Genomic DNA, 57408 nt, shown 5'->3' with positions numbered 1-57408 from the left:
CCAAACTAAAGCTTGGTGATGTGGTTGAAGTTAGTAACGTCATGTTCAACATGGATCATAAGAAATTTAGAGTCGTTTCCCTCAAAAGTTCCATGGATGAGAAGATACTGATTTCTGATATTGAGGCTGTTGAATATCTCCCAGAAGTTTTTGATACATCTGATTACCAAAGTGGTGGAAGTTCTGGTTCACTCCCTGATCCATTATTGATAATCAATCCTCCAAATAACTTAGTGTTCACTCAGAATGCTGGAACTGTACAGGGACATGGTGTTCTTACTTGGAGCAGTCAATACAAAGGTGAACAACGAAATGAAGTTCAATACCGAAAGACAGGTTCCACCACATGGGTTAGCTATCAAATTGTTTCCGCTGAAAGTGTAACTATCACCAATCTCCAAAATGCTACTAACTATGATTTTCGTGTTAGGACTCAAGCGGCTGTCGGCTATTCGCGGTTCACTGAACTACTAAACCAACGTATCGCAAAGGTTCTTACTTTACCTGCTGTTACTGGTTTAACTGGGGACTTCACAGGCAAGGATGCAATCATCAGATGGAATCCAGTTAAGGGAGCTATCCCGAATCTTGGAAATCCGGTTGCTGGCCATACAGACCTATCAGAACTTGTTAGTTACTATCAGGTACAAATTGCACATACCACAGTAGGGAACATAAAGAGCAATCACGTAGTAACTGACCCCAGTTTCACTTACACACTTGAACAAAACCGAAAGGGCGGACTATCACGTAATGTATGGGTCATTGTGACGCCTGTAAGCATTTTTGCAGACGTTGGGGCATCGGTACAGGTGAATCTATATAACGAGCCCATGAGTCAACCAGCGAGCGTACAGGCACGTTCAGAACTTATCAATTTAACCATCGAATGGCTAAACCCCTCAGAGACTGTGAAGGATTATGAAGCGACTGATATTTGGGTAACTCAAAGTAAGACTATCCCCCCAACAAGTGCAGAGTATGTCTCAAGTTCTTCTGTAGGATGGTGGACTTCTGTACTTGGTGGTAAGGCACCTAAAAGCGGTTACGCATGGATTGCCCATCGCGATTACTACGGCCATCCCAGTTCAGGGCCAGTGTATTCTATACCTGTTTGGTACTCTCAAACCTCAATAGATGATCTTTTAAGTGATAGTCCATCTTTTCAAGAGGTGGAACAGAACTTGGATGCAGCGAAGAAGGAACTAGCAGAGCAGGGCGGCGAGATAACAGAACTTCAAGATAAGGTAGCCTTACAAGAGACTACAATTAAAAGTAATAAAACATTAATTGAAACCACTAACACTAAGTTGGCCCAGGTTGATAGTACTGTTCAAGCTCAAGGTGTGACTATCACAGAACAAAGCCAAGCTATCAGTACTGTTGATGGGAAGGTGAATGCCTTACGCACAATAAAATTAGATGTGAATGGTAAGGTATCTGGATTGCAGTTAGGCAATGATGGAACCACCAGTACTGTAGATTTCTTAACTGATGTATTCAGAATTAGTTCTAGTGCTGGAACTCAAAGCGTGTTTGAAGTGCGTAATGGTAAGACGATGATCAAGTCATTACTTGTGGGAGATATCACCGCATCACAGATTTCCGCAGATGCAATCAACGGCAACCACATTGCCGCGAACAGTATCATTCAGGCTGGCTCAGGAGCTACCAGTGCCACCCTGAACGGGGCAGATGCAAACTGGCGTATCTATGCTGGCTCAACTACTGGCGGGACGGCCCCTTTCAGGGTGAGTACTACAGGGGCCGTCACAATGACCAACGCCACGGTCACAGGTACAGTCAATGCCACATCAGGCACGTTTAGTAACTCACTTACTGTGAATGCACGGCTCAATATGACAGGTGGTTATCTCGATGGCAGAGCAGGACAAGATACCCTGAACTTCAATTCAGGAAGAACCCGAATAGATGCCAATGGAACCTTTTACTGCAATAACGCCGTGATACGTGGGACGCTACTGGTACAGGATCTTGTTGGTGACATAACCGAGGTATTCACTGGTACAGGAACATCTATCAGTATTGGAAGCAGTACTAGACCTAGAAACATCATTCAGGTGATTGAGAAATATGTTTGCTTCTGCTCAGTCGCAGCAGGGCCAGGGGTTTTAGGTGTACGATTCCAAGCTCTTTTGAATGGAGCTATTATTGGTGAAAGTGTAACAACTGCTAGTACCACAAATGGTACAAACAACTATGCTTTATCAGTATATCTAACGGATATAGTTGGTACTTGCCCTGCGAACACCACTGGAACTCTGACTTTCAGAGTCGTTGCGTACAATAGTAACACCACTGCGATAAACAATATTTCGTACTCTGGTACTCATGGCTGGTTGACGGCTGTTAAGTAATCATAAAACAAAAGCCCCTCATGGGGCTTTTTTCTTTTCTTCAAGTTTTATGCAACTTTCATTATTAACTGCATATGTTGTACTAGAGAAGCGAGAGCTTAGTCTATGTAGCTTGTCACATTCAACATAGCCACTAGCTCTTTGCTGCATCACTTCCTTCAAAGCAAAAGATAGAAGGGGAGCTATTATCACACAACTTACTAAAATTCCTTTCCTTAGGAATGATGCTGATGGCTTCCTCTTTAGAATCTCAACTATACAATAGAAAATTATAACTAAGCTGGACAGGAAGCCAGAGAATATGGCCCAATAGTTCAGAATTCCATTTATAACATATATGTCTTGCTGAGTGCCAAAAGCTTTTTTTAGTATATCCCATCCAAAGAATACACAAACGAAAACTATAATGCTGAAGAAAAGCACCCTTATATAATTCACTCTAGAACCTCTTTAATTTTTCCATTGAGAGATTTTGTATATCCGTACTGCTCATCAAGATAGTCTAAAAGCTGGCCTGTCAGGAATGAAGAAAATGCAAATACAAAGCCAGTAGCAATAACACCAGCAGTAGCAGGAACCATCACAACGGCGAGGCCAGCAACTCCTAGGCTGATTAGTCCCTTTGTAAGATCCCCAGATGTATTACCGACAAATTCAGCAAGGGTAGCATCATCACGCATGATGAAGTCAACCGCATTCACAGCAGTTGCAAACACAATCTCTACGCCGACATTGACCTTTGCATATCGAACTGCCCCCTTCACATCATTGATACCAATGCCTGCTTGAACCACCTTAGGGTTGCTGGCCTTCCACTTGTTCCCCTTCATCAAGGTTTGAGCATGGCGGCGATAGTTCTTGATGATCACATAGTCAACGCCTTTGATGTTCTTCGTATAGGCCATCACGCCCATACCACCAAGCCCCCTTGCCGTTTCAACAGTAGTTTTGAGGCCGTCATAGAGGCCATGGTAAGAGTTGATCTTACCGATGGTATCTTTACCGCCAGCCTCATCGTATAGGTTGTGCAGCAGTTCGTTTGCTTCTTCTAGGGTCAGCACTGCAAAGTCATTGGGTGGCGTCATGTATACGACTTCAAGATACTTACCCTGGGCAAAGTCATAAGGCGGCCAGTACGCATTTTTAGCGGGGATCTCTACTGGTGCGGCAGGTTGTGGGGCCATTGCCATTGTTCGGGCTACTGGGGCTTGATCCCCGACAATGACAGTTCCTGAACCGATAATCACACCGCCACAATCCACGGCACCACCAGTGATAGCCAGAGGCTTGCCATTCACGAGCACAGTTGATGAGCCAGAAGCGATAGTACGGGGATGAGGGGGGTTATTTGGCTTGTCATGAGGGGCTAGGGGATCACCGACACGAGCGGCGGGGATACCGTCAATGAACACATCAGGCGAACCCGCTGTAATGGCCGTGGGATGGAACCCGTCATGGTCTGTACCAATGTCTCCGATCTTAGCTGCGTTCTTACTCAAAACAACAATTCCTTGTGCATCGTGTGGTAAATGGAGGACACCCTACCACACTGCACCGATTGAGACCATTAACAGAAGCTGATTAGATTGACAGATTATTCTTAGCCATATCAATTGCTAGAGTGCCTGCTTTCTCAAACATTTCTAACCACAGTTCAAGGGCAATCTTATCTTCGTCCCTTAGCTCTGCTCCAGTTATAAGCAGCTTCCCTGTTTTTATATCAATGCTACCTGCATCAAAATAGAAAACCCCATCATTAGTAATACAGGTTTTGCTCACCATATCTTTTTTCGTAATGTCAAAAATCAGAAGGTGGCTGACATAGTCCGTGTAATACTTAATCCAGCACTGAACCAAGTTGCCATCACGAACAATAGCTATTTGTTTTATAACCTTTCTTAACGCAACATTGGTATCTTGTCTGAGGTGTGTATTAGCCTGATCATGAACTAACTCTAAGTCAGGGTTAAAAGCAACATTACCATCACTACTACTAGCCATTAGACCATTTAACTCTGATACTAAGTCATTCAGAATGCCCTTGTTCTTTTTGATTATTCGAATAATTCTAACTTCAAGGTCATCATCTTCTAAATCAATTAGTTCTTTGTTGAGTTCGCTGATCTTACTTTCAACATCTGCTATCTTCATGCGACATTCATTGATAGTATCAGTAGTGTCATTCTCTCTGGTGTAGATTGCAGACCAGTTCAATTCTTTGATGTGCTTTAAGATGGATGTTTCAAACTGATAGTAGTTCACCCCCACATTTATACACGTTTTTTCAGAGCGACGACCAAGGCAGCTATAGAAAGATGTTCCCCGCCCATTGGTGCAAACAATAAATTGATTTCCACATACACCACAAAAACTAATCCCGTTAAACAAGTTTCTCATTAACTTGGTTGTTTTGGGTTTCTGTTTTCCATGTTTGGTTGGGTTAATCTTACTTTGGACTCGGTTAAACAGTTCTGGATCCACAACAACTGGAAATGCATTATCAACAGTAATTAAATTGTTATTGAATGATTCTCTTTGTTTGTTTTGTTCTTCTTCGCTTTTACTTGTATCAACAATCCTTTGTTTTCCAATAACCATCTTTCCAGTAAGACGCTCATCTTTTAGTACTTTGTGAAGTGTAAGGGTGTTCCAAGGTTTGCCATTGTTTAGTTTACCCTCATCATTCAATCGACGGACAATTGCAGAGCTTCCATGACCATCTAGGTACTGCTGATGAATTGAAAGTAATATCGCTGCTTGCTCAGTATCGAGTATGTACTTACCGTCTTGTACCGTTAACCACCTCGGGCAAATCTTAACGCTCGCCTTACCCTCATCCCTCAACTTAGTAATTCTGTTCGCCCAAGTCTTTTGACCCATATTGGACTTACGTTTGGACTCGTTATGAGCCCTGGATATGGACATGTTCAGAATGGAGTTTGACTCAGGGATCCTCATGGAAAAGCAGGTTCCTGATTCAACCTCGATAATGTCGATGCCATGAGTGATCAAGGTTGTGAGCTTATGTGCCGCTTGGTAGTTAGAGAGGCGGGTCAGGCGATCGATGTTCTCAACGATGAGAGCCCCACTGGTTATACGCTTGCTGATCACATCATCGTAGAACCTGCCTAGGTTACTGTTTGGCTGCCAGTTGCTACCTTTGAAGGCGGATTTCCCTATATCGCTTTCAAGGATCTCATAGTCGTTCGGATCAAGTTGGTAGCCAAGGCGGCTATCTATGACGGCATTATCTAGGAAGTCGGTTATCGTTAGTATCTGGCGGGCTATACCAAAACCGCTAACCTGTTGTAGAGTCGAGATCCGGCTATAAAGATATGATTTCATTGATAATGGGCCCACTAGTAATGTGGCGTAAATCATATCACAATTACAACTGACCGGTATTGCGCCGTCGTGATCCGTGTATTGCCGGGATCACGGCACAGGAAGTCTTGTCCACGGAGAGTGATATGAAGGTTTATGAGCTAAGGCGTGCCCCCAATGCCCGTCGCGTCAGGATGTTCCTGGCGGAGAAGTGTATCGAGATGACCTATCAGCAGGTCGATCTGGGGGCCGGGGAGAACCTGGGCCCTGACTTTCTGGCCAAGAACCCGGCCGGACGTATTCCCGTGCTGGAACTCGACGATGGCACCTGTCTCAGTGAAACCCTCGCCATCTGCCGCTATTTTGAAGAGCTTTATCCCGAACCCAACCTGTTTGGCAGCACACCCCTGGAACGGGCCACCATAGAGATGTGGAGCCGTTTCATCGAATTCAACCTCTGGCTGCCGACCGGCATGGCCTTTCGTCATATCACGGGTTTTTACAAAGACAGGGAAATCCCCTTCCCCGAGTGGGGGGAGGAGTGCAAGAAGAACGCCATGCTCTGGTTCGACAAGCTCGATGCCAGGCTGGCAGAGGTGCCCTATGTCGCTGGCGAACGTTTCACCATCGCCGATATCCTGGCCCTGTGCACCATCGACTTTGGCAAGGTGGTGGAGCTGCGTATCACCCCCGGTCAGGTTCATTTGCAAGCTTGGCATGAGCGGGTCAGTGCCCGCCCCAGTGCCCAGGCCTGACGGCCCTATTCCCACCAAGAGCCCGTTTCCATGAAAAGGAGTCCAAGATGATCGATCTCTATACCGCCGCCACCCCCAATGGCTTCAAGGTCACCATAGCGCTGGAAGAACTGGGATTGCCGTACCGAGTGATCCCGCTGGATCTGTCGGCACTGGATCAGAAGCAGCCCGATTTCCTGGCCATCAACCCCAATGGCCGCATCCCGGCCATCGTCGATCGGGACAACGATGACTTCGCCGTGTTCGAATCCGGCGCCATCCTCATCTATCTGGCCGAAAAGGCGGGCAAGCTGCTGCCCGAGGATCCCAAGCGCCGCTCCCAGGCCCTGCAGTGGCTGATGTTCCAGATGGGAGGGGTCGGTCCCATGATGGGGCAGGCCAACGTCTTCTATCGCTACTTCCCGGAGAAGATCCCCGCCGCCATCGAACGCTACCAGAAAGAGGGGCGCCGCCTGTTCGAGGTGCTGGACGGCCATCTGGCCCATCACGAATACCTGGCGGACGAGTACAGCATCGCCGACATCGCCACCTGGCCCTGGGTGCGGATCCACGAGTGGAGCGGTATTTCCATCGAGGGGCTGACTCACCTGCAGGCCTGGATGGATCGCATGGCCGCAAAACCCGCTTGCCAGAAGGGCATCAACATCCCCCCGCGCAAGGAGGAGACCCCGGAAGAGGCGGCCAAGCGGGTCCAGTCGATGATGACCCGCTAGACGAGGATGAGGGCTTTCTCCGGTTGACGGAGAAAAGGCAACACTGAAACAGACCGGGCGGCGCCTTGTGAGGGGCCGCCCGGTCTGTTTTGTTTGGTCAGGCGCTATGTCAAGAGAGCGGCTGCCAGCGCCCATCGGCGGCGTGGCTGGCCAGGCTGGCTTCGATGAAGCGCATCCCCGCCACCCCATCCTCGACCGTGGTGAGCGCCAGACTCTCGGGGGGCGGCGGGAGTCCGCTCTCAAGGGCGCGGATCTGCAGGGCTGCGTCCGTGTAGAGCTGGGCGAAGGCCTCCAGATAGCCTTCGGGATGACCGGCGGGCACCCGGCTGGCGTGCTGGGCCGCCGGGCTCGCCACCCGGCCCCGGGTCAGCCGCTGGCTGGTGCCGCCGGTCGGGGTCAGCCAGAGTTCGTTCGGCGCCTCCTGGCGAAAGACCAGGCTGGCCTTGCTGCCATAGAGGCGGATCTGCAGCCGGTTCTCCTCGCCGCTGGCGACCTGGCTCGCGTTGAGTGACCCGCGCATCCCATCCGGATAGCGCAGCCAGATCTGCAGATGGTCGTCCACCAGGCGATCCGGCACGAAACTGTGCAACTGGGCGGCGAGCTCGCTCGGCCACTGCCCGCTGATAAAGGCCGCCAGCTGGTAGGCGTGGGTGCCGATGTCGCCGAGGCAACCCGCCCGCCCGGCGCGGGCGGGATCCCCACGCCAGTCCGCCTGCTTGTTCTGGCCGGGGGGGATGGGGTTGGCGAGCCAGTCCTGCAGGTACTCCACCTGCAGATAACGCAGCTCCCCCAGGGCCCCGGCGGCGACCAGCTCGCGGGCGTGGCGCACCATGGGGTAGCCCGAATAGGTGTGAGTGAGGGCGAACAGCCGCCGCTGCTGGCGGGCGAGGCGGGCGAGTTCTTCCCCCTCGGCCAGGGTCAGCGCGAGCGGCTTGTCGCAGATGACGTGGATCCCGACCTGCAGGAAGGCGCGCGCCACCGGGGCGTGCAGGTGGTTCGGGGTGGTGATGGCCACTACTTCGATGCCGTCGGGTCTGGCCGCCTCCGCCCGGGCCATGCGGGCGAAATCCTCGTAAGCGCGGGTCGGATCCAGCCCGAGGGCGAGGGCGCTCACCCGAGCGTTGGCGGGGTCGGCGGAGAGAGCGGCGGCGAGCAGCTCATACTGATCGTCCATGCGGGCGGCCAGCCGATGGACGGCGCCGATGAAGGCCCCCTGGCCGCCCCCCACCATGCCCAGACGCAGTCGTCTCGTCATGAGGTTTCTCCTCCCTTGCCGGTGGGGGCTGTGAGTCCGAGCAGGTTTCGCAGCGCCGCTGGTGCCAGGCCGCTGCCGGCGAAATCATCGAAGGGGTGTTCGGCGACCCGGATGATATGGCGGCGGATGAAGTCGGCCCCCTCGGCGGCACCGTCTTCCGGATGCTTGAGGGCGCATTCCCACTCCAGCACCGCCCAGCCGGGGTAGTCGTACTGGGCGAGCTTGCTGAAGATGGCGCCGAAGTCTATCTGGCCATCTCCCAGGGAGCGAAAACGTCCCGCCCGTCCCAGCCAGGGGGCGTAGCCCCCGTAGACGCCCTGGCGCCCCGAGGGTCTGAATTCGGCATCCTTCACGTGGAAGGCGCGCACCCGCTCGTGATAGAGGTCGAGGAAGGCGAGGTAATCGAGCTGCTGCAGCAGCATGTGGCTGGGATCGTAGAGCACGTTGACCCGTGGATGCTCGCCGGTGGCTTCGAGGAAGCGCTCAAAAGTCGCACCGTCGAACAGATCCTCCCCCGGGTGCAGCTCATAACAGAGATCTACCCCGGCCTCGTCGAAGGCGTGAAGCAGCGGCAGCCAGCGGCGGGCGAGCTCGGCGAAGGCCTCCTCGATGAGCCCGGCAGGGCGCTGGGGCCAGGGATAGAGGTAGGGCCAGGCGAGGGATCCGGAGAAGGTGACGTGGGCACTGAGGCCGAGCCGCCTGGAGGCGATGGCCGCGGCCTTGAGCTGATCGGCGGCCCACCGGGTGCGGGCGGCGGGATTGCCGCGCACCGCCGGGGGGGCGAAGCCGTCGAACAGGCTGTCATAGGCAGGATGGACCGCCAGCAGCTGGCCCTGCAGATGGGTGGAGAGCTCGGTGATGACCAGCCCCCGCTCGGCCAGCAGACCGCTGATGTCGTCGCAATAATCCTGGCTGGCTGCCGCCTGGGCCAGATCGAACAGGCGCGAGTCCGTCGGCAGTTGCAGGCCGCGAAAGCCGAGGCTGGCGGCCCAGTCCGCCAGGCCGGTGAGCGTGTCGAATGGCGGCTTGTCCCCCATGAACTGGGCGAGGAAGAGAGCCGGTCCCTTGATGGTCTTCATGGACACTCCTGCATCAAAGCGTGGTGTAAGGGATGAACTGACCGCCACTTGGCGACCGGCGGGGCCGGTCGCCAGCGGCTACTTAGAACGGGGAGTCGGGGAAGTAGAACTCCTTGGCCGTCTGCGGGGTGATCAGCACCGAGGGAATGATGGTATTGGCCGGCAGCGGCTCACCCTTGAGGCGAGCCTCGGCGGTGAGCATGATGGCGTCATACATGAACTTGGGGGAGTAGGAGACGTTGGCCTGGATGCGGGGATCGCTGCCATCCATCAGGGTCTTGATCGCTCCCTTGGCACCGGCGCCGCCAAATACCAGCTTGATGTCGGTGCGCTTGGCCTGATCGATGGCCTTGAGCACCCCAACCGCCATGTCGTCATCGGCAGCCCAGACCGCGTCGATGTGCTTGAAACGGGTCAGGAAGTCCTGCATCACCTTGAAGGCGTCGTCCCGGTTCCAGTTGCCATATTTGGCGTCGAGGAGCTTGATGTCGCCGTGCTGCTTCATCACGCCGGTGAAGGCGTCGAAGCGTTCGTTGTCCAGGGTGGTGGGAATGCCGCGAAGGGCGACGATGTTCCCCTTGCCATTCAATGTCTTGGCCATGAACTCCGCCGGCAGTTTGCCAAAGGCGGTGTTGTCACCGGCCACGTAGGCATCCTGGGCACTGGTATCGGTGAGGCCCCGATCCACCACGGTAACATAGACCCCCTTCTGCTTGACCTGGGCCACCGGCTTGGTCAGGGAGGCCGACTCGAAGGGGAAGATGACCAGGGTATCTATCTTGTTGACCGTCAGCAGATCCTGCAGCTGGTTGGCCTGATCCGGCGCCGTGGCGGCGGTCTTGACGATCACCTTGAGGTCGGGGTGTGCCTTCTCCAGATCCTCCTTGGCCTTGTTGGCCCACCAGACGATCCCCGCCGTGAAGCTGTGGGTCGCGGTCGGGATGGAGACTCCCAGCGTCATCTTCTCGGCTGCCGAAACGCTGCTGGCACCGAGCAAGAGGGCGCAAGCCCCCAGAGTGTGTAGCATCTTGTTCATCTTGATCGCCTCTTGACTGTTGGGCATCTGCCCGTTCCGTGTCTGGCGAGATAAGCCCCGCCATGCCTGTTACCCGTTCTTGCTTTCTTCTATTCGCTCAACGCCTGCGTTGCATGAAGGCGACCATGATGATCACCACCCCTTGTACCGCGGCATTGAGATATACGTTGATGATGCTGGTCAGATTGAGGATGTTGCTGATGACCGACAGGAGAATGGCTCCTATCAGGGTGCCGAAGATGCGCCCTTCACCTCCCTTGAGGGAGGTCCCCCCCACCACCACGGCGGCGATGGCTTCCAGTTCCCACAAAAGCCCGGTGGTGGGGGTGGCGGAGCCCAGACGCGGCACATAGAGCAGGGTGGCGATGCCGACGCAGACCCCGAGCAGTGCATAGGTGAGCAGCTTGACCCGATCAACCCGGATGGCGGCGTAGCGCGCCACCTGCTCGTTGGAGCCGATCGCTTGTACGTGGCGGCCGAAGGCGGTGCGGTTGAGCAGCAAGCCCCCGGCCAGTGCAACCAGCAGCAGGACCCAGACTGGAATGGGGAGCCCCAGCAGGCTGCCGTAATAGACGGGGCTGTAGACGTTGCCGAGGGTATCATCCAGGGTCAGGGCGCCCCCATCGGCCAGGTAGGTCAGCACGGCCCGGAAGATGCCGAGGGTGCCGAGGGTGACGATGAAGGGCTCAATCTTGCCGCTGGTGATGAGCAGGCCGTGACCGGCCCCGAACAGCAGGCCGAGTATCATGGCCAGCGCGATACCGAGGCTCACCACCAGCAGAGGGGCATCCTCCAGTATCCCGGTGCCGAGCTGGTTCATGATGAGGATCATGGCCCCGGCGATGAGGGCTGCCATGGCGCCGACCGAGAGATCGATGCCGCCGGACATGATCACGAAGGTCATGCCCACGGCGATGATGCCGATGAAGGCGGTGCGGGTCAGCACGTTGAGCAGGTTGTCCAGGGTGGCAAAGTCGGGGTTGAGCAAGGTCCCGAGCAGGCATAGCAGGATAAGCCCCAGCAGCGGACCCGTGCCCGAGAGCAGGGTGGAGAGCCGCGCCTTGCGGGTATCAGTGGGTGCCGGTTGCATGAGCGATCAACTCCTCTTCGGTCAGATGATGGGCAGGCAGCACCGCCTGCAGGCGGCCAGCCCGCAGCACGGCCACCCGGTGGCACAGGCCGATCAGTTCAATCAGCTCGCTCGAGATGACGATGACGGCGCGTCCCTCGGCGGCGATCCGCTGGATCAGAAAGTAAATGTCCCGCTTGGCGCCGACATCGACCCCCCGGGTGGGCTCGTCGAGCACGATCACCCGAGGGTCTGGGTGCAAAAATTTGGCCAGGGCCAGTTTTTGCTGGTTGCCCCCCGACATCATCCGGGCCCGGATGGAAGGGGCCCCTGCCCGGATGCCGAACTCCTCGATGGCGCGATCGAGGGCCGCCCGCTCCGCCCCCTTGTCCAGCCAGGGGTGGGCATAACGCGCCAGGGTCATCAGGGTGAGGTTCTCGGTCAGCCCGAGGTCGATGTGCAGCCCCTTGCCCTTGCGATCCTCCGGCAGATAGGTGAGGCCCTGCGTCGCGGCGGCGCGCGGGCTGTCGATGTGCACCTCCCTGCCCGCCAGCCAAAGGCTGCCGGCCCGGCGCTCGCGCAGGCCGAGGATGGCCTCGAAGGCCTCGGTGCGCCCGGCCCCCACCAGGCCGGCGAAGCCGTAGATCTCGCCGCTTTGCACCTCGAAACTCAGATCCTCGACCCAGCCGGGGACGCAGAGCCCTTTCACCGCGAGGGCGGTGTCGTTGCCTTGCGGGGGAGAGAGCCTTGGAGGGAACATGTCGGACATCTCGCGTCCCACCATCAGGTTCGCCATCTGCTGGCGACTGAGGGAGGCCGTCTCTTCGCGGCTGACGAAACGGCCGTCGCGCATGACCACCACCTCGTCGGTGACCCGCTGCACCTCGTCCAGCTTGTGGGAGATGTAGATGATGGTGGTGCCCTGGGCCTTGAGCCGGGCGATGAGGGCAAAGAGCCGCGTCGTCTCGCCAGGGGTCAGGGTGGCGGTCGGTTCATCCATGATGAGCAGTCGCGCCTGCCGGGACAGGGCCTTGGCAATCTCCACGAGTTGCTTCTCCGCCACGATAAGCTGCCGTACCTTGGTAGAAGGATCCCGCTGCAAGCCAACCTGCTCCAGGTAGTGGCGGGTCTGGCTGGCCATGGTGGCTTCGTCCAGCAACCAGCCCCGCTTCAGCTCATGGCCGAGGAACAGGTTCTGGGTCAGGGTCAGGTGTTCGGCCAGGTTGAGTTCTTGATGGATCAGCACTATGCCTGCCTGCTCTGCCTCACGAGATGAGGCCCACTGACACAGCTTGTCATCGATGCGGATCTCGCCGGCGCTGATGGACTCGTAACCGGCGAGCATCTTCATCAGGGTGGATTTGCCCGCGCCATTTTCCCCGAGCAGGCCATAGACGCGTCCCGCCGTCAGGCTGAAGTCGACGCCGTGCAGCACCCGGATAGGGCCGAACTCTTTGTAGACACCGCGAAATTCGACACTGAGGCTCATCCGTTTTTTCCTATGGCAATCGCCCCATGGGGCTGCTGGTGAAGGGGCATCAGGCGCTGCCTCTGATGACGAGGCTGTGCGGGAGCAGGCGTCCCGGGGGTGGGCTGCCAGGGGTATTCAAGCGCTGCAGCAACAGCCGGACCGCCTCGGCCCCCAGTTCGTCCATGGGCTGCGCCATGGTGGTGAGGGGAGGGGAGAGGTGCCCGGCCAGGGCGATGTCATCGAATCCCATGATGGCGATGTCCTCCGGGATGCGCAGACCCGCCTCCTGCAACCGTTGCATCAGACCGATGGCTAGGGCATCGGCGACCGCGAAAACGGCCGTCGGGCGCGCCGGACTGTCGAGCAGCCGCTGCGCCACCTCGGCCCCCGCCTGAAAGCTGAAACTGCTGACCCGAATGTTCCACTCTTCTGCCAGGACCAGCCCCGCTTCCGCCAGGGCCTGGCGAACACCGGCTTCCCGCTGGCGGGCATAGAGGTAGGCGGGGTCGGCGCCGATGAGTGCGATGCGGCTATGGCCGCGGCCAAGCAGATAGCGCACCGCCTCGGCCGCCGCGCCCTGGTTGTCGATGCCCACATAGGGGACGGGCATGGCGGGATCAAACTCGCAGCAGGCCACCCAGGGCAGGGCATTGATCTCCTGGCTCAATCCCTGCTGGATGGAGTCGGGATCCAGACAGATGGCGCCATCGGCCCTGTGGGTGCGCAGCAGCTCGAAGGCAGAACGTTCCCGACCAGGATCTGCGCCGGTGTCGCACAGCAGCACGAAGTAGCCGTGCTGACGGGCGACCCTGTCGATGCCCCGCACAATCTCGATGTAAAAGGGGTTGCCGAGATCCGGCACCATGATGAGCAGCAGCCCGCTCTTGGCGGTGCGCAGGCTGGTGGCGAGCTGATTGACCCGATAACCGAGCTCGTCGATCGCGTGGTTGACCTTGGCCCGGGTCTTGGCGGTCACCCCTTCTTGCTGGTTGAGTACCCGGGAGACAGTCGCGGCCGATACCCCGGCCCGCGCCGCCACGGCTGCCATGGAGACGGGATTGACGGGGGCGGGGGCTCGGCTCATCGGGATTTCCTGTGTGAAATGTAATCGATTACATTTCTAGATGAGGGAAGGTGAGTTCGCAAGTTTTGGTAACAAAAAAATAACAACAATTTATGTCTTTGATTTAATGGCGATCTATTGGGCTGAACTTGCATGCACTTTAGGGGATTAGCCAAGAATCCCGGTTCGGGGAAGGGATGCAGTACGACATATCTCCCCTCTCCAGAGCGAGATTTTTGAAATGGGCCGGTGAAAAGGGTCGTCTCTTGTGTCATGTCAGATGGGGGAAGATTGGTAGTGGGATCTCGAGGGGCCTCGTTTAGCGGCTTCTGAATGTCGTGCAAGCGCCCTCTGGACGTTAGACACCGATCATGATCACCCTGGGTTGTAGTATCTCGTCCTGTATTCATCCGGCGTGTCCTGGCTCACACAGGGCCCAGAACATGTGTGAAACGAAGACTTTTTCCGGTGTTGCATTCCCGCTGCGCCGCTATGCCAGAGAAGACGTACAGCTACGCCAGCGGCTAGAAGAGTGAGCCGCAATGCTGGCAAGCCAGGGTTATCGTCGCCACGGCCTTTTTGCTCCTTCTCGAGTTCACTCATGCCAGAGGGTGAGTCCCGGTCATCTGCCCCGCGTTGGTTGATCATATTCATCGATGCTGAAAAACATTTCTGTCATGTTTGTTTGTTATGTTATAACGAATCGATTTTTTTCAACTGGTAATGATTTTCGTTTGGATGGACAGGATGACAAACAGATACAGGCATGCAGTATGGTGCGCCCTGGCGCTGATGGCAGGGGTCAATAGCGCCCAAAGCAAACCGCTTTCCATGGTAGGGCCCTGGGAGATCCACAGCATAGATCCCGCCAGCAACGGGGTCTTCTTTACCCGTATGCAGGTGGCAGAGACGCTGGTCGAGGTCGATGGCAAGGGGGCCCTGCTGCCTGGTCTGGCGAGCGCCTGGTCTGCATCGGAAGATGGTCTGCAGTGGCGCTTTACCCTGCGCCCCCACGCTCATTTTCACGATGGCTCCGAGGTGAGCGCCGAACAAGTCGCCTGGGCTTTGCAACAGGCATGGCGAAAACCCGGGGTATTGCAAAGCGCGCCCATCGCCGCCATCGAAGCCAGGGAGGGGGCCCTCGTGGTCATCTTGAAAGAAGCGTTTGCTCCTCTGGCCGCCGTGCTGGCCCACCCCAGCACCCAGATCCTGGCCAGGGCCGCGTATGACGACAAGGGGCAGGTGACCCGGATCATCGGCTCGGGGCCTTATCAGGTAACCCGGCTGCAGCAGCCCCAGCGGGTCGAAACCACCCGTTTCGATGGCTGGGATGGACCCAAGCCTGCCATCGAGAAGGTGAGCTATCTCATGGTCGGGCGTCCCGAGAGCCGCACCCTGATGGCCGAGAGTGGTCAGGCCGATATCGCATGGGGGCTGGATCCGGTGAGCATCCGCCGTCTGCAGCAGGCTCCCCGGGTGGAGATCGCCTCGGTCACTCTGCCGCGCACCATTCAGGTCAAGTTGAATGGTGCCGACTCGCGTCTGAGCGATCCCGCCGTGCGCCGAGCCCTCAGTCTGGCCACCGATCGGGTCGGCATGGCAACGGCGCTGCTGCGCGATCCCGAGATGGCGGCGACCCAGCTCTTCCCCCCGAGTTTGCGTGACTGGCATCAGCCCGGGCTGAGCCCGCTGGCCTATGACGTCAAGGCGGCCGAGGCGGCCTTCGCGGCGGCGGGCTGGCACAAGGGGAGTGACGGCGTACTGCAAAAGGGGGACGAGCGTTTTGCCCTGACCCTGCGCACCTTCCCGGACAGGCCGGAGCTGCCGCTGCTGGCCACCGCACTGCAGGCCCAGTGGAAGGCGGTGGGGATCGATCTCAAGGTGGCGGTGGGGAACTCGAGCGAGATCCCGGCGGGTCATCAGGATGGCTCCCTCCAGCTAGGTCTCTATGCCCGCAATTACGCCCTGGTGCCGGATCCCCTGGTGACCCTACTGGGGGACTTGGCCCCTGGCGGTGCCGATTGGGGGGTGATGAACTGGCAATCCCCCACGCTGACCAGCCAGCTTGCCGAGCTTGGACGGGGCAAGCTGGCCGCTGACGAAGCCGCCCTGCTGCGCCGGGACATCGCCACCACCTTGCAGCAGGAGCTGCCGCTGCTGCCGCTTGCCTGGTATCGCCAGAGTGCGGCGGTGAGCCGGGATCTCAACGGCTTTGAACTGGATCCCCAGGAGCGCAGCTACTACCTGACCCAGCTCTCCTGGAGCCAGAAATGAGCAGCATCTCGATGAGTGCCATGATGGGGATCCTGAGCCAGCGCTTGTTACAGGCCATGATGGTGGCCCTGCTGGTGGCGGGTCTCTGCTTTCTGATGGTGCAGTCCCTGCCCGGGGATATCGCCTTTCGCATCGCCGCCGGTCGCTATGGCTATGACTATGTCACCGCCGAAGCTGCCGCTGCGGTACGCGCTGAGCTGGGCCTAGCGGGATCGGCCCTCGGTCGCTTCGGTGACTGGCTCTGGGCCTTGCTGCAGGGGGATCTGGGCAACTCACTGGTGACGGGCGCGCCGGTGGCGGGGGAGATAACCCATCACCTAGGGGCGACCCTCTCCCTGGCGCTGACGGCCGTGGCCCTGGCCCTCCTGCTGGCCCTGCCGCTGGGCAGCCTGAGCGCCCTGCGCCCGGGCGGGATCTGCGATCGTCTGACTCTGGGCTGGAGTGTGCTGATGCGGGCACTGCCCCCCTTCCTGCTCGGTCTGGTGCTGATGGTGACGATCTCCGCCAAGCTCGGCTGGCTCAGTGCCGCCGGTCACGGGGAGGGGCACAACATCTGGCTGCCCGCCCTGACCCTGGGGTTCGGCCTCTCCGGCGTGCTGGCCCGGGTGGTGCGAGAGAGCGTGCTGGGGGTGGTGACGTCCCCTTACTATCGCTTCGCCCGGACCAAGGGACTCTCTCCCTGGCGGGTCTTCAGGCGTCATGGCCTGCGCAACAGCGGGGTCAGCGTCATCGCCTACACCAGCGTGCAGTTGGTGCTGCTCATCGAAGGGGTCGTGGTCGTGGAGAGCCTGTTTGCCTGGCCCGGCATCGGCCACGCTCTGGTGCACGCCGTCTTCTGGCGCGATGTGCCCATGGTACAGGGCACTGTGCTGGTGCTGGCGGCGCTCTTCGTGCTGCTCAATACCCTCACCGACCTGCTTTGCCTGCTCATTGATCCCCGCGGTTCCAAGGAGTCCTGATCATGTCCTCTTCATTCAAGGCAGGCCTGCTCCTGTTGTTGCTGATGGTGCTGTTTGCCCTGTTAGCGCCCCTCGTCTGGGCCGATCCGGCGGCGCAGGATCTCTCCCGCTTCCTGGCCGGCCCCTCCTGGCAAGAGCCATTGGGGCAGGATCAGATGGGGCGCAGCCTGATGGCGCGGCTGGCTGCGGCCACCCGCCTCTCCCTCACCCTGGGGTTGCTGTGCGTACTCACCGCCGCCTTGCTCGGCTGCCTGCTCGGTTGGCTCAGCGCCTGGCGCGGTGGCTGGCTGGACGGCCTGTTGCGCAGTCTGGCTGACGGCGTGCTGGCCCTGCCCAGCCTGCTGCTGGTGCTGCTCTTTTCTGCCATGGCCCAGGGCGGTTTTGCCATCCTCTATTTCGGTCTGGCCATGGCCCAGTGGGTGGAGTACTACCGGGTGGTGCGGGCCCGTAGCCGCACCCTGCTGGCCTCTCCCCAGGTGGAGGCTTCCCGCCTGCTCGGCTTTGGCAACGGTTATGTGATCCGTCGCCACCTCTGGCCCGAACTGGCTCCCCAATTGCTCACCATGATGGCCTTCGGCCTCGCCGGGGCCATCCTGACCCTCTCAACCCTGGGCTTCGTCGGGGTGGGCATTCAACCTCCCACGCCCGAACTCGGGCTGATGATGACGGAGGCACTGCCCCATTATCAGGAGGCGCCCCGCCTGCTGCTGGCCCCCATCGCCGTGATGGGACTGATGTTGCTGGCTCTGGTGTTGCTCACGCAGGGCGCGAAGCGCCAAGAGAGTGAGCCATCCCCGTTGGGGTCAATGCAGCCAGTGAATGCAGGAGTACAGTCATGAGCGTCATACATATCGAAGGTCTCAAGGTCGACGATGGTCACCGGGTGCTGTTGCAGGAGCTTGACTTGCAGCTCTCGCCGGGGCAGGCCTTGACCCTGATCGGGGAGAGCGGCTCCGGCAAGTCTCTGCTGGCCCATGCCCTGATGGGCACCCTGCCCGAACCGCTCGGCGCCCAGGGGCAGCTGTCGCTGGCGGGGCGGCACTACAGCCTAGGGGCGCCGGAGCGGCTACGCGCCCTCTGGGGACGGGAGCTCGCCATGCTGCCCCAGGAGCCGGTGCTGGCGCTGGATCCTACCATGGGGCTGCTGCGCCAGGTGGAGGAGGGGTGGCTCGGTGGGCGGCAGGAGGCCAGAGTGCGGGCCAGGGCCGCCTTGTCAGGGCTGGGGCTTGATGGGCGCGAGCGCCACTTCCCGCACCAGATCTCCGGCGGCATGGCCCAGCGAGCGGCCTTTGCCGCCGCCACCCTGGGGCAGGCGCGCCTGCTCATCGCCGATGAACCCAGCAAGGGGCTCGACAGCCAGGCCCGTGCTCACTTGCAGCAACGGCTGCAGGGCTACCTCGCCGAGTCCCGCCACCTGTTGACCATCACCCATGATCTCGCCCTGGCCAGGGCCCTGGGGGGCTGGGTGCTGGTGATCCGGGGCGGGGAAGTGGTGGAGCAGGGGCCTGCCGATCGGGTGTTGCACCACCCCCTCCACCCCTATACCCGCCAGCTGCTGGCGGCGGAACCAGCGGCCTGGCCCGTGCCCCGCTTCCCGGCCAAGGGGGAGTGGCTGCTCAAGGGGGAGGGGCTCGGCATGGGGTACGGGGAGCACACCCTGTTCGAGGGGCTCGACGTGCAGATAGCCGAGGGGGAACGACTGGCCATCATGGCGCCGAGTGGCGTCGGCAAGAGCACCCTCGGCAATCTGCTGCTCGGGTTGCAACGGCCGCGGGCCGGGCGGGTACGGCGCCGGGAAGGGATTGAGGCCCATCGCTGGCAGAAGCTCTATCAGGATCCGGTGCAGGCCTTCGCCAGCCGGGTGAGCCTTGGCACCCTGTTCGAGGATCTGCTGCGGCGCCACCGCCTCTCCGGCGCCGTGCTGGACGCCTATCTGGAACAGCTCGGGCTCAGCCCCCGGCTGCTCGCGCGGTTGCCGAATCAGGTCTCCGGCGGCGAGCTGCAGCGGCTCTCCCTCATCCGGGCCCTGTTGCTGCGCCCCGTGCTGCTGTTTGCCGACGAACCGACCTCGAGGCTGGATCCCCTCAGCCAGCAGCAGACCATGGCCTGCCTCGACGGGGCTCTCGGCGAGATAGGCTGCGCCCTCTTGCTGGTGACCCACGACGAGGATCTGGCCATCAAGATGGGGGAGCGTTGCCTGCGCCTCGGCCAGGGGGCCCAACCAACTGCATCCGTGCGACCTGCTCTGGCGGCCAGTGGATGAACGGCGACCCGGAAGAGGCACAGATAACCTGCTGATTTTCAGCATCGACGGGGCCAAGCGCCCCGTCACATTAGAAAAACTAGGGAAAGAAGATTATAAAGATTCGTTCGTTTTTTGTGACATGAATCACTAATATTGCCGCTGCCAGCAGAGCGTCCTGCTCCTGGCAGGTGCGGGTCCTCCGCCTTGTGTGTTTACCCTCAGTGACCTTGTTTGGATCCCCTTGCAGCCCTCTGCCAGGGGCGTGGCAGCATTTTGATGATTTGCGGACAACAGCTATGAATCGGCACAGCTTCTATCCCCTGTTTTTCTTGACCATATTGATGGTCGCCGTGGGTCAGATGACCCAGACCCTGTATGTCCCCTCCATTCCCATGATGGCGGGGGACTTCCACGTGGCCTCCGGCCAGCTGCAGGCGGTGATGGCTTGCTACCTCATCCCCTACGGCCTCTCCCAGTTCGTCTACGGGCCGCTCTCCGATCGCATCGGTCGCCGCCCGGTATTGATCATCGGCATGATGGTGTTCCTGGTGGGTACCCTGACCATCCAGCTGATCCCGCACTTCGCGGCCCTGCTGGCCGGCAGCTTCATCCAGGGGCTGGGCACGGGGGCGGGTGGCGCCATGAGCCGTACCGTGATGCGGGATCGTTACAGCGGCGCCGAGCTCAACCGGGCCAACAGCCTGGTGAGCATGGGGGTGATCTTCTCCCCGCTGCTGGCGCCGGTGCTGGGGGGCTGGCTGACCGAACTGTTCAACTGGCGCGCCGGTTACTGGTTCCTGTTCGGCTTCGGTGCCCTGACCACCTTGGCGCTGCTGCTCTGGTTCGCCGAGACCCTGCCCGAGGCTGCCCGCCAGCAGCCCCTGCGGGTCAGTGCCGCCTATCGCCACGTGTTCGGCAATCCGCGCTTCCAGGGCAACCTGCTCTGCCTGATGGCGACCTTCGCGGGGCTGGCGGTGTTCGAGGCGGCGGCCGGAGTGCTGCTTGGCGACGTACTCAAACTGAGCGCCCGCACCGTCAGCGTGCTGTTTGTGCTGCCGCTGCCTGGCTACCTGTTCGGCGCCTGGCTTTCGGCTCGCCTGAGCTATCGCCTGAGCCAGGGCAAGCTGATGCGCCTTGGCATCGCCTTCCTGGGGCTGGGATCGCTCATCATCCTGTTGCCGGGTCTGTTCGGGCTGGTGAGTGCAGCCTCCCTGGTGGGCGGCGCGGCTGTCTACTTCATCGGTAGCGGCATCCTCTACCCAACCGCCACCTCCTGCGCCATCGAACCCTTCCCGGGTCAGGCGGGGACGGCCGGTGCCATCCTCGGCGGCATGCAGAACCTGGGGGCGGGCATCGTCACCCTGCTGGCGGCCAGCTTCCCCATGCAGGGCCAGCTGACCCTGGGGGCCATCATGACGGTGATGGTGCTGATCGTGGCCTTGAGCTTCCTCTGGTTGCGCCATCACGGCTCACCCCACGAGCAGATGGCCGTGTGACAGCCGCTTGAATACCCAGGCCCGCCCCTCAACCGGCGGGCTTTTTTATGCGCCGACCCCGTGAAACGGCGGAAATTCGGGTTGGGTGTGGCAGAGATAAACGCTGCCTTGATGCAATATGGCAGTCGTGGATGTCTGGTTTTTGGTGGGATGGTGGTGGAAACTGCCATACAGGCAGAAATCAGGCAAAGAAAAAGCCCGTCAGAGACTGACGGGCTTTTTAGTTGGCACCCCGGAATGCCGTTGCCGGTTTGGGCCCTTGAACCGTCGGTTCAAGGCGGGGATCGAGTCTGACCGCAGGCTTCTCGGTCGAGCCGAGCATGCGCAATAGCCAGAAGGCAGATCCCCTGTTTGGTATGAATATCGGCTCGGGGACTTGAACCGGCTGACAAACACTCCAGGGAATTTTAAAACGGGTGGCGATTAGGGCTGCAGGCCCTCTTCATTGGACTCGCCATATTGTCCGTGCTCGATCAGGGCTGCTTCTATGGTGCGTTGCAGCATCTTGATCCGCTTGTCCATGGTCTCAGAGTATTGGTGGTTTTTCTCTTTTTCAAGGCAAAGCTCATGACAGAAGTTGAGCGCCGCCATCACCGCCAGCTGTTCGTTGCTGGAGACCTTGGAACGCTGGCGCAAGTCGATGAGCTTGTCCGACAACTGGTCGGCGGCCTGGCGCAGGGCGTCCTGTTGTCCCAGGGGACAGGATACTTTGTAGGGACGTCCCAGAATGACGATTTCTACGGCCTCTATGCTCATGCCTTCCTCAATACGGCGGGGCTTTTCTCCGCCTTTATCCACGTGGACAACTGGGCGGGACTATATAGCGCAGATGCAGAAGTTTCAAGGCCTTGCTGGCTCTGGAAGGGGGAGAATGCTAGGATCCTGACCATAAATTTCGCATATTTGCCTGAACTTTGAGCGGATCTTAGATGAGCAAAACAACCCCCTTGAAATACGCGGCCGTGGCCGACCTGATGGAGCAGCACGAGCTGATGGCGACGGCTGTCGAGGCCCATGGCGTCATCTGTGGTCTGATCTGCGGTGGCGTGGTGCTGGACGACAAGAGCTGGCTGCCGCCCTTCAACGATCTGGTCAACGACGGTTTCGGTCTGCCGGCCCCGGTGCGCCAGGTGATGACCGATCTCTATCAGGGCGTCATCGAGAGCCTGATGGCCCAGAAGGGTGTCGAGCTGCTGCTGCCAAGCGATGAGGCACCGCTGGATGAGCGCATCGATTCGCTGGTGGACTGGTCCCAGGCCTTCCTCGCCGGTTTCGGTGTGGTGCAGCAGGAGCTCTCCCGGGCTTCGGAAGAGCTGCAGGAGATGATCCAGGACATCGCCAGCATCACCCAGGTGAGCGCCGAGTTCGATCAGGAAGACGAGGAGAACGAAGCCTCCTTCCTGGTGCTCTACGAGCACGTGCGCCTCGGCGTCATGATGGCGTTCGAGGAGTTTGGCAAGCGCCCGCAGACCCCGAGCACGCCGCCGACCCTGCACTGACCCCTCGCCAATCGTTGAACGGAGCGCCCATGTGGCGCTCCGTTTTTTTGCGCCATTGCCTATGGCGATGCGCAGGCTCCGGCAGGACGCTTGCTTAAACGCCGGTCGCCGCTGCGCTTTTTGCCCGCGCCGTCGCATCCTGCCACCTGGCTTTGTGGTAGCATTGCTCCACGTTTTCAGCTTTCTTCCTCATCTCATGTCTCAATCCTCTCTGGTTAACGTCGATGTGGCTATCGTCGGCGGCGGTATGAGCGGTGCCGTGCTGGCACTCTCCCTCGCGGCCCTGCGCGGCGCGGATGGCGAGCCCCTGCGAGTCCTGCTGCTGGAGGCGAGCGCCCCCGAACTCAATGCGCATCCCGGCTTCGACGCCAGGGCCATCGCCCTGTCGGCCGGTACCTGCGAGGCCCTTGTCCGGCACGGGATCTGGCCGCGCTTCGCCCCCCACTGCGCCCCCATCACCCATATCCATGTCTCCGACAAGGGCCACGCCGGCCAGACTCACCTCACCGCGGCGGAGTACGGCTTGCCAGCGCTTGGCCAGGTGATCGAACTGTCCGCGGCCGGGATCACTCTGCAACAGGGGATGGCACAGTGCCCGCACATCCGGGTCTGTTGCCCGGCCCAACTGGCGGACATCGAGCCGCTGGAAGAGGGGGTCAGACTGCGCCTTGCCAGCGGCGAGTACTACCAGACCCGGCTGCTGGTGGCGGCCGATGGGGGCAACTCCACCGTGCGCCAGCACTTCAAGCTGCCGGTGACGCGCCACGACTACGGCCAGAGCGCCATCATCGCCACCGTCAAGACGGCCGAGGATCCGGCTGGTCGCGCCTTCGAGCGTTTCACCGAGGGGGGGCCGCTGGCCTTGCTGCCCATGCAGGAGGGACTCTCCTCCCTGGTGTGGAGCGTGCAGCGGGATCAGGCCGACGCCCTGATGGCCCTGGATGAGCAGGCTTTTCTCGCCCAATTGCAGCAGGCGTTTGGCTGGCGGCTCGGGCGCTTCCTGCAAACCGGGGTTCGCCATGTCTACCCGCTGGCCCTGGCGGCCACCGACTATCCCCTGGCCCAGCGTACCGTGCTGGTGGGCAATGCCGCCCATCTGCTGCACCCCATCGCCGGCCAGGGCTTCAACCTCGGCATGCGTGACCTCGACCTGCTCACCCAGGCGCTGGCCAGGGCGCTGGCCGCCGGGGAGGACATCGGCAGCTTTGAGGTCTTGAACGGCTATTGGCGCCAGCGCCGGGATGATCAGGCCCATACCATCTGGCTGACCTCGTCCCTGGCCCAGCTCTTCTCCAACGGCCATGGCCCCCTGGTGGCGGGCCGCAATCTGGCGCTCTCCCTGATGGGGCGCCTGGGTTGCCTCAAGGCGCCGCTGGCGAACCAGACTCTGGGGTTCGTCAGCCAGACGACGAGATGAGGGGAATGCTGCCAACGGGCAGGCTCCCCGCTAATTGATTGATGATGCCGGTGGCCACGGCGACCGGTCAGAAGGAACAAGAAGATGCAAATGCAGACGGTGGATGTGGTGATCGTGGGGGGCGGCATGGTGGGCCTCGGACTCGCCGCCGCCCTCAAGAACAGCGCCCTGAGTGTGGCCATCGTCGAGGGGCAACTGCCCGAGACTACGCTCGGGGAGGCGCCGGACAACAGGGTGAGTGCCCTGAGCCTCGCCAGTCAGCGGATCCTGCAGGCCGTGGGGGCCTGGGATGGCATCGAGGGTCGGCGCCTGCAGGCCTACGACAAGATGGCGGTGTGGGAGCAGGACAGCTTCGGCCACATCGATTTCGATGCCGCCAGCCTGCGCCAGTCCGCCCTCGGTCACATCGTCGAAAACCGGGTCATCCAGCTTGCGTTGCTCGATGCCATTCTTGATGGCAACGGTGGTGCCGGCAATATCCAGCTGCTGAGCCCGGCGCGGGCCAAGAGCCTGCAAGTGGGGGAGGCGGGGGCGGTGCTGCTGCTGGAAGATGGCCGCGCCCTCTCGGCCAAGCTGGTGGTGGCGGCCGATGGCGCCCACTCCTGGGTGCGCCGTCAGGCGGACATTCCCCTCACCAGCTGGGATTACGGCCACCACGCCCTGGTGGCGACGGTGCGCACCATTGAGCCCCACGAGGGGGTGGCCCGCCAGATCTTCACCCCGGATGGTCCGCTCGCCTTCCTGCCTTTGTGGCAGCCGGATCTCTGCTCCATCGTCTGGTCCATTCCCGCTGCCCGGGCCGAGGCCCTCTGTGCCTGTGACGAAGCGTCGTTCAATCGCCAGCTCACGGCGGCCTTCGATGGCCGGCTCGGGCTGTGCAAGGTGGAAGGGGCCCGCGGCGCCATCCCGCTCACGGCGCGTTATGCTCGCGACTTTGCCCGCGAGCGGCTGGTGCTGGTGGGGGACGCGGCCCACACCATACACCCGCTGGCGGGGCAGGGGGTCAACCTCGGACTGCTGGATGCGGCGACCCTGGCGGAGCAACTGCTCAAGAGCCAGCGCACCGGCGCCGACATCGGCCTGCTCGCCAACCTGCGCGGTTACGAGCGCTGGCGCAAGAGCGAGGCCGCCCGCATGCTGGCGGCGATGGAGGGGCTCAAGCGGCTGTTTGGCGGTGGTCACCCCCTGAAGAAGCTGGTACGGGGCGCCGGACTGCGGATGGTGGATACCCTGACCCCCCTCAAACAGGGGATGATCCGGGCCGCCATGGGGCTGGGCGGAGAGTTGCCGGCCCTGGCCAAGGGTGAAAAAATCTAATATTACCCGGGCTTTATCGCAATAAAACTAATCTGACGAGGCTGAATGCCCCCATGGAGCACCAGCCTTTAATGTTGGCGTAGACGGAAACGTTTTTCTGTAAATTGTGACGAAACGGTAAAAACCAACATTTAATCTCGCAAAAAGCCGGTTGATACTGTTTTTATCACTGTTTTTACCTTAGTGTCTGGTGTCAGTTTAAAGAGTGTGGATTAGTTTTTTTTGAGCGGAGGCATTCTGCTCTTGTCATATAATCCGCACCGTTCACGGAATCACTCTTGCCCTGCAAGGGCGAGAACGAGCGCAGACCTGGCGAGCCAGTCTCTCTCCTGTACCGGAGCGAGGAAGGGGCCAGGTGTTGTCGCCAACGCTTTAGGGCTCTTTGCTAAGGAAAGAATGCGATGATCCAGACTACAGTACTGCATCCCAAGCACCTGGAAGCGGGCGCCAAGATGGTGGATTTCCACGGTTGGGAAATGCCCATCAACTACGGTTCCCAGCTGGAAGAGCACCACGCGGTGCGCACCGATGCGGGCATGTTCGATGTCTCCCACATGACCATCGTCGACCTCACCGGCGAACGGGTCAAAGCCTTCCTGCAACACCTGCTGGCCAACGACGTGGCCAAGCTCACCGTCTCCGGCAAGGCCCTCTACAGCGGCATGCTCAATCCGGATGGCGGCGTCATCGATGACCTCATCACCTATTACCTGACCGATACCTTCTACCGCCTGGTGGTGAACTCCGCCACCCGCGAGAAGGATCTGGCCTGGATCCGCCATCACGCCGCCGATTTCGGGGTGAACGTCACCGAACGTCCCGCACTCGCGATGATCGCGGTGCAGGGCCCCCAGGCCAAGGCCAAGGCGGCCAAGGTGTTCAGCGCCGAGCAAAACGCCGCCGTGGCGGGCATGAAGCCCTTCTTCGGCGTGCAGGCCGGGGATCTCTTCATCGCCACCACCGGCTACACCGGCGAAGAGGGCTACGAGATCGTGGTGCCGCAAGAGCAGGCGTGCGATCTGTGGCAGGCACTGCTGGATAACGGCGTGGCTCCCTGCGGCCTCGGTGCCCGGGACACCCTGCGTCTGGAAGCCGGCATGAACCTCTACGGTCAGGACATGGACGAATCCATCTCTCCGCTGGCCGCCAACATGGCCTGGACCCTGGCTTGGGAGCCGGCGGAGCGCCAGTTCATCGGCCGCGCCGCCCTGGAGGCCCAGAAAGCCACCGGCACTAGCCCCAAGCTGGTCGGTCTGGTGATGGAAGAGAAGGGCGTGCTGCGTGCCGGCATGCCGGTCACCTTCACCAGCGCGAGCGGCGAGACCCGGGAAGGGGTGATCACCTCTGGCTCCTTCTCCCCGACCCTGGGTTACAGCATCGCCCTGGCCCGTGTCCCCCGCGACATCGGTGCCGAGGCCCAGGTCGAGATCCGCAAGAAGCTGGTCACCGTGAAAGTCACCAAGCCCGCGTTCGTGCGCAACGGCCAGCCGCTGGTGTAATTCTTGATTGCGGCGAAGGCGTAACCCCTTCGCCCGTTACTTTTGTTGAAGCGATCCAAGCACATCATAAAGGAAGCAGAAATGAGCCATATCCCGAGCGAACTGAAATATGCCACCTCCCACGAGTGGATCCGTGTCGAAGCCAACGGTGAGGCCGTGGTCGGTATTACCGAGCACGCCCAGGATCTGCTGGGAGACATGGTGTTCGTGGATCTGCCGGAAGTAGGCAAGCAGGTCAGCGCCGGTGAAGAGTGCGCCGTGGCCGAGTCGGTGAAAGCCGCCTCCGACATCTACAGCCCGGTGAGCGGCGAGATCCTGGCCGTCAACGAAGAGCTGGAAGGCAGCCCCGAGCTGGTCAACTCCGATCCCTACGACGCTGGCTGGCTGTTCCGCATCAAGCTGGACGACGCTTCCGAGCTCGCCAACCTGCTGGACGCCGATGGCTACCAGAACGTGGTGGACGAAGAGTAAGCATGCCGGGCCCTGCAAGGATTTGCAGGGCCTTTTTGTTTGGCCGCCAGTTGCAGCTGTTGCCCTGGTGGCCGGGTGAAGTCGCCCGCGCCAGCCCGCGAGTCCCAGCCGGATGAGACGGGCAGGCCGCCAGAATCGCGACCCCCGTCGATGCCCCTTGCGCATCCCGTGCCTGCCCGCTGGGCGGTGCACCGAACATGAGTGGAGTCGGCGCCGCCGGCTCGGGAATATCTATCAGGGCTTCTTTAGCAGGACCTATTGATCAGGAAATCAGGGAAATGACCCAGTCACTGTTTGAACTCGAACAAAAAACCGACTTCATCCGCCGCCACATCGGCCCGGGTGAGGATGAGCTGCGCGCCTTGCTGGCCGTGGTGGGCGCCGAGAGCCTGGACGATCTCATCGATCAGACCGTCCCCGCCGCCATTCGCCGTCCGGGCCCGCTCGGCATCGGTGCTCCCATGACCGAGGTGGAGGCCCTGGCCAAGCTCAGGGGCTATGCCGCGAAGAACAAGATTGCCAAGAGCTACATCGGCATGGGTTATCACGACACCCATGTGCCCCATGTCATCTTGCGCAACGTGCTGGAAAACCCGGGCTGGTATACCGCCTACACCCCTTATCAGCCGGAGCTGGCCCAGGGCCGTCTCGAGGCGCTGCTGAACTTCCAGCAGCTCACCCTTGATCTCACGGGGATGGATCTCGCCAGCGCCTCCCTGCTGGATGAGGCCACCGCCGCCGCCGAGGCCATGGCCCTTGCCAAGCGCATGGCCAAATCCAAGTCCAACCTCTTCTTCGTGGCCGACGACGTGCACCCCCAGGTGATCGACGTGGTCAAGGAGCGGGCGGTGCACTTTGGCTTCGATGTCCTGGTCGGCCCCGCTGCCGAGGCGGTGAGCGAGGAGGTGTTCGGTGCCATGTTCCAGTACCCGACCACCACCGGCAGCGTCACCGATCTGCGCGCGCTGATCGCCGCCGTCCAGGCCCAGAAGGGTCTGGCCTGCGTCGGCGCCGACATGCTCTCCTTGCTGCTGCTCAAATCCCCCGGCGAACTGGGGGCGGACGTGGTGTTCGGCTCTGCCCAGCGCTTTGGCGTGCCCATGGGTTACGGTGGCCCGCATGCGGCCTTCTTCGCTACCCGCGATGCCTACAAGCGCTCCATGCCAGGCCGCATCATCGGCGTCTCCAAGGATGCCCGCGGCAAGGCCGCCCTGCGCATGGCGATGCAGACCCGTGAGCAACACATTCGCCGCGAGAAGGCGAACTCCAACATCTGTACCGCCCAGGTGCTGCTGGCCAACATGGCGAGCTTCTACGCCGTCTATCACGGCCCTGTGGGACTGAAAACCATCGCCTCCCGCATCCATCGCCTGACCTCCATCCTGGCGCTGGGGCTGACCGCCAAGGGCGTGGCTCTCAAGCACGACAGCTGGTTCGATACCCTGACCGTGTTGACCGCTGACAAGGCAAGCCTGATCGCCAAGGCCGAAGGGCTTGGTATCAACCTGCGCGCGGATCTGGACGGCGCCGTGGGCATCTCCTTGTCCGAGACCACCACCCGCGAGGACGTGGCCGAGCTGTTTGATCTCTTCCTCGGCCAGGGTCATGGCCTGGACGTCGCCGCCCTGGATGCCAAGGCGCAGACGCACCATGCCATCCCGCAGGATCTGCTGCGCACCGATGCCGTGCTGACCCACGAGGTGTTCAACAAATACCACTCCGAGACCGAGATGTTGCGCTACATCCACCGTCTCGAAGCGAAAGACCTGGCCCTGAACTACGCCATGATCTCGCTCGGCTCCTGCACCATGAAGCTCAACGCCACCGCCGAGATGATCCCGGTGACCTGGCCCGAGTTTGGCAAGCTGCACCCGTTCGCCCCGCTGGCCCAGACCCAGGGCTATCAGCTGCTGCTGGCGGATCTGGAAGACTGGCTGGTGAAGGTGACCGGCTACGACGCCGTCTGCATGCAGCCGAACTCCGGCGCCCAGGGCGAGTACGCGGGCTTGCTCGCCATCAAGAAGTACCACGAGTCTCGCGGCGAGGGGCATCGCGATGTGTGCCTGATCCCGGCCTCCGCCCACGGCACCAATCCGGCCTCCGCCCAGATGGCGGGCCTCAAGGTCATCGTCACCGCCTGCGACAAGGCCGGCAACGTGGACTTGGACGACCTGCGCGCCAAGGCCGCCGAGGTGGGGGATCAGCTCTCCTGCCTGATGGTGACCTACCCCTCCACCCACGGGGTGTACGAGGAGACCATCAAGGAGGTGTGTGACATCGTGCACCAGTACGGTGGTCAGGTGTATCTGGATGGTGCCAACATGAACGCGCAAGTAGGGTTGACGGCACCGGGCTTTATCGGCGCGGACGTGTCGCACCTCAACCTGCACAAGACCTTCGCCATTCCCCATGGCGGTGGCGGCCCCGGCATGGGCCCCATCGGCGTGAAGCAGCATCTGGCACCCTTCGTGGCTGGCCACGCCGTGGTCAAGACCGACAAGGAGAGCCGTGACAACGGTGCCGTGTCGGCGGCGCCGTTCGGCTCGGCCAGCATCCTGCCCATCAGCTGGATGTATATCGCCATGCTGGGGGATGAGGGGCTGAAAAAATCCACCCAGGTGGCCATCCTCAACGCGAACTACCTGGCCAAGAAGCTGGGGGAATCCTTCCCCGTGCTCTACACCGGTCGCAACAACCGCGTCGCCCACGAGTGCATCCTGGACATACGTCCGCTCAAGGAAGCCTCCGGCATCAGCGAGATGGACGTGGCCAAGCGCCTGATGGACTACGGCTTCCACGCACCGACCATGAGCTTCCCGGTGGCGGGCACCCTGATGGTCGAGCCGACCGAATCCGAATCCAAGCGCGAGCTGGATCGCTTCGTCGAAGCCATGACCCGTATCCGCGCCGAGATTGCCAAGGTGCAGGACGGCCACTGGAGCCTGACCGACAACCCGCTGGTGCATGCACCCCACACCCAGGATGACGTGATGGACGAGCAGTGGGCTCGCGGTTACACCCGCGCCGAGGCGGTGTTCCCGTCCGACGCCGTGCGCGCCAGCAAGCTGTGGCCTGCTGTCAACCGCATCGACGATGTGTACGGGGATCGCAATCTGTTCTGCTCCTGCATCCCGACCGAGGATTATCTGGACTGATCCCTCGTCCGATCACGGTCGGCACATGACGACAAGGCCCTGCATCAGCAGGGCCTTTTTATTTGCATCGATGACGCAATCGGCACAGATGCCGAGCACCCGGCCTGTGCAGAGGGGCGTGTCATTCCTCCGGGAGAGGGGAGGCGTGTTTGCGAGCGCGTTTGCTCGTTCTGGAAATGGCCAAAAAGACAACGCCAAGGGTCATGAAAGAGGGGCCCAGCGTCCAGAAGATGTCCAGCTGGGTGGTCAGACCCACCACCATGAAGGTGATGCCGTTGGTGAGAAATACGAAGCCGAGTATCAGAAGGTTCCTGATCGAAAACATTGTGCTGCCTTGCAAATCGCCATGTGAGATGCCCCATAGTCACATGATGTGACGGATTGCGCCATCTCCGTGCGGGGCTGGCGGGAGATCACAGGTTGCGGATCCGCAGCCTCCAGATGAAGACACGCTTCGTGGATCCTGAGCAGCGTGGCGCCCGCTTGCCTGAGTCTCTTCAGTGCCCTGCCGGTGAACCTGTCCCCGGACATCGGCAAGACGCAACATCGAGTTCGAACAGGGTCAATCAGGGGTGAGCAAGCCCTGCTTTACAGGGCCTGCTCATTCTGGGGGGGGGGTGGGGAAACTGGGATAGGGGCTCAGCCCTGCCTCGCCGCTTCGATGGCGGCGATGTCTATCTTACCCATCTGCATCATGGCCTCGAACACGCGCCGGGCGACGGCCGGATCGGGGTCGGCCAGGGCCTGGGTCAGGGCAAGGGGGGTGATCTGCCAGGAGAGACCCCACTTGTCCTTGCACCAGCCACATTCGCTCGCCTGGCCGCCGTGGTCGATGATGGCGTGCCAGTAGCTGTCCGTTTCGGCCTGGGTCAGGGTGGTCACCTGAAACGAGAAGGCTTCGCTGTGTTTGAAACAAGGCCCGCCGTTGAGCCCGAGGCAGGGGATCCCCAGCACGGTGAATTCGACCGTCAGCAGATCCCCCCGCTTGCCCGAGGGGAAGTCGCTCGGGGCATAAAACAGCGCCCCGACAGCGGAGTGGGGGAAGAGGCTGGCATAAAACCGGGCGGCCTCTTCGGCATCGTTATCGTACCAGAGACAAATTCTGCTTATTGCGTCTTTCATGATGAGATTCCTTCGTTAGTCTGTGCCTTGGTGGCGTTTTTGACTGCCTTTGGCCTTTGTGGGGACACCGCGGCGCCGATGTCATCGCCCTGGGCCGCGACCTGGGTGAGCCACATCAGGTCGGTTGCATGTCTCCCTGCCATCCTGGCTGGCCGAGGTTCCCTCGCTGGACACGCAGTTTTTCGCCATCAGACGGGGCCAAGGTGTCATCGGAACCTGACCCGGCGCCCGTCTATTGGTATGGTGGGTATAGATGGCCCGGGCGCATTGCGACAGGGGCGGGTGACAATCAGGAGAGGAGTCTGGCATGGACAGTACCCAGCGTTTTTCGGCCCGAGTCGAGGCCTATGTGAAGTATCGGCCCGGTTATCCGGCGGCCATGCTGGATTATCTGGCGACCGATCTCGCCATGGGGCCGGATGCCAGCGTGGCCGACATCGGGGCCGGAACCGGCATCTTGACCGCCTTGCTCGCCCCCAGAGTGAAGACGCTGTGGGCAGTGGAACCCAATCCCGACATGCGGGGCGCGGCCGAGCGGCTGCTGGCGGGGGCCGGCAATCTCCATTGGCTGGGGGGCAGCGCCGAGGCGACCGGCATTGCTGCGGGGACGCTGGATCTCGTCACCGTGGCCCAGGCGTTTCACTGGTTTGATCGGGCCGCCTTCAAGCAGGAGTGCCGGCGCGTGCTCAAACCCGGTGGCTCGGTGGCGCTCATCTGGAACGACAGGCTGACCGACACCGATTTTCTCAAGGCGTATGAGGCGGGGCTGCGGGCCTATTCCGGGGACTACGAAGAGGTCAATCACCGCAATCTCGATGACGCCGACTTCGCAGCCTTCTTCGAGGGAGCATATCGCCTTGAACGCTTCCCCAACCGGCAGCTGTTCGATCTGGCAGGGGTCATGGGGCGGCTCAACTCCTCTTCCTATGCTCCCGCCATCGGGACTTCGGCCTATGAACAGCTGGCTGCCCTGATCCAGCGGGAGTTCGAGCGCTGGGCGCAGGATGGGCAAATTGCCTTCAACTACCAGACCCTGGTCTACAGTGGCCGGGTCTAGGGACGCAGACGTCGCGTCGTGGACGCCCCGAAAGGGGCGAGCAGCGGGTCGGTCAGCGAGCCTGGCGCCGATACAAACAGGCCCTCATCGGTGAGGGCCTGTCTGTTTGTAAGCGGCGCTTGAGCCGCCTGGACGTTATCCCTTGTCTAGGCCGAGCAGGGTAATGGCCTTGGCCAGGGTGTCGACGGATTCCTGATGCTTGCCCGCCTTGTGCAGGGCTTCGCCTTCGGCCCTGAGCTGCTTCACCTCGGCCAGTTGCTCGGCACTGAGCACGGGGTCGGCGGCCAGGGTATCATCGATCTTCTTCATGTCCATGGGACAGTGGAAGGCGAGGGCACTACCGGCGAAGAGCAGGCCTGCCAACAACAACACGACTCTCATCTTGACGACCTCCATGTTGGGATCCCGTTAAGGATAGCCTCTCAAAAACGGGGCAAGCCGGTTGAAGGGGGCAAGAGAGCGGGGCTACCATGACCCTTCAACCCTGAGAAAGGAGCGGCTATGGCACTCACGAGATTGTTGTCCCCCCTGACCAGTCTGGTGATCTTCATTCTGGGTCACGGCATGTTCAACACCCTGCTGACGGTGCGACTCTCTGCCGAGCAGGTGTCGGCCCAGGCCATCGGTCTGGTCTCTGCCGCCTACTTTGGGGGCCTGGTGCTCGGGGCCTTCGTCAATGCCCGCCTCATCATCCGGGTGGGGCATATCCGGGCCTATGCGGCCTATGCTTCCCTGCTCTGTTTCCTGTTCCTGCTGCACGGCATGGTGGTGGAACCCGTCACCTGGGCGGTGCTGCGGCTGCTCGGGGGCTTTGCCACCGGCGGCCTGTTCGTGGTGCTGGAGTCCTGGATGCTGGTCTCCAGCACCCCGGCCAATCGGGGGCGGTTGATGTCCCTCTACATGATCCTGCTCTACGGCTCCCTGGCGCTCGGCCAGTTGCTGCTCAAGTGGGTGGATCCCCTGGTGCTGACGCCCTTTGCCCTGTGCGCCATGGCCGCCACCCTGTCGGTGGTGCCGCTCGCGCTCTCCCGGGTGGCAACCCCGGCCATGGTGGCCCCCCAGCGGGTCGGCGTGCTGGAGCTGGTGCGGCTTACCCCGGCGGGCATGGGCAGCAGTTTCACCTCAGGGCTGCTGCTTGGCGCCATCTACGGTCTGCTGCCCCTCTATTTCACTGACAGCGGGGCATCGCTGGCGCGGGTGGCGGACATGATGGCTCTGGTGATCCTGGGGGGCATGTGCCTGCAATACCCTATCGGTCGCATCTCGGATCGCTACGACAGGCGGCTGGTGATCCTGCTGCTCTGCGTGACGCTAGTGGTGCTGGCGCTGTTGATGGTGGTGCTGCCGCAGAGCTGGCGTGAACCCGTGGCCGGGGGGCTGGTGTTCCTGCTCGGCGGCATGGCCTTCTCCATCTATCCCTTGAGTCTGAGCCACGCCTGCGATGAACTGCGCCCGGATCAGGTGCTCGGAGCCAACCAGGGGTTGCTGCTCGCCTACAGCCTGGGGGCCATGATAGGGCCCCTGCTTGCGCCCTTCGTCATGATGCACGTTGGGCCAGAGGGGCTCTTCGTCTATTTCGCCCTGTGTGGCGCCCTGCTGGCGACCTATCTCGGCTGGCGCAAGCGGCAGCGGGCGCCGATCCCCCTGGCCGAGCATCAGGTGTTCATTCCAGTGCCCCCCAACACCCCCATGACTCCGGAGCTGGAGCCGAGAACGGATCTGGCGGGGGAGGCGGTGCCCGCAAGCTTTGCCACCCCGGATGAGGCCGTGGCTGAAGAGGCACCAACCCGCGGTTAGGGCGCCAAGTGCACCGAGGCACAACAAGCGTGAGACATAAAAAAAGCCGACTCCAGGGAGTCGGCTTTTTGTCGGGCGCTGAGCCTATCAGGCGGTTACGGCATCGGTCTTGGTGACCGCCGCTTCTGGTGCTGCATTGCGAATGAGGTAATCAAACGCACCCAGGGCTGCGGTGGCACCGGCACCCATGGAGATGATGATCTGCTTGAACGGCACGGTAGTGGCGTCCCCTGCGGCGTAGACGCCGGGCAGGGAGGTGGCGCCCTTGGTGTCGATCTCTATCTCGCCAAAGCGGGTCAGGGCTACGTCGCTCCCTTTCAGGAACTCGGTGTTCGGCACCAGACCGATCTGTACGAAGATGCCAGCCACCGCCAGGTGCTTGATCTCACCCGTGGTACGGTCTTCGTAATCCATGCCGACCACCTTGCTGCCGTCACCGATCACTTCGGTGGTGCGGGCGCTCATGATGATGTCGATGTTGCCCATGGAGCGGGCCTTCTTCTGCAGCACCTCGTCGGCACGCAGGGTATCGGCGAACTCCACCACGGTGACGTGCTCGACGATGCCGGCCAAGTCGATGGCCGCCTCGATGCCGGAGTTACCGCCACCGATCACCGCCACCCGCTTGCCCTTGAAGAAGGGGCCGTCGCAGTGCGGGCAGTAGGCCACGCCCTTGGTGCGGTATTCCACTTCACCCGGCACGTTCAGATCGCGCCAGCGGGCACCGGTGGCCAGGATCACGGCGCGGCTCTTCAAGGTCGCGCCGGAGGCGAGATCCACGTTCACGTAGCCATCCTTGCTGATGGCGGCGGCGCGCTGCTCGGTGATCACTTCCACGCCGTACTGCTTGACGTGCTGCTCCAGGCTGGCGGCCAGCTTGGGGCCTTCGGTGTAGGGCACGGAGATGAAGTTCTCGATGCCGACGGTGTCCATCACCTGACCACCGAAGCGCTCGGCAACGATGGCGGTGCGAATGCCTTTACGGGCGGCATAGATGGCGGCGGCTGCGCCAGCCGGGCCACCGCCGACCACCAGGACGTCGTAGGGGGCTTTTTCATTGAGCTCTTCGGCCTTGCGCGCGGCGGCACCGGTGTCGAGCTTGGCGACCACTTCTTCCAGAGAGATGCGACCCTGGCTGAATGGCTGACCGTTCAGATAGACGTTCGGCACGGCCATGATCTGGCGCTCGGCAACCTCATCCTGGAACAGGGCGCCGTCGATCATGGTGTGGGTGATGCCGGGGTTCAGGGTCGCCATCAGGTTCAGGGCCTGTACCACGTCCGGACAGTTGTGGCAGGACAGAGAGATATAGGTCTCGAAGTGGAACTCGCCCTTCAGGTTCTTGACCTGCTCCAGCACGGCCGGATCGGCCTTGGAGGGGTGGCCGCCGCTTTGCAGCAGGGCGAGTACCAGGGAGGTGAATTCATGACCCATGGGGATGCCGGCAAAATGCACGCGGGGGGCTTGACCCTGGGGCGCGATGCTCATGGAAGGCTTGCGGGCAGCTGTGCCATCAGTCATGGAAATTTTGGGGGACATCTCGCTGATCTCGGTGGCCAAAGCCAGGAGTTCGGCGGATTTGTCGCTGTCGTTGCCAGACACGCTGATCTCGATGGGATTGACGATGTACTGCAAGTAACCGTTGAGTTGTTGTTTGAGGTTGGTATCTAACATGGTCGAATTCCTTCTTGCTGAATGCGGTCGGCACTATGAGAGGGCACAGAATACGGAGAATACTGGGCCAGAAAGCAGACCGGCACGTTTGAAGTGGGCCGGAAAACAGACCGGCCCTTGAACGGGCCGGTCTTTAGAGCAGGGAGGCTTAGATTTTGCCTACCAGATCCAGGGACGGGGCCAGAGTGGCTTCGCCTTCTTTCCACTTGGCCGGGCAAACTTCACCCGGGTGAGCGGCAACGTACTGGGCAGCTTTGACTTTGCGCAGCAGTTCCAGGGCGTCACGACCGATGCCACCGGCGTTGATCTCGACGATCTGGATGATGCCGTTCGGGTCGATAACGAAGGTACCACGGTCAGCCAGACCAGCTTCTTCGATCATCACGCCGAAGTTGCGGGTGATGGCACCGGTGGGGTCGCCGATCATCGGGTACTGGATCTTCTTGATGGTGTCAGAAGTGTCGTGCCAGGCCTTGTGAGTGAAGTGGGTGTCGGTGGAGACGGCGTAGATCTCGACGCCCAGCTTCTTGAATGCTGCGTAGTTGTCTGCCAGGTCGCCCAGCTCGGTCGGGCAAACGAAGGTGAAGTCAGCCGGGTAGAAGAACACCACGGACCACTTGCCTTTCAGATCAGCGTCAGACACCTGAACGAATTTGCCTTCGTGGTAAGCGGTAGCGTTGAACGGCTTGATTTCAGTGTTGATATAGGTAGACATGTATTTGCTCCTTGGTGATGTACATATGCCTGTCTGGCCAGGCCAGTCGAGGCGTTTAACTTTCGATGGAGGCATCATAGGGCTTTTCGCTAATCGGTCAAAGCCACAATTTTGAATCACATAAATCTATTTATTAGATAACCCATCACAACTGTACTCAACATGAATATCTCAGGACTTCACAGATAACTCATTGTCGAAGTTCAATTTCTGTCCTGCGGGTCACATTTTCAAGTCCCGGATGGGATCTTGTTTTACCCATGGGATGAAAGCAGGGAAAGATGAAGGTTCGTCGGGGAGGGCGAAAGAGAGACAAAAAAATCCCGGCGTCATCGCATGAGGAGGCCGGGTCATCAAACAAGGAATGGCGATATATAAAATGCTTTACAGCAAAGACTTACTACGGGGTGTGCAAACTTGCAGACATATGAAGGGAAGAGTACGGGTGCACAATCCTCATCTTCCCCTCGGCAAACATTGCATGAGAGACATGATAGTGTGATGGTGATCACAAAGCAAGATTATGATGTAATTTTCCATCCAAAATGAAAGGATTTCAGTTTTGCGGTCGATTTTTTCGACTGAAAACGCTTTTAATGTAATTTTATTACGAGACTTTGTGATCAGAAATCCGCTTGAGGCTCCTGCTCTTCAAGCAACTCCAGCAGATTGATGGCCACCGCAATGAAATCAGACTCGGTGACGATGCCCACCAGTCTCTGCCCCTTGATGACCGGCAGGCAGCCATATTTGTGGCGTTGCAGATAAAGTGCCGCCTCCTTGATACCGGCGCGGGGATCCACGGTCGCCACCTGGCGAGTCATGATGTCGTCGAGCTGCACGCTGTCGGTGAACTCCGCCTCCCGTTCCGGATTGATCAGCAGCAGTTTGGACTCACGGGTGGCGAGGATGTCGGAGAGGGTGACCAGTCCCAGCAGATGATGATACTCGTCGACGATGGGAATGTGGCGGATCCGCTCCTGCTGCATCAGGTCCATCGCCTGCTTGACGCTGTTCTGTGGACCCAATGTGAAGGGGTGTTCGGTCATGATTTCAGACAGTGTCATCATGGTGGCCTCCTTGTGTCTCTGATCCCACCCTAGCCCAGCCGTCGCAGTCAAAACCTGATCAGGGTCAATACAGATCGTTAAACAACCATTAACCCCCAAGAGCGGCAGATGCGGCTCAGTCCATTGTGTGTGATGCCGTGACTTCGTGGTCATATGCCTTGTCTCTAACCTGGTTCGGCGCGCACGCCAACGCCGCTGCGCGCGTGATGACAGGCCAGTAGATACCAATGCTCACAAAAGCGCCCGCTATCCCTTGTCTGCCTTGGGTTTTTGGTCTTTTGGGTTGCCTTGAAGTAAGGGGATAACTAGACTAGCCGCCGATTCCCCCCGAGGTGAAAGATGCAAGTATCCGATTTTCATTTTGATCTGCCAGACGAGCTGATTGCCCGCTATCCCATGACGCAGCGCACCGCCAGCCGTCTGTTGCAGCTCGATGGTCAAAGCGGCGCCCTGCGCCACGGTCAATTTGTGGATGTGCTGGACCAGCTCAATCCTGGCGATCTGCTGGTGTTCAACAACACTCGCGTCATTCCGGCCCGCATGTTTGGCCAGAAGGCCAGTGGCGGCAAGCTGGAGGTGCTGGTGGAGCGCATTCTGGACGAGCACAGCGTGCTGGCTCACGTTCGCTCCTCCAAGTCCCCCAAGCCGGGCACTCGCCTCATTCTGGATGGCGGTGTCGAAGCGGAGATGCGTGCCCGCCACGACGCCCTGTTCGAGATCCACTTCCTGGACCCGCGCCCGGTGCTGGAGATCCTGGAGGTCATCGGTCACATGCCGTTGCCCCCCTATATCGACCGCCCCGACGAGGACGCCGATAAAGAGCGCTATCAGACCGTTTACAACGAGAAACCGGGCGCCGTAGCGGCTCCCACTGCCGGCCTGCATTTTGACGAGCCCTTGCTCGAGCGGATCAAGGCCAAGGGAGTGGAACTCGCCTTCGTCACCCTGCACGTGGGGGCAGGCACCTTCCAACCGGTGCGGGTGGACAAGATTGAAGATCACCACATGCACTCGGAGTATGCCGAGGTGCCACAAGCCGTGGTGGATGCGATCGCGGCAACCCGCGCCCGCGGTGGCCGGGTCATTGCGGTGGGCACCACCTCGGTGCGATCCCTGGAGAGCGCCGCCAAGGTGACGCTGGCCCAGGGCAAGCCGCTGGCGCCATTTTTCAGCGACACCGACATCTTCATCTTCCCGGGCTATCAGTTCCAGGTCGTCGATGCCATGATCACCAACTTCCACCTGCCGGAGTCGACCCTGATCATGCTGGTCAGCGCCTTCGCCGGGTATGAGCACGTGATGGCGGCCTATCAGGCGGCGGTGGCCGGACAATATCGCTTCTTCAGCTACGGGGATGCCATGTTCGTCACCCGTCGCCGGGACGAGGCTTGATGCCTCGCCCTTCAGAACCTGTTCAAGATCGCTGAGTAAGATCGCGCGCAGCTTCTTATATACGGGCCCTCGCTGGGCCCTCAACTGTCGGACTGTTTCTCTGACTGCATCGAGGTAGCAATGAAATTTGAACTGAAAACCACCGATGGCCGCGCTCGCCGTGGCCAGCTGGTATTCGAGCGTGGCACCGTCCAGACCCCGGCCTTCATGCCGGTCGGTACCTACGGCACCGTCAAGGGGATGACCCCGGAAGAGGTGCGCGAGACCGGCGCCCAGATCCTGCTCGGCAACACCTTCCACCTCTGGCTGCGGCCGGGGCAGGCAGTGATGCGGGCCCACGGGGATCTGCACGATTTCATGAACTGGCAGGGGCCCATCCTGACCGACTCCGGTGGCTTCCAGGTGTTCAGTCTGGGCCACATCCGCAAGATCACCGAAGAAGGGGTACATTTCCGTCATCCCATCAACGGCGAGAAGATCTTCCTCGACCCCGAGAAATCTATGGAGATCCAGTACGATCTGGGCTCCGACATCGTCATGATCTTCGACGAGTGCACGCCCTATCCGGCCACGTACGAAGAGGCGCGCAAGTCCATGGAGATGTCCCTGCGCTGGGCCAAACGCTCCCGGGACAAGTTCGATGCCCTGGGCAACAAGAACGCCTTGTTCGGCATCATCCAGGGCTCGGTCTATGAGCCGCTGCGGGATGTCTCCCTGGACGGCCTGCTGGAGATTGGCTTTGACGGCTATGCCGTCGGCGGTCTGGCGGTGGGTGAACCCAAGGAAGACATGCATCGTATCCTCGATCACGTCTGCCCGAAGATCCCGGCGGACAAGCCACGCTACCTGATGGGGGTGGGCAAGCCGGAGGATCTGGTGGAAGGGGTGCGCCGCGGCATCGACATGTTCGACTGCGTGATGCCGACCCGCAACGCCCGCAACGGCCATCTGTTCACTACGGACGGGGTGGTCAAGATCCGCAATGCCAAGTATCGCGAGGACACCAGCACCCTGGATGCGGAGTGCGATTGCTACACCTGCAAGAACTACACCCGCAGCTATCTGTACCATCTGGACAAGTGCAACGAGATCCTCGGCGCCCGTCTGAATACCATCCATAACCTGCGTTATTACCAGCGGGTGATGCAGGGTTTGCGGGACGCGATCGAGCAGGGTAAATTAGACGACTTTGTAACTGAGTTCTACCGTCGGCAAGGGAAGCCTGTGCCTCCATTAGCTGAAAACAACGCTAAATAACAACGAGTTATCAGCTATTCATCAAATCTACATCAAACAAGAGGTTGTTAAATGAGCATTATCTCCAAGGCATATGCAGAAGGCGCGGCTCCGGGTGCACAGGGTGGTGGCATGGAAATGATCATCATGCTGGCCGTCTTCGGCCTTATCTTCTATTTCATGATCTACCGTCCCCAGGCCAAGCGTGCCAAGACTCACCGTGATCTGATGAGCTCCCTGGCCAAGGGTGACGAAGTGCTCACCTCCGGTGGCCTGGTCGGTAAAATCGCCAAGGTATCCGCCGACAGCGAATACATTGTGCTGGCCCTGAACGATCAGACCCAGGTCACCATCAAGCGTGACTTCGTCTCTGCCGTTCTGCCCAAGGGCTCTATCCAGTCCCTCTAATCTCCCGAGGAGCACAGCGTGTTAAATCGCTATCCGCTGTGGAAATACCTGATGGTGGTCGTGGTGATCGCCATCGGTTTTCTATATGCAGCCCCCAATCTTTACGGCGAAGACCCGGCCTTGCAGGTATCTGCCAGCCGTGGTGCCGAAGTCAAACTCGAGACGCTCGATCAGGTGAAGGAGACGCTCGACGCGGCCAAGATCCCGGTCAAACATGCTGCCTTCGAGCACGGCTTCATCCTGGTTCGTTTCAATAACACCGAAGATCAGCTGAAAGCACGTGATGTCGTCGCCAACAAGCTGGGCGACAACTTCATCACGGCCCTCAACCTGGCCCCGTCCACCCCCGCCTGGCTCGAAGCCATCGGTGCGGCGCCCCTCAAGCTCGGTCTTGACCTGCGCGGTGGTGTGCACTTCCTGATGGAAGTGGACATGGCCGAGGCGCTGACCAAGCAGCAAGAGCAGATGGTGCAGGATTTCCGGACCGAACTGCGTACCCAGAAGATCCGTTACTCCGGCGTGCGCCGGGTCGGTGATCAGGTGCAGGTGGTGTTTCGCGATGAGGAAGATCAGTCCAAGGCGGTCTCCTTCCTGCGTCGCCAGAATCCGGATCTGACCTTTACCACGGAGCAGAAGGGGGATGACTTCATCCTGCTGGCCTCCTTGAGTGAAGCCAAGATCAAGGAAGTGAAGAAGTACGCCCTCGAGCAGAACATCACCATCATCCGCAACCGGGTGAACGAGCTGGGGGTGGCCGAGCCGCTGGTCCAGCAGCAGGGTGCCGAGCGCATCGTGGTGGAACTGCCTGGGATCCAGGACACCGCCCGTGCCAAGGAGATCCTGGGCGCGACCGCGACCCTGGAATTCCACATGGTCGATGAGACCGCCGATATCCAGGCCGCCGCCAGTGGCCGGGTACCGCCGAGCTCCAAGGTGTACAACGATCGCAACGGTCGTCCCGTGGTGCTGCAAAAGCGCGTGATCCTGACCGGTGACCACATCGTGGGTGCCCAGTCTGGTTTCGATGAATACAGCCGTCCCCAGGTCAACATCAAGCTCGACAGCCAGGGCGGCAACAAGATGGCCAACTTTACCAAGGACAACGTTGGTAAGGGCATGGCGACCGTCTTCATCGAGTACAAGCCGGTGGGCCAACCGGGTCCGGATGGCAAGCGCAAGTTCCGCAAGCAGGAAGAGGTGATCAACGTTGCGACTATCCAGTCCCGTCTGGGTAGCCAGTTCCGCATCACCGGCATCGACAACGCCAACGAAGCCCACAACCTGGCGCTGCTGCTGCGTGCCGGTGCCCTGATCGCCCCGATCCAGATCGTGGAAGAGCGCACCATAGGCCCGAGCCTGGGTCAGCAGAACATCGACAGCGGTATGGAAGCCATCGGCTGGGCCATGCTGGTGATCGTGCTGTTCATGGGGATCTACTACCGCGCCTTCGGCTGGGTGGCCAACCTGGCACTGACCATGAACCTGGTGCTCATCGTCGGTATCATGTCGATGATCCCGGGGGCCACCATGACCCTGCCGGGCATCGCCGGTATCGTCTTGACGCTGGGCATGGCGGTGGATGCGAACGTGCTGATCTACGAGCGTATTCGTGAAGAGATCCGCAATGGTCGCGGGGTGCAGCAAGCCATTCACATGGGCTTTGATCGCGCCTTCTCCACCATTGCCGACTCCAACGTCACCTCGCTCATCACCTGCGTGATCCTGTTCGGTATCGGTACCGGCGCCATCAAGGGCTTCGCCCTGACGCTGGGGATTGGGCTGACTGCCTCCATGTTCACCGCCATCACGGTATCCCGCGCCATTATCAACCTGGCCTGGGGTGGACGGCGCATCGACAAGCTGCCGATCTAAGGAAGAGACATGTTTCAAATTCTACATTTTGAAAAGCCCATCCCCTTCATGCGTTTCGCCAAGACGGGTATGGTGCTCTCTGCTCTGGTGACGGTGTTCGCCCTCTATATCCTGTTCGATCGCGGCCTGAACTGGGGTCTGGACTTCACCGGTGGTACCACCATCGAAGTGGGGTTCCAGCAATCGGTGAGCCTGGACAAGATGCACGAGGCGCTGGATCAGCAGAAGATTGAAGGGGCGACCCTGCAATTCTTCGGCTCCAGCCGTGACGTCCTGGTACGCATGGCCCCGCAAGAGGGGGTCAAGGTCGAACAGCAGGGCAATGAAGTGCTGGCGGCCGCCAAGCTCATCGACGAGAGTGCCGTGCTCAAGCGCGTGGAGTTCGTCGGTCCCTCCGTGGGTGACGAGCTGGCGACAGACGGGGCGCTGGCCATGCTGGCCTCCATCCTCTGTATCCTGATCTACGTGGCGGTGCGCTTCGAGTGGCGTCTGGCGACGGGGGGGATCCTTTCCCTGGCTCACGACGTCATCATCACCCTCGGCATCTTTGCCTACTTCCAGTACGAGTTCGACCTGACCGTGCTGGCGGCGCTGATGACGCTGGTGGGTTACTCGCTCAACGACACCATCGTGGTGTTCGACCGGGTACGGGAGAATTTCCGCAAGGTGCGTCGGGGTGATACCGCCGAAATCATGGATCTCTCCATGACCGAGACCCTGAGCCGGACCATCATCACCTCCGGTCTTACCTTCGTGGTGGTGGTGGCGCTGCTGCTCAAGGGCGGTCCGCTTATCCACGGCTTTGCCATCGCCATGGTGATCGGGGTGGCCTTCGGGACCTACTCCTCCATCTATGTGGCGAGCGCCTCTGCCATGTTCCTCGGGATCAAGCGGGAGCACATGCTGCCGACCCAGGTGGAAAAAGAGGGCGCGGATCAGCAAGAGATCCTGCCGTAAACGACAAGGGCGCCGCAAGGCGCCCTTTCTCTTATGGCTCGACTGAGTCATGATACTCGACGACAGTGAGCAATCCGCTCGGGCTACAACGAGTGCAAGGAGCAAGCCATGCAACATAACCCCCGTTTTCTGGCACTGGTCGAGGCCATACGCCCGCAAGTGAAAGAAACTGACGTACATCAGATCAAGCGCTGGCAGGATGAGGGCCGCGACTTTCATCTGATCGACGTGCGCGAGGAGAGCGAGTGGGCGAGGGGCCATCTGCCGGGGGCGACCTACCTCGGCCGCGGGGTGATAGAGCGGGATATCGAGACGCGCTATCCCGACCCCGCCACCGAGCTCTACCTCTATTGTGGGGGGGGATTTCGCTCCATTCTGGTGGCGGAGAACCTGCAGAAGATGGGCTACACCCGAGTGGTCAGTGTCGATGGAGGCTTTCGCGGTTGGAGTGACGCCGGATACCCTGTCGAATCCTGATTTATTTGAGGGAGAGGGGCTCAGCCACATGACAAAGTCTCGGCTGACCTTTACCATATGCGGGTCAAGCGTAAGCGTCGGAGTGTTCATTGAACGTCAGGATAGGGATTGGATACCTCACGGGTATCCTGTTGTTGCTCCCCATGTGGGGTTGCAGCAGTAGCAGTCAGGTTGCAGCTCCTCAAGTTCCCAAGCCGCAACCCGCTTCGCTGGTATTGGCGACCCCCTTGCAGGTCTCCTACCAGAGCGAGTTGGCGCTGGCGCGACTCGGGCAGATGCTCAGTGAAATGGAGTTGACGACGGAACAGCGTGCCGAGCTGTTCTATGAGCGTGCCGTGGTGTTTGACAGAGTGGGGTTGCGTTCCCTGGCCAGACTGGATTTCAACCGCGCCCTGCGGGAGAAACCCGATTTTGCCGAGGCGTACAACTTCATCGGTGTCTATCTGGTGCAGCAGCAGAACTATGACGAGGCCTACGAGGCCTTCGACTCGGCGCTGGAGCTGGCCCCGGATTATGATTACGCCTATCTCAACCGTGGCATTGCGCTCTATTACGGCAATCGTCCCGAACTTGCGGCGGCCGACATGAAGCGCTTCTACGAGGCGCAGCCGGAAGATCCCTACCGGGTGATCTGGCTCTATCTGGCCGAGCAGAAGCTGGATGCCTCGGCGGCCATGAGCCGGATGCGCGAACGCCTCAACAAGTACGATGACGATGCCTGGAACTGGGATCTGGTTCGCCTCTACACCGGCGAGATCAATGCGACCCAGCTGATGGGCAACGTGGTGAAAGGGGTGAAGGACAACCGGGAGCTCGCCGAGCGCCTGTGCGAGACCTACTTCTACCTCGGCAAGTTTGAACTGGCCAAGGGCAACCGCAAGGAAGCCATCAGTTACTTCAAGCTGGCCCTTGCCAACAACGTCTACGACTTCATCGAGCATCGCTATGCCCTGCTGGAGCTGGAGTTGATGGCCCGCAAACCCGTGCCGCCCGGCGCCCCGAGCGCACAGAAGAGCAAGCAAGCCTCCTGACCCCGGAGGCAAGCCGTAAAAAAGGCCTCATCACGAGGCCTTTTTGCTGTCTGCGCGTTGGCGGCTGGCTTATCCCACCAGGCTCATGCCGGGGATCTGGCGCCAGTAGCCGTTGCAGTCGTGCTCCTGCAGCAGGGAAAGCGGTGCCTGACCCTGCTGGTTGGCCTTGAAACGGGCCAGCATATCCAGGGTGTTCATCCCCTCGGGGGAGAGACGCACCACGTCCACCAGGTCTGCCATTCCCTTGAGATCGTTGCCGAGGTTGTAGCAGTAGCCGGACTGGGTCTGGATGCCGTTGAGGTTGAACACCTTCTGCCCCTCGCGGCTGTGGGCGAGACGGCCGTTGGGATAGTGGATGCAGGCGAGCTCGCAGTTATCCTTGGGCTTGTCGAGTGAGCGGGCGGTGAAGCAGCGGGCCGAGTAGGCGAGCGGCAGGTGGCCGTAGGCAAAGACTTCCACCTCGAAGCGCTGGCGATCGGCCCCCAGATCCTGCACCAGCTGCACCAGCCAGTCCCGGGAGAGCTCCACCGGCATCACCCAGCGCTGCATTCCGCTTCTGAGCAGCATGCGCAGCACATCGGCGTTGTAGGCGTTGATGGCCGGGCCGCAGACAAACGGCAGGTCGGCCTCTCTGGCGAGCTGGACGGTGCCCAGATCGTTGGCCTCAATCAGCAGGTCGCCGTTGTCTACCAGTCGCTTGACCTCCTTGAGTTCGGACGGGGCCGAGATGAGCGCCAGGGTGGAGAGCACCGCCTGCTTGCCCGAGCTGGCTACCTCGCGGGCCAGGGCAATCCACTCATCCACCTTGAGTTCGCGGCGCTTGCTGCACACCGTCTCCCCCAGATAGATGATGTCGGCCTGACTCCGGGCGGCGGCCTCGTAGAATGACTGGGTGTCGGCCTTGGGCCAGTAGAAGAGCAGGGGGCCGAGAGAGAATTGCATTAGTTGTGCTCCTTGCAGTCATGAAAGCAGTGAAAAATAGGCCAGCCTTGATGGGGGGAACGGGACATGGGGTCTCCTGTCATTGCCATTGGCGATGGTAGGCACCCAGGGTCGTCTGGCTGCCTTCGGAGACACGGGCGAGCTGGGCATCCCATTCGCTCCTGACGCTGTAGCCCTCGGGGTTGGCGAGATAGCTGTCGATGGCGGCGCGCCAGACCCGGGTTACCTGCTCCACGTAGGCGGGGCTGCGCTGGCGTCCTTCAATCTTGACCGACTGGATCCCGGTCTGGCACAGCTCGGGCAAGAGGCCCAGGGTGTTGAGGCTGGTGGGCTCTTCCAGGGCGTGATAGGTCTGACCATCCACCTCGAAGCGCCCCTTGCACAGGGTCGGGTAGCCGGCGTTCTCCCCCGGGCCGTAGCGATCGATCAGCACCTCGTTGAGGCGGGATTCGAGGCCGCCGGGGGTCTCTTCCCAGCGCACGTATTTGGCCGGTGAGCAGGCTCCCACGGTATTGGGACTCTCGCCTGTCATGTAGGAGGAGAGGTAGCAGCGCCCCTCCGCCATGATGCAGAGGCTGCCGAAGGCGAACACCTCGAGGCCGACGTCGGTCTCGCGGGCCAGCTGCTTGACCTGATGCATGGAGAGCACCCGGGGCAGCACCACCCGGCAGACGTTGAAGTGATCCTGATAGAAGCGGATGGCGGCGGCATTGGTGGCGCTTGCCTGCACCGAGACATGCAGCTCCATGTCGGGGTAGCGGCGGCTGGCGTAATCGAGCACGGCGAGATCGGCGATGATGAGGGCATCGGCACCGAGGGCTGCGCCCCTGTCCACCGCCTGCTTCCACCTCGCATCCGAGCCCGGGTGGGCGAAAGTATTGATGGCGATGTGCAGCTTGCGGCCGTGCTGGTGCACGTAGTCCACCGCCTTTTCCAGCTTGCTGTCGGTGAAGTTGAGGCCGGCGAAGTGGCGGGCGTTGGTGTCGTCCTTGAAGCCGATATAGACGGCATCGGCGCCGTTATCCACGGCGGTCTTCAGTGCCGGCAGGCTGCCTGCCGGGCAGAGTAATTCCATCGGTACGCTCCGAGAGGGCAAAAATGCAAAAGTGGCCCGATTGTATGCACGGGCGCGCTCCCACTTTTTGACCTGAGGCAGCTTTAGGTGGCTTTACCCTTCTAGAGGTAAGTGGGCACAAGTTTGATTTTCAACAGGATCCTGCTCATCTCCCTGTGTTTGAATGCGCAAAAAACTGGGAGTACATCGTGTTTCAACAACTGCAACGTCGCCTGGTTGAACAGGCCCCCTGTCTCTTGCGTCGCCCCCTCAAACTGGTGCCCTTCAGCGCCCAGCAACACCTGATGGAGAGCCTGCTGGCCCAGGTGTTCAAGGAAGCCATTGCGGATGGCGACTTCGCGTTCCTCGCGGGCAAGTGGCTCAAAGTCGAGGTGACCGATCTCGAACTCTGCTGGTTTATCAGCGAGCGGGAGGGAAAGCTGGTGGTGGCCCGCGACTGCGAGCGAGCGGACGTCTGCTTCAGTGGCTGCAGCCAGGATCTTATCCTGATCGCCGGCCGGCGGGAGGATCCGGATTCGCTCTTCTTCCAGCGCAAGCTGAAGATAGAGGGCAATACCGAGCTCGGCCTCGAGGTGAAGAACCTGATGGACAGCCTGGATCTCGACGGTTTGCCCGCTCTGATGAAGTATCCGTTGATCGACATGGCGACCCTGATCGAACGCGCCCGCTCCGTGCAGGAGCCTGTGGCCGCGCCGGCGACCTGAATTGCGCCACAGATGCGGCGCCACTCCCTGCAAGTGCTGTCTGCGCTGACGCCGGGCCCGGAAGTCGCAATCGTCCCTGGGGCAAGGTAGCCGGGTACAGGGAGAGGCCGGGCAGGCTCGGCAGCCCGGCGCGAACCCGCAGATAGCGCGCGGGCCGTGACTCGGCGCGCAGGGGAGGGGGACATGAGAAGGGCGCCGAGTGATCCATCCCGGCCTTCCTCGGTCCACCTGCAACGCTCCTCCTCTCATGCCCTCTGGTTATACGAGTGGTCATTTTTGTTCTGAAATCCGGGCTCAGAAGCGGTGCCAAAATAGCGATTGGTTATGTTACAATTGCGCGCCATTTTTGACTGAAGATTGACTGGGCATGTTGGATCAGATTCGTATCGTCTTGGTAAACACCTCTCACACCGGCAACATGGGCTCTGCGGCACGGGCCATGAAGACCATGGGATTGACCCAGCTGGTACTGGTGGATCCCCAGGAGATGCCGGATGAGAACGCCGTTGCCCTGGCGGCCGGTGCCAGCGACATCCTGGCCAATGCCCGCATCGTCCCGACTCTGGAAGAGGCTATCGCCGGTTGCGGCCTGGTCATCGGTACCAGCGCGCGCTCCCGCACCCTGAGCTGGCCCATGCTGGACTCCCGTGAAGCGGGGGATAAAGCCGTAATGGAGGCTGCGATCCACCCGGTCGCCCTGGTGTTTGGCCGTGAACGCACCGGTCTCACCAACGACGAGCTGCAAAAGTGCCACTACCACGTCGCCATTCCGGCCAATCCCCAATACAGCTCCCTCAATCTGGCCATGGCGGTGCAGACCCTCTGCTACGAGGTGCGCATGCACTGGTTGCAGACGCAGGACTCCGTGGTGGCGGAGCCCGAGCTCGACTACCCCACGGCCGAGCAGCTGGAAGGGTTCTATCAGCACCTGCAGCAGACCCTGCAGCAGACCGGTTTCATCAGTGACGACCACCCCGGTCACGTGATGAGCAAGCTGCGCCGTCTGTTCAACCGAGCCAGACCGGAGACGGTGGAGCTGAATATACTGCGCGGCATCCTGACCTCGGTGAACAAATCCCGACCGCAAGGATAATCCCGACTAATTTACTCAAGCATATACTTGACTGATTTAGTCGGGTATGTGACCATGTGCCCATATTGATTTGTTCGCAAGACGGTAAGGCATATGAGACTGACCTCAAAAGGACGTTACGCAGTGACCGCCATGCTCGACGTGGCGTTGCATGCAGAGCAGGGGCCCGTACCCCTTGCCGATATTTCAGAGCGCCAGGGCATCTCGTTGTCCTATCTGGAACAGCTGTTTGCCCGCCTGCGCAAGCATGGACTGGTGAGCAGTGTGCGCGGCCCGGGCGGTGGCTATCGCCTCGGTCTGGCGCCCGGCGACATCTCGGTCGGTCAGGTGATCACCGCGGTGGATGAGTCGGTCGATGCGACCAAGTGTCTGGGCAAGGGGGGCTGCCATGGTGGTACCCAGTGTCTGACCCACTCCCTGTGGCGTGACCTCAGCGAGCGTATCTCCAGTTTCCTCGGTGACATCACCCTGGCGGAGCTGGTTGGCCAGGCCGATGTGCGTCGCATCGCCGGCAAGCAAGATGAACAAATGAAGACCGTGTTGTCCCTGGTTGAACGGGCCGAACGCGGTGATGTGAGCTTAAAAGTCCAACTATAAACAAACGTGCTTTCCACGACGGGTCGCTGTGTGACCCCGTCGTAACGGAGAAAAACATGAAACTGCCTATATACCTTGATTATTCGGCAACCTGTCCGGTGGACCCGCGTGTCGCAGAAAAAATGATGCAGTGCCTCACCATGGACGGCCTGTTCGGCAACCCCGCCTCCCGCTCCCACCGTTTCGGCTGGCAGGCCGAAGAGGCTGTCGATCTGGCCCGTAATCAAGTGGCAGAACTGATCGGTGCAGATCCGCGCGAGATCGTCTTTACCTCTGGCGCAACCGAATCCAACAACCTGGCCATCAAGGGTGTCGCCCATTTCTATGCTGGCAAGGGCAAGCACATCATCACCTCCAAGACCGAGCACAAAGCGGTACTCGATACCTGCCGTCAGCTGGAGCGTGAAGGCTACGAGGTGACCTACCTCGAGCCGATGCCGAACGGCCTGTTCACCATCGAACAGATCGAAGGCGCCCTGCGCGATGACACCATCCTGGTGAGCATCATGCATGTGAACAACGAGATCGGTGTGGTGCAAGACATCGCCGCCATCGGCGAGCTGTGCCGCTCCCGCAAGATCCTGCTGCACGTGGACGCGGTCCAGAGCGTGGGCAAGATCCCGGTCGACGTGGAAGCGCTCAAGGTTGACCTGCTCTCCATGTCCGCCCACAAGGTATACGGCCCGAAAGGGATCGGTGCCCTGTTCGTGCGTCGCAAACCCCGTGTGCGCCTGGAAGCCCAGATGCACGGTGGCGGCCACGAGCGCGGCATGCGCTCCGGCACCCTGCCGACTCACCAGATCGTCGGTATGGGCGAGGCCTTCCGCATCGCCAAGGAAGAGATGGTGAGCGAGAGCCAGCACATCATGGCCCTGCGCCAGCGTCTGTGGGACGGCATCAAGAATATCGAAGAAGTCTATATCAACGGGGATCTGGACCAGCGCGTCCCGGGCAACCTGAACGTCAGCTTCGCCTATGTGGAAGGGGAATCCCTCATCATGGCACTCAAGGATCTGGCGGTCTCTTCCGGTTCTGCCTGTACCTCCGCCAGCCTGGAGCCTTCCTACGTGCTGCGCGCCCTTGGCCTGAACGACGAGCTGGCACACAGCTCCATCCGCTTCAGCATCGGTCGCTTCACCACGGAAGAAGAGATCGACTACGCAGTCAAGCTCATCTGTGACTCCATCGGCCGTCTGCGCGAGATGTCCCCCCTGTGGGAGATGTTCAAGGACGGTGTCGATCTGAACACGGTCGAATGGGCTCATCACTGATCCCTTGCCAGCGGCAAGGGTTGGGTGAACAACAGAATTAGCAGGAGTTAGATATGGCTTACAGTGAAAAAGTAATCGACCACTACGAGAATCCCCGCAACGTGGGTGGTTTTGACAAGAATGATCCCAGCATCGCGACCGGCATGGTCGGCGCCCCGGCCTGTGGCGACGTGATGAAACTGCAACTGAAGATCAGCGACGACGGTATCATCGAAGACGCCAAGTTCAAGACCTACGGCTGCGGCTCCGCCATCGCCTCCAGCTCCCTGGTGACCGAGTGGGTCAAGGGCAAGACCCTGGACGAAGCGGCTGGCATCAAGAACACCGACATCGCCGAAGAGCTGGCCCTGCCGCCGGTGAAGATCCACTGCTCCATCCTGGCGGAGGATGCCATCAAGGCCGCCATCGCCGATTACAAGCAGAAGAAAGGTCTTTAAGGTTCGGAGAGCAGTATGGCCATAACCATGACAGATGCCGCAGCGGCACGGGTTTCCTCTTTCATGACCAACCGGGGCAAGGGCATCGGCCTGCGCCTCGGCGTCAAGACGACCGGCTGTTCGGGTCTTGCCTATGTGCTCGAGTTCGTGGATGAGCTGGCCGCCGAAGATCAGGTCTTCGAGCAGAAGGGTGTCAAGATCATCGTCGATGCCAAGAGCCTGACCCATCTGGATGGCACCGAGCTGGACTTCGTCAAGGAGGGCCTCAACGAGGGCTTCCAGTTCAACAACCCCAACGCCAAGGGCGAATGTGGTTGTGGCGAGAGTTTCAGCGTCTAAACGATGGAGCCGGCAGCCTGCTGCCGGCTCTGCCGTTCAAGGTTGATGGTGAGCAAGGCGCAAGCCTTCGAGTCTAAGGACACAGAATGAATCATTTCGAGCTGTTCGGGCTGGCACAGGGCTTCGAGCTCGATACCCGCCAACTGGCCGACACCTACCGCCAGTTGCAGACCCAGTTCCACCCCGATCGTTTCGCCACCGCCCCCGAGCGGGAGCAACTGGCCGCCGTGCAGCGTGCCGCCCAGATCAACGACGCCTTCACTACCCTCAAGTCCCCCCTGCGCCGGGCCGAATATCTGCTCTCCCTGCGGGGCACCGATATTCGTGGCGAGCAGCAGACCCTGCAAGATACCGGTTTCCTGATGCAGCAGCTGGAGTGGCGCGAGAGTCTGGCGGATCTCAAGGGCGAGGCGGATCCTGAGGGCGCCATCGAAGATTTTCGCCGCGAGATAGGGCATGATCACCGCGCCCTGATGCAGCAGCTGACCCAGAGCCTGGCCACGGGCGAGGATCTGGACGCCGCCGACTGCGTGCGCAAACTCAAATTTGTCGACAAGCTCCTCGAGGAGCTGGAACGGTTCGAAGACTCGTTGTTCGAGTCTTGATCCCCTAACGCTGGAATTGTGATTACCCATGGCATTACTGCAAATCGCCGAGCCCGGCCAGAGCGCCGCCCCTCATCAGCATAAACGTGCCGTCGGCATCGATCTCGGCACCACCAACTCCCTGGTCGCCGCCGTGCGCAGCGGTCAGGCGGATACCCTCTGCGACGAGCAGGGGCGCGCCTTGCTGCCCTCGGTGGTGCACTACCAGGAGGCGGCCATCCGGGTCGGCTTCGACGCCAAGCGCGAAGCGGCGCAAGATCCCCACAACACCATCGTCTCGGTCAAGCGGATGATGGGCAAGGCACTGGCGGACATCGATACCCGCCAGCAGCCCTATGAATTTGTGGCAAGCGACAGTGGCATGCCCCAGTTGCAGACCCGTCAGGGGCTGGTCAACCCGGTCCAGGTGTCGGCCGAAATCCTCAAAGCCCTGGCCGCCCGCGGCGCCGCCGCCCTCGGTGGCGAGCTCGACGGCGTGGTCATCACGGTGCCCGCCTATTTCGATGACGCCCAGCGTCAGGGTACCAAGGATGCGGCCCGTCTGGCGGGTCTGCACGTGCTGCGCCTGCTCAACGAACCCACCGCCGCGGCCATCGCCTATGGCCTCGACTCCGGTCAGGAAGGGGTGATCGCCGTCTATGATCTCGGCGGCGGCACCTTCGATATTTCCATCCTGCGCCTGCATCGCGGCGTGTTCGAGGTGATGGCCACCGGCGGCGACTCGGCGCTGGGCGGTGATGACTTCGATCACCTGCTGGCGGACTGGATCAAGGAACAGGCCGGCCTGAGTGGTCAGCTCAACGCCCGCACCCAGCGCGAACTGCTGGACGTGGCCGCCAACCTCAAGCACGGCCTGACCGATGCCGACAGCGTGCCCTGCACCTTCGCCGGCTGGCAGGGGGAGGTGACCCGCGCCCAGTTTGATGCCCTGATCCTGCCGCTGGTCAAGCGCACCCTGCAGACCTGCCGCCGCGCCCTGCGTGATGCCGGGCTCGAGCAGGTGGAAGTGTTGGAAGTGGTGATGGTCGGGGGCTCCACCCGGGTGCCCCTGGTGCGCGAACAGGTGGGGACCTTCTTCGGCCGCACCCCGCTCACCAGCATCGATCCGGACAAGGTCGTGGCCATCGGTGCCGCCATCCAGGCGGACATCCTGGTGGGCAACAAGCCGGATGCCGAGATGCTGCTGCTGGACGTGATCCCGCTCTCTCTGGGGCTCGAGACCATGGGGGGCCTCGCCGAGAAGGTGATCCCGCGCAACACCACCATTCCGGTGGCCCGCGCCCAGGAGTTCACCACCTTCAAGGACGGTCAGACCGCCATGGCCATTCACGTGGTGCAGGGTGAGCGCGAATTGGTGGCCGATTGCCGCTCCCTCGCCCGCTTCACCCTGACCGGCATTCCGCCCATGGCGGCGGGCGCCGCCCACATCCGGGTCACCTTCCAGGTGGATGCGGATGGACTGCTGTCGGTCAGCGCCATGGAGAAATCGTCCGGTGTGCAGGCAGAAATCCAGATAAAACCCTCTTACGGCCTGGCGGAGGAGGATATTCTAAGCATGCTGAGCGCCTCCATCGCCAATGCCCAGCAAGACATGGATGCCCGCATGCTGGCGGAGCAGCAGGTCGAGGCGGATCGGGTGGTGGAGAGCCTCAATGCCGCCCTGGCTGCCGATGGCGAGGCTCTGCTCAATGCCGCCGAGCGCGCCGAGATCGATGCCGCCATTGCCCATCTGCTGGCCATGCGTGCCAGCGGCACAACCAATCAAATCAAAGATGCCATCGAGGCGGCGGATGCTGCCAGTGGCGAGTTTGCGGCCCGTCGCATGGATGCCTCCATTCGCAAGGTGCTGACCGGCCAAAACGTCAACAAGGTGTAATATGCCAAAAGTGATCATTCTGCCTCACCCCGAACTCTGCCCGGAGGGTGCCGCCCTCGAAGGACAAGTCGGTGAGACCATCCTCGACATCGCCCTGCGCAACGGCATCGAGGTCGAACACGCCTGCGAGAAGTCCTGTGCCTGCACCACCTGCCACTGCATCGTGCGTGAAGGCTTTGACTCCCTCGAGCCGAGCGACGAGCTGGAAGACGACATGCTGGACAAGGCATGGGGACTGGAGCCGGAGTCCCGGCTGAGTTGCCAGGCCCGTCTGGCGGATGAGGATCTGGTGGTGGAGCTGCCCAAGTACACCCTCAACCTCGCCTCCGAGCGCCATTGATGTGCCGTTAATTACACATGAGTGAATTGCACGTGCAGCATCGGGCGGTGCAATGATGATATGGTGAAGGCCGACCCTCTCGGGGGACGGCCTTTTTTGTATGCCCGCATTCCCCAGGTTGAACGACTTCGATCGAATAAATAGTGCCGAGAAAAGGAAGCAAGCTAAATGGCAGAGAAGATGAAAGTCCTGTTGTCCACCGACGCCGCCGCCGCCCACTGGGGCGAGGGGGCATCACTCAGTTTCAGCGGCGATGAGGCCCTGATCCACCTGGGAGCAACCACTCAGGAGAAGGAGGTGCTGCGCCTCATCCAGCGCGCCGCCCGCCGCCTCGAATCGAGCGGCATCAAGCGGGTCGAGTTGGCCGCCGGGGGCTGGGATCTGGAGCGGCGGTACGCCTTCTCCCAGGGCTTCTATGCCGCCAAGGGAGAGCGGGTGCTGGCGTTTGGTGAGCAGGATGATGCCGAGGCCGCTGAGCTGGCGGCCCTCATCAAGGCGACCCGCTGGGTGCGCGAGGTGACCAATGGCTGCCCCGAGGCCATCTACCCCATGAGCCTGGCGGAGTCCGCCCTGCTGCTCATCCGCGGTCTGGCGGGGGACAGTGTCACCGCCCGCATCACTGCCGGTGAGGCGCTGCGCGAGGCCGGCCATATCGGGATCTGGTCCGTGGGCCGAGGCAGCGAGCGGGAGCCCGTGCTGCTGGAGCTTGACTACAACCCGACCGGGGATGCCAACGCCCCGGTGACGGCGGCCCTGGTGGGCAAGGGGATCACCTTCGACTCCGGTGGCTACTCCATGAAGTCCTCCGACAACATGCTGCCGATGAAGTCCGACATGGGGGGCGCCGCCATGGTGACCGGCGCCCTGGCGCTGGCCATCAGCCGTGGCTTGAACAAGCGGGTCAAACTCATCCTCTGCTGCGCCGAGAACCTGGTCTCCGGCCACGCCTTCAAGCTTGGCGACATCCTGACCTATCGCAACGGCATCTCGGTGGAGATCCAGAACACGGACGCGGAAGGTCGCCTGGTGCTGGCGGACGGTCTGCTGGCCGCGAGCGAGAGCGGCGCCGCCTATATTCTGGACGCCGCTACCCTGACGGGCGCCGCCAAGACGGCGCTGGGCCGCGACTACAACGCCGTGTTTGCCCTGGATGAGGCGGAGCAGGTGCGTGCCCTGGCCGCCGCCCGGGCAGAAAACGAGAAGGCCTGGGCCCTGCCGCTGGAACCCTGGCATGCGGGCCAGCTCATCTCGGCCTTCGCCGATCTGGGCAACGTCGCCTCCGCCGAAGGCACTGCCGGTGCGACCACCGCGGCGGCCTTCCTGTCGCGCTTCGTGCGCGGCGAAGGGCAGGGCTGGGTGCACCTGGATCTGGCTGCCTCCTACCAGAAATCCGGCAACGATCTCTGGGCCACCGGCGCCAAGGGTCATGGCCTGCGTACCATCGCCCGCTGGTTGCAGGAGGTGGCTGAATGAACATGAGTTTGTACTGCGGGTGGAGCCCTGAAGGGCATTCCATGCTGGCAGGCCGGGCCTGCGCATCCCTGATTGTCCCAGGTTGAAGGAGAAGGCGGAATGAACATCTGGCTGAGCCGTGAATTTGCCGCCCCCGAGTGGGGGGAGGGCGCCCTTTTGTCCCACCGTGCCGATGGTGCCGTGATCCATCTGGTGACCGCCAGTCCCTTGCTGGATATCCAGCAGGCGGCCCGTCGTCTGTGCAGCCAGGGGATCCAGAAGGTGGCCCTGTGCGGTCACTGGGAGCGCGAGCAGCAGTGGGCTTTCGCTCAGGGTCTGCAGACCCCCAAGGCCGAGGTGGAACTGCAATGGGCCACCTCGTCCGAAGAGGACAGGGAAGAGCTGGAGGCGCGCTGGCTGTGCGGGCGCTGGGTGCGGGAGGTGACCAACGCCACCCCGGAGCAGCTGGGACCGCTGGATCTGGCGGTGGAGGCGGCAGCCTTCATCACCGAACTGGCACCGGATCGCGTCAGCCACCGCATCCTCAAGGGAGAGGCGTTGCAACAGGCGGGCTGGGTCGGCATCTACCAGGTCGGCCGCGGCAGCGATCGCGAGCCCGTGCTGCTGGAGCTTGACTACAACCCGAGCCGGGATCCCAAGGCACCGGTGGCCGCGGCCCTGGTGGGCAAGGGTATCACCTTCGACTCCGGCGGTTACTCCATGAAAACCTCCCAGGGCATGCTCACCATGAAGCATGACATGGGGGGGGCCGCCATCGTCACCGGCGCCCTGGCGCTCTCCATCCTGCGGGGGCTGGACAAGAGGGTGAAGCTCATCCTCTGCTGCGCCGAGAACCTGGTCTCCGGCCATGCCTACAAGCTGGGTGACATTCTCACCTACAAGAACGGCACCACGGTGGAGATCGTCAACACCGACGCCGAGGGGCGTCTGGTACTGGCGGATGGCCTGCAGCTCGCCGGAGAATCCGGTGCTCCCCTCATCATCGATGCCGCCACCCTGACCGGGGCGGCGGTGATGGCGCTAGGGGGGCGCTACAATGCCCTGTTCGGGCTGGACAAGGGGCTGGTGAGCCGGGCCATGGCCTATTCGGATGCAGAGCAGGAACCGGCCTGGCCGCTGCCGCTCGAACCCTGGCATCGCCAGCAGTGCCCGTCCCACTACGCCGACACCGCCAACAGCCGACCGGTGCCAGGGGGCGGCCCGGGCGGGGCCTCCAACGCGGCGGGTTTCCTCTCCCGCTTCGTGCCGGGCGAGGGGCAGGGGTGGCTGCACGTCGACCTTGCCGCCTGTTTCAGCGACAACGGCGACAGCCTCTGGGCACCCGGAGCAAACACCCTGGGAATGCGCACCATAGCGCACACCCTGCTGGCGGA

General features: G+C 60.9%; 50 protein-coding genes, 1 other RNA gene and 1 pseudogene (2 of these 52 running past the window's edge). 35 read left to right on the top strand and 17 right to left on the bottom strand.

Annotation, left to right across the window (positions count from 1 at the left end; all coding sequences use genetic code 11):
• A protein-coding gene (locus ACW5W7_RS05100; protein ID WP_456500969.1) for a phage tail tip fiber protein crosses the window boundary here: on the top strand, positions 1 to 2378 show its 3' portion. Its footprint begins 1240 nt before the window's first position; the window shows 2378 of its 3618 coding nt (coding positions 1241-3618); its start codon lies off the left edge, out of view; its stop codon occupies positions 2376 to 2378.
• Between the two features lie 1226 nt (positions 2379 to 3604).
• On the opposite strand, the pseudogene ACW5W7_RS05095 reads toward ACW5W7_RS05100, so the two are convergent.
• Positions 3605 to 3877, bottom strand: a pseudogene (locus ACW5W7_RS05095) (type VI secretion system PAAR protein); the annotation flags it as partial.
• Between the two features lie 82 nt (positions 3878 to 3959).
• The gene (locus ACW5W7_RS05090; protein ID WP_456500968.1) at positions 3960 to 5723 is read right to left on the bottom strand and encodes a recombinase family protein; all 1764 of its coding nucleotides are present in this window, start codon (positions 5721 to 5723) and stop codon (positions 3960 to 3962) included.
• A gap of 125 nt (positions 5724 to 5848) precedes the next feature.
• On the opposite strand from ACW5W7_RS05090, the gene ACW5W7_RS05085 reads away from it, so the two are divergent.
• Together ACW5W7_RS05085 and ACW5W7_RS05080 are read left to right on the top strand one after the other, a co-directional pair.
• A complete protein-coding gene (locus tag ACW5W7_RS05085; protein ID WP_456500967.1) occupies positions 5849 to 6457 on the top strand; it encodes a glutathione S-transferase family protein in 609 nt (202 codons plus the stop codon).
• Positions 6458 to 6504: 47 nt separating this feature from the next.
• Positions 6505 to 7170, top strand: a complete 666-nt coding sequence (locus ACW5W7_RS05080; RefSeq protein WP_456500966.1) for a glutathione S-transferase family protein — start codon at positions 6505 to 6507, stop codon at positions 7168 to 7170.
• Between the two features lie 109 nt (positions 7171 to 7279).
• Here ACW5W7_RS05080 and ACW5W7_RS05075 read toward each other — a convergent pair whose 3' ends face one another.
• From ACW5W7_RS05075 to ACW5W7_RS05050, 6 genes are all read right to left on the bottom strand, one after another.
• On the bottom strand, positions 7280 to 8425 hold the full coding sequence (locus tag ACW5W7_RS05075; protein ID WP_456500965.1) for a Gfo/Idh/MocA family protein: 1146 nt from the start codon (positions 8423 to 8425) through the stop codon (positions 7280 to 7282).
• Positions 8422 to 9504, bottom strand: coding sequence for a sugar phosphate isomerase/epimerase family protein (locus ACW5W7_RS05070; RefSeq protein ID WP_456500964.1), 1083 nt, complete (start codon positions 9502 to 9504; stop codon positions 8422 to 8424). Before ACW5W7_RS05070 ends, ACW5W7_RS05075 begins: the two co-directional genes overlap by 4 nt.
• An 82-nt stretch (positions 9505 to 9586) precedes the next feature.
• Positions 9587 to 10567, bottom strand: a complete 981-nt coding sequence (locus ACW5W7_RS05065) for a substrate-binding domain-containing protein (protein ID WP_456500963.1) — start codon at positions 10565 to 10567, stop codon at positions 9587 to 9589.
• A gap of 70 nt (positions 10568 to 10637) precedes the next feature.
• Complete coding sequence (locus ACW5W7_RS05060; protein ID WP_456500962.1) at positions 10638 to 11630, bottom strand: ABC transporter permease; 993 nt, start codon at positions 11628 to 11630, stop codon at positions 10638 to 10640.
• Positions 11611 to 13098 carry a sugar ABC transporter ATP-binding protein gene (locus tag ACW5W7_RS05055; protein ID WP_349918148.1) on the bottom strand — a complete coding sequence of 496 codons (1488 nt, stop codon included), beginning with the start codon at positions 13096 to 13098 and terminating at the stop codon, positions 11611 to 11613. The genes ACW5W7_RS05060 and ACW5W7_RS05055 overlap by 20 nt, the downstream gene beginning before the upstream one ends.
• Positions 13099 to 13147: 49 nt before the next feature.
• Positions 13148 to 14164 carry a LacI family DNA-binding transcriptional regulator gene (locus ACW5W7_RS05050; RefSeq protein ID WP_456500961.1) on the bottom strand — a complete coding sequence of 339 codons (1017 nt, stop codon included), beginning with the start codon at positions 14162 to 14164 and terminating at the stop codon, positions 13148 to 13150.
• Between the two features lie 726 nt (positions 14165 to 14890).
• On the opposite strand from ACW5W7_RS05050, the gene ACW5W7_RS05045 reads away from it, so the two are divergent.
• The 5 genes from ACW5W7_RS05045 (at position 14891) to emrD (ending at position 21117) form a co-directional block, all read left to right on the top strand.
• Complete coding sequence (locus ACW5W7_RS05045; protein ID WP_456500960.1) at positions 14891 to 16417, top strand: ABC transporter substrate-binding protein; 1527 nt, start codon at positions 14891 to 14893, stop codon at positions 16415 to 16417.
• Positions 16414 to 17376, top strand: coding sequence for an ABC transporter permease (locus ACW5W7_RS05040; protein WP_456500959.1), 963 nt, complete (start codon positions 16414 to 16416; stop codon positions 17374 to 17376). The genes ACW5W7_RS05045 and ACW5W7_RS05040 overlap by 4 nt, the downstream gene beginning before the upstream one ends.
• A gap of 2 nt (positions 17377 to 17378) precedes the next feature.
• On the top strand, positions 17379 to 18215 hold the full coding sequence (locus ACW5W7_RS05035) for an ABC transporter permease (protein ID WP_456500958.1): 837 nt from the start codon (positions 17379 to 17381) through the stop codon (positions 18213 to 18215).
• Entirely contained in the window at positions 18212 to 19639 is a 1428-nt protein-coding gene (locus ACW5W7_RS05030; protein ID WP_456500957.1) for an ABC transporter ATP-binding protein, read from the top strand. Before ACW5W7_RS05035 ends, ACW5W7_RS05030 begins: the two co-directional genes overlap by 4 nt.
• Before the next feature lie 278 nt (positions 19640 to 19917).
• Positions 19918 to 21117 (top strand): multidrug efflux MFS transporter EmrD, encoded by a 1200-nt coding sequence (emrD, locus tag ACW5W7_RS05025; RefSeq protein ID WP_456500956.1) that lies wholly within the window; start codon positions 19918 to 19920, stop codon positions 21115 to 21117.
• 225 nt (positions 21118 to 21342) lie between these two features.
• On the opposite strand, the gene ssrS is transcribed toward emrD, so the two are convergent.
• Positions 21343 to 21524, bottom strand: a non-coding RNA gene (gene ssrS / locus ACW5W7_RS05020) — 6S RNA.
• 16 nt (positions 21525 to 21540) lie between these two features.
• Positions 21541 to 21873 carry a cell division protein ZapA gene (gene zapA / locus ACW5W7_RS05015; RefSeq protein ID WP_349918136.1) on the bottom strand — a complete coding sequence of 111 codons (333 nt, stop codon included), beginning with the start codon at positions 21871 to 21873 and terminating at the stop codon, positions 21541 to 21543.
• Positions 21874 to 22046: 173 nt separating this feature from the next.
• On the opposite strand from zapA, the gene ACW5W7_RS05010 reads away from it, so the two are divergent.
• The 7 genes from ACW5W7_RS05010 to ACW5W7_RS04980 all read left to right on the top strand — a co-directional run bounded on the left by ACW5W7_RS05010 (position 22047) and on the right by ACW5W7_RS04980 (position 30827).
• On the top strand, positions 22047 to 22616 hold the full coding sequence (locus tag ACW5W7_RS05010) for a UPF0149 family protein (protein WP_349918134.1): 570 nt from the start codon (positions 22047 to 22049) through the stop codon (positions 22614 to 22616).
• Positions 22617 to 22812: 196 nt separating this feature from the next.
• The gene (ubiH, locus tag ACW5W7_RS05005; protein WP_456500955.1) at positions 22813 to 24033 is read left to right on the top strand and encodes a 2-octaprenyl-6-methoxyphenyl hydroxylase; all 1221 of its coding nucleotides are present in this window, start codon (positions 22813 to 22815) and stop codon (positions 24031 to 24033) included.
• An 84-nt stretch (positions 24034 to 24117) separates the two neighbouring features.
• A complete protein-coding gene (locus ACW5W7_RS05000; RefSeq protein WP_456500954.1) occupies positions 24118 to 25350 on the top strand; it encodes an FAD-dependent 2-octaprenylphenol hydroxylase in 1233 nt (410 codons plus the stop codon).
• A 401-nt stretch (positions 25351 to 25751) separates the two neighbouring features.
• Complete coding sequence (gene gcvT / locus ACW5W7_RS04995; protein WP_456500953.1) at positions 25752 to 26849, top strand: glycine cleavage system aminomethyltransferase GcvT; 1098 nt, start codon at positions 25752 to 25754, stop codon at positions 26847 to 26849.
• An 81-nt stretch (positions 26850 to 26930) separates the two neighbouring features.
• Complete coding sequence (gcvH, locus tag ACW5W7_RS04990; protein ID WP_456500952.1) at positions 26931 to 27320, top strand: glycine cleavage system protein GcvH; 390 nt, start codon at positions 26931 to 26933, stop codon at positions 27318 to 27320.
• Between the two features lie 278 nt (positions 27321 to 27598).
• Entirely contained in the window at positions 27599 to 30475 is a 2877-nt protein-coding gene (gene gcvP / locus ACW5W7_RS04985) for an aminomethyl-transferring glycine dehydrogenase (protein WP_456500951.1), read from the top strand.
• 145 nt (positions 30476 to 30620) lie between these two features.
• On the top strand, positions 30621 to 30827 hold the full coding sequence (locus ACW5W7_RS04980) for a hypothetical protein (RefSeq protein WP_456500950.1): 207 nt from the start codon (positions 30621 to 30623) through the stop codon (positions 30825 to 30827).
• A 287-nt stretch (positions 30828 to 31114) separates the two neighbouring features.
• Here the strand turns inward: ACW5W7_RS04980 and ACW5W7_RS04975 are convergent, their stop codons facing one another.
• A complete protein-coding gene (locus ACW5W7_RS04975) occupies positions 31115 to 31597 on the bottom strand; it encodes a VOC family protein (protein WP_456500949.1) in 483 nt (160 codons plus the stop codon).
• Between the two features lie 307 nt (positions 31598 to 31904).
• Here ACW5W7_RS04975 and ACW5W7_RS04970 point away from each other — a divergent pair, with 307 nt between their 5' ends.
• Positions 31905 to 32654 (top strand): class I SAM-dependent methyltransferase, encoded by a 750-nt coding sequence (locus tag ACW5W7_RS04970; RefSeq protein ID WP_456500948.1) that lies wholly within the window; start codon positions 31905 to 31907, stop codon positions 32652 to 32654.
• Between the two features lie 135 nt (positions 32655 to 32789).
• Here ACW5W7_RS04970 and ACW5W7_RS04965 read toward each other — a convergent pair whose 3' ends face one another.
• Positions 32790 to 33035, bottom strand: a complete 246-nt coding sequence (locus ACW5W7_RS04965) for a hypothetical protein (protein ID WP_456500947.1) — start codon at positions 33033 to 33035, stop codon at positions 32790 to 32792.
• Positions 33036 to 33155: 120 nt separating this feature from the next.
• Here ACW5W7_RS04965 and ACW5W7_RS04960 point away from each other — a divergent pair, with 120 nt between their 5' ends.
• Positions 33156 to 34451, top strand: a complete 1296-nt coding sequence (locus ACW5W7_RS04960) for an MFS transporter (RefSeq protein WP_456500946.1) — start codon at positions 33156 to 33158, stop codon at positions 34449 to 34451.
• An 87-nt stretch (positions 34452 to 34538) separates the two neighbouring features.
• Here the strand turns inward: ACW5W7_RS04960 and ahpF are convergent, their stop codons facing one another.
• The 3 genes from ahpF to ACW5W7_RS04945 all read right to left on the bottom strand — a co-directional run bounded on the left by ahpF (position 34539) and on the right by ACW5W7_RS04945 (position 37910).
• Positions 34539 to 36125 (bottom strand): alkyl hydroperoxide reductase subunit F, encoded by a 1587-nt coding sequence (gene ahpF, locus ACW5W7_RS04955; protein ID WP_456500945.1) that lies wholly within the window; start codon positions 36123 to 36125, stop codon positions 34539 to 34541.
• A gap of 148 nt (positions 36126 to 36273) precedes the next feature.
• Positions 36274 to 36840 carry an alkyl hydroperoxide reductase subunit C gene (ahpC, locus tag ACW5W7_RS04950; RefSeq protein ID WP_349918113.1) on the bottom strand — a complete coding sequence of 189 codons (567 nt, stop codon included), beginning with the start codon at positions 36838 to 36840 and terminating at the stop codon, positions 36274 to 36276.
• Between the two features lie 623 nt (positions 36841 to 37463).
• On the bottom strand, positions 37464 to 37910 hold the full coding sequence (locus tag ACW5W7_RS04945; RefSeq protein ID WP_434662740.1) for a CBS domain-containing protein: 447 nt from the start codon (positions 37908 to 37910) through the stop codon (positions 37464 to 37466).
• A 339-nt stretch (positions 37911 to 38249) separates the two neighbouring features.
• Here ACW5W7_RS04945 and queA point away from each other — a divergent pair, with 339 nt between their 5' ends.
• The 7 genes from queA to nlpI all read left to right on the top strand — a co-directional run bounded on the left by queA (position 38250) and on the right by nlpI (position 45283).
• Positions 38250 to 39302 (top strand): tRNA preQ1(34) S-adenosylmethionine ribosyltransferase-isomerase QueA, encoded by a 1053-nt coding sequence (gene queA / locus ACW5W7_RS04940; RefSeq protein WP_456500944.1) that lies wholly within the window; start codon positions 38250 to 38252, stop codon positions 39300 to 39302.
• Positions 39303 to 39422: 120 nt separating this feature from the next.
• A complete protein-coding gene (gene tgt, locus ACW5W7_RS04935; RefSeq protein ID WP_349918108.1) occupies positions 39423 to 40559 on the top strand; it encodes a tRNA guanosine(34) transglycosylase Tgt in 1137 nt (378 codons plus the stop codon).
• A gap of 51 nt (positions 40560 to 40610) precedes the next feature.
• Positions 40611 to 40946 (top strand): preprotein translocase subunit YajC, encoded by a 336-nt coding sequence (gene yajC / locus ACW5W7_RS04930; RefSeq protein ID WP_100858982.1) that lies wholly within the window; start codon positions 40611 to 40613, stop codon positions 40944 to 40946.
• Between the two features lie 18 nt (positions 40947 to 40964).
• Entirely contained in the window at positions 40965 to 42818 is a 1854-nt protein-coding gene (gene secD, locus ACW5W7_RS04925) for a protein translocase subunit SecD (RefSeq protein ID WP_434662734.1), read from the top strand.
• 9 nt (positions 42819 to 42827) lie between these two features.
• On the top strand, positions 42828 to 43775 hold the full coding sequence (secF, locus tag ACW5W7_RS04920; RefSeq protein WP_434662732.1) for a protein translocase subunit SecF: 948 nt from the start codon (positions 42828 to 42830) through the stop codon (positions 43773 to 43775).
• 108 nt (positions 43776 to 43883) lie between these two features.
• Positions 43884 to 44252 carry a rhodanese-like domain-containing protein gene (locus tag ACW5W7_RS04915; protein WP_456500943.1) on the top strand — a complete coding sequence of 123 codons (369 nt, stop codon included), beginning with the start codon at positions 43884 to 43886 and terminating at the stop codon, positions 44250 to 44252.
• Positions 44253 to 44341: 89 nt separating this feature from the next.
• On the top strand, positions 44342 to 45283 hold the full coding sequence (nlpI, locus tag ACW5W7_RS04910) for a lipoprotein NlpI (RefSeq protein ID WP_349918102.1): 942 nt from the start codon (positions 44342 to 44344) through the stop codon (positions 45281 to 45283).
• 69 nt (positions 45284 to 45352) lie between these two features.
• Here nlpI and ACW5W7_RS04905 read toward each other — a convergent pair whose 3' ends face one another.
• Positions 45353 to 46225 (bottom strand): U32 family peptidase, encoded by an 873-nt coding sequence (locus ACW5W7_RS04905; RefSeq protein WP_456500942.1) that lies wholly within the window; start codon positions 46223 to 46225, stop codon positions 45353 to 45355.
• A 79-nt stretch (positions 46226 to 46304) separates the two neighbouring features.
• On the bottom strand, positions 46305 to 47300 hold the full coding sequence (ubiU, locus tag ACW5W7_RS04900) for a ubiquinone anaerobic biosynthesis protein UbiU (protein WP_456500941.1): 996 nt from the start codon (positions 47298 to 47300) through the stop codon (positions 46305 to 46307).
• 188 nt (positions 47301 to 47488) lie between these two features.
• Here ubiU and ubiT point away from each other — a divergent pair, with 188 nt between their 5' ends.
• From ubiT to pepB (ACW5W7_RS04845), 11 genes are all read left to right on the top strand, one after another.
• The gene (ubiT, locus tag ACW5W7_RS04895; RefSeq protein WP_434662719.1) at positions 47489 to 48004 is read left to right on the top strand and encodes a ubiquinone anaerobic biosynthesis accessory factor UbiT; all 516 of its coding nucleotides are present in this window, start codon (positions 47489 to 47491) and stop codon (positions 48002 to 48004) included.
• Positions 48005 to 48371: 367 nt separating this feature from the next.
• Positions 48372 to 49097 (top strand): tRNA (cytosine(32)/uridine(32)-2'-O)-methyltransferase TrmJ, encoded by a 726-nt coding sequence (gene trmJ / locus ACW5W7_RS04890; RefSeq protein ID WP_456500940.1) that lies wholly within the window; start codon positions 48372 to 48374, stop codon positions 49095 to 49097.
• A 93-nt stretch (positions 49098 to 49190) separates the two neighbouring features.
• Positions 49191 to 49694, top strand: a complete 504-nt coding sequence (gene iscR, locus ACW5W7_RS04885; protein WP_349918093.1) for a Fe-S cluster assembly transcriptional regulator IscR — start codon at positions 49191 to 49193, stop codon at positions 49692 to 49694.
• Positions 49695 to 49750: 56 nt separating this feature from the next.
• Positions 49751 to 50965, top strand: a complete 1215-nt coding sequence (locus ACW5W7_RS04880; protein ID WP_349918092.1) for an IscS subfamily cysteine desulfurase — start codon at positions 49751 to 49753, stop codon at positions 50963 to 50965.
• Between the two features lie 53 nt (positions 50966 to 51018).
• Positions 51019 to 51402 carry a Fe-S cluster assembly scaffold IscU gene (iscU, locus tag ACW5W7_RS04875; protein WP_005299770.1) on the top strand — a complete coding sequence of 128 codons (384 nt, stop codon included), beginning with the start codon at positions 51019 to 51021 and terminating at the stop codon, positions 51400 to 51402.
• A 15-nt stretch (positions 51403 to 51417) separates the two neighbouring features.
• Complete coding sequence (iscA, locus tag ACW5W7_RS04870; protein WP_456500939.1) at positions 51418 to 51741, top strand: iron-sulfur cluster assembly protein IscA; 324 nt, start codon at positions 51418 to 51420, stop codon at positions 51739 to 51741.
• An 86-nt stretch (positions 51742 to 51827) separates the two neighbouring features.
• A complete protein-coding gene (hscB, locus tag ACW5W7_RS04865) occupies positions 51828 to 52346 on the top strand; it encodes a co-chaperone HscB (RefSeq protein WP_456500938.1) in 519 nt (172 codons plus the stop codon).
• Positions 52347 to 52374: 28 nt separating this feature from the next.
• Complete coding sequence (gene hscA, locus ACW5W7_RS04860; protein ID WP_456500937.1) at positions 52375 to 54222, top strand: Fe-S protein assembly chaperone HscA; 1848 nt, start codon at positions 52375 to 52377, stop codon at positions 54220 to 54222.
• 1 nt (position 54223) lies between these two features.
• A complete protein-coding gene (fdx, locus tag ACW5W7_RS04855) occupies positions 54224 to 54562 on the top strand; it encodes an ISC system 2Fe-2S type ferredoxin (RefSeq protein ID WP_349918088.1) in 339 nt (112 codons plus the stop codon).
• Between the two features lie 168 nt (positions 54563 to 54730).
• Positions 54731 to 56035, top strand: a complete 1305-nt coding sequence (gene pepB, locus ACW5W7_RS04850) for an aminopeptidase PepB (RefSeq protein WP_456500936.1) — start codon at positions 54731 to 54733, stop codon at positions 56033 to 56035.
• Positions 56036 to 56134: 99 nt separating this feature from the next.
• On the top strand, positions 56135 to 57408 hold the 5' portion of the coding sequence (pepB, locus tag ACW5W7_RS04845; protein WP_349918085.1) for an aminopeptidase PepB. The gene runs 10 nt beyond the window's last position; the window shows 1274 of its 1284 coding nt (coding positions 1-1274); its start codon is at positions 56135 to 56137; its stop codon lies beyond the right edge, outside the window.

Source organism: Aeromonas intestinalis (assembly GCF_054052485.1).
This window is presented reverse-complemented; position numbering and strand designations above follow the sequence as displayed.

Coding starts and splice junctions, on each gene's coding strand:
- ACW5W7_RS05090 (WP_456500968.1), bottom strand. CDS start 5,723: ATGAAATCATATCTTTATAGCCGGATCTCGACTCTACAACAGGTTAGC.
- ACW5W7_RS05085 (WP_456500967.1), top strand. CDS start 5,849: ATGAAGGTTTATGAGCTAAGGCGTGCCCCCAATGCCCGTCGCGTCAGG.
- ACW5W7_RS05080 (WP_456500966.1), top strand. CDS start 6,505: ATGATCGATCTCTATACCGCCGCCACCCCCAATGGCTTCAAGGTCACC.
- ACW5W7_RS05075 (WP_456500965.1), bottom strand. CDS start 8,425: ATGACGAGACGACTGCGTCTGGGCATGGTGGGGGGCGGCCAGGGGGCC.
- ACW5W7_RS05070 (WP_456500964.1), bottom strand. CDS start 9,504: ATGAAGACCATCAAGGGACCGGCTCTCTTCCTCGCCCAGTTCATGGGG.
- ACW5W7_RS05065 (WP_456500963.1), bottom strand. CDS start 10,567: ATGCCCAACAGTCAAGAGGCGATCAAGATGAACAAGATGCTACACACT.
- ACW5W7_RS05060 (WP_456500962.1), bottom strand. CDS start 11,630: ATGCAACCGGCACCCACTGATACCCGCAAGGCGCGGCTCTCCACCCTG.
- ACW5W7_RS05055 (WP_349918148.1), bottom strand. CDS start 13,098: ATGAGCCTCAGTGTCGAATTTCGCGGTGTCTACAAAGAGTTCGGCCCT.
- ACW5W7_RS05050 (WP_456500961.1), bottom strand. CDS start 14,164: ATGAGCCGAGCCCCCGCCCCCGTCAATCCCGTCTCCATGGCAGCCGTG.
- ACW5W7_RS05045 (WP_456500960.1), top strand. CDS start 14,891: ATGACAAACAGATACAGGCATGCAGTATGGTGCGCCCTGGCGCTGATG.
- ACW5W7_RS05040 (WP_456500959.1), top strand. CDS start 16,414: ATGAGCAGCATCTCGATGAGTGCCATGATGGGGATCCTGAGCCAGCGC.
- ACW5W7_RS05035 (WP_456500958.1), top strand. CDS start 17,379: ATGTCCTCTTCATTCAAGGCAGGCCTGCTCCTGTTGTTGCTGATGGTG.
- ACW5W7_RS05030 (WP_456500957.1), top strand. CDS start 18,212: ATGAGCGTCATACATATCGAAGGTCTCAAGGTCGACGATGGTCACCGG.
- emrD (WP_456500956.1), top strand. CDS start 19,918: ATGAATCGGCACAGCTTCTATCCCCTGTTTTTCTTGACCATATTGATG.
- zapA (WP_349918136.1), bottom strand. CDS start 21,873: ATGAGCATAGAGGCCGTAGAAATCGTCATTCTGGGACGTCCCTACAAA.
- ACW5W7_RS05010 (WP_349918134.1), top strand. CDS start 22,047: ATGAGCAAAACAACCCCCTTGAAATACGCGGCCGTGGCCGACCTGATG.
- ubiH (WP_456500955.1), top strand. CDS start 22,813: ATGTCTCAATCCTCTCTGGTTAACGTCGATGTGGCTATCGTCGGCGGC.
- ACW5W7_RS05000 (WP_456500954.1), top strand. CDS start 24,118: ATGCAAATGCAGACGGTGGATGTGGTGATCGTGGGGGGCGGCATGGTG.
- gcvT (WP_456500953.1), top strand. CDS start 25,752: ATGATCCAGACTACAGTACTGCATCCCAAGCACCTGGAAGCGGGCGCC.
- gcvH (WP_456500952.1), top strand. CDS start 26,931: ATGAGCCATATCCCGAGCGAACTGAAATATGCCACCTCCCACGAGTGG.
- gcvP (WP_456500951.1), top strand. CDS start 27,599: ATGACCCAGTCACTGTTTGAACTCGAACAAAAAACCGACTTCATCCGC.
- ACW5W7_RS04975 (WP_456500949.1), bottom strand. CDS start 31,597: ATGAAAGACGCAATAAGCAGAATTTGTCTCTGGTACGATAACGATGCC.
- ACW5W7_RS04970 (WP_456500948.1), top strand. CDS start 31,905: ATGGACAGTACCCAGCGTTTTTCGGCCCGAGTCGAGGCCTATGTGAAG.
- ACW5W7_RS04965 (WP_456500947.1), bottom strand. CDS start 33,035: ATGAGAGTCGTGTTGTTGTTGGCAGGCCTGCTCTTCGCCGGTAGTGCC.
- ACW5W7_RS04960 (WP_456500946.1), top strand. CDS start 33,156: ATGGCACTCACGAGATTGTTGTCCCCCCTGACCAGTCTGGTGATCTTC.
- ahpF (WP_456500945.1), bottom strand. CDS start 36,125: ATGTTAGATACCAACCTCAAACAACAACTCAACGGTTACTTGCAGTAC.
- ahpC (WP_349918113.1), bottom strand. CDS start 36,840: ATGTCTACCTATATCAACACTGAAATCAAGCCGTTCAACGCTACCGCT.
- ACW5W7_RS04945 (WP_434662740.1), bottom strand. CDS start 37,910: ATGATGACACTGTCTGAAATCATGACCGAACACCCCTTCACATTGGGT.
- queA (WP_456500944.1), top strand. CDS start 38,250: ATGCAAGTATCCGATTTTCATTTTGATCTGCCAGACGAGCTGATTGCC.
- tgt (WP_349918108.1), top strand. CDS start 39,423: ATGAAATTTGAACTGAAAACCACCGATGGCCGCGCTCGCCGTGGCCAG.
- yajC (WP_100858982.1), top strand. CDS start 40,611: ATGAGCATTATCTCCAAGGCATATGCAGAAGGCGCGGCTCCGGGTGCA.
- secF (WP_434662732.1), top strand. CDS start 42,828: ATGTTTCAAATTCTACATTTTGAAAAGCCCATCCCCTTCATGCGTTTC.
- ACW5W7_RS04915 (WP_456500943.1), top strand. CDS start 43,884: ATGCAACATAACCCCCGTTTTCTGGCACTGGTCGAGGCCATACGCCCG.
- ACW5W7_RS04905 (WP_456500942.1), bottom strand. CDS start 46,225: ATGCAATTCTCTCTCGGCCCCCTGCTCTTCTACTGGCCCAAGGCCGAC.
- ubiU (WP_456500941.1), bottom strand. CDS start 47,300: ATGGAATTACTCTGCCCGGCAGGCAGCCTGCCGGCACTGAAGACCGCC.
- trmJ (WP_456500940.1), top strand. CDS start 48,372: ATGTTGGATCAGATTCGTATCGTCTTGGTAAACACCTCTCACACCGGC.
- iscR (WP_349918093.1), top strand. CDS start 49,191: ATGAGACTGACCTCAAAAGGACGTTACGCAGTGACCGCCATGCTCGAC.
- ACW5W7_RS04880 (WP_349918092.1), top strand. CDS start 49,751: ATGAAACTGCCTATATACCTTGATTATTCGGCAACCTGTCCGGTGGAC.
- iscU (WP_005299770.1), top strand. CDS start 51,019: ATGGCTTACAGTGAAAAAGTAATCGACCACTACGAGAATCCCCGCAAC.
- iscA (WP_456500939.1), top strand. CDS start 51,418: ATGGCCATAACCATGACAGATGCCGCAGCGGCACGGGTTTCCTCTTTC.
- hscB (WP_456500938.1), top strand. CDS start 51,828: ATGAATCATTTCGAGCTGTTCGGGCTGGCACAGGGCTTCGAGCTCGAT.
- hscA (WP_456500937.1), top strand. CDS start 52,375: ATGGCATTACTGCAAATCGCCGAGCCCGGCCAGAGCGCCGCCCCTCAT.
- fdx (WP_349918088.1), top strand. CDS start 54,224: ATGCCAAAAGTGATCATTCTGCCTCACCCCGAACTCTGCCCGGAGGGT.
- pepB (WP_456500936.1), top strand. CDS start 54,731: ATGGCAGAGAAGATGAAAGTCCTGTTGTCCACCGACGCCGCCGCCGCC.